At 55.7% G+C, this 53,167-nt stretch carries 62 protein-coding genes and 3 tRNA genes (2 of these 65 running past the window's edge); 38 read left to right on the top strand and 27 right to left on the bottom strand.

Going from position 1 to position 53,167, the window contains the following annotated elements:
- Both udg and ACZ5AM_RS03995 read right to left on the bottom strand, forming a co-directional pair.
- Nucleotides 1-584: the 5' portion of a type-4 uracil-DNA glycosylase gene (udg, locus tag ACZ5AM_RS04000; protein ID WP_464915954.1), read on the bottom strand. 4 nt of this gene lie to the left of the window's left edge; only the first 584 of its 588 coding nucleotides appear in the window; its start codon is at nt 582-584; its stop codon lies off the left edge, out of view.
- A 5-nt stretch (nt 585-589) separates the two neighbouring features.
- Nucleotides 590-940, bottom strand: a complete 351-nt coding sequence (locus ACZ5AM_RS03995; protein WP_464915586.1) for a hypothetical protein — start codon at nt 938-940, stop codon at nt 590-592.
- Between the two features lie 170 nt (nt 941-1,110).
- Here ACZ5AM_RS03995 and tes point away from each other — a divergent pair, with 170 nt between their 5' ends.
- The 3 genes from tes (at nt 1,111) to ACZ5AM_RS03980 (ending at nt 5,616) form a co-directional block, all read left to right on the top strand.
- Entirely contained in the window at nt 1,111-2,892 is a 1,782-nt protein-coding gene (gene tes, locus ACZ5AM_RS03990; protein WP_464915585.1) for a tetraether lipid synthase Tes, read from the top strand.
- Nucleotides 2,889-3,191, top strand: coding sequence for a DUF3213 domain-containing protein (locus ACZ5AM_RS03985; RefSeq protein ID WP_464915584.1), 303 nt, complete (start codon nt 2,889-2,891; stop codon nt 3,189-3,191). Before tes ends, ACZ5AM_RS03985 begins: the two co-directional genes overlap by 4 nt.
- A 115-nt stretch (nt 3,192-3,306) precedes the next feature.
- Nucleotides 3,307-5,616: a methyl-accepting chemotaxis protein gene (locus ACZ5AM_RS03980; protein ID WP_464915583.1), complete on the top strand. Its 2,310-nt coding sequence runs from the start codon at nt 3,307-3,309 to the stop codon at nt 5,614-5,616.
- Between the two features lie 7 nt (nt 5,617-5,623).
- Here ACZ5AM_RS03980 and ACZ5AM_RS03975 read toward each other — a convergent pair whose 3' ends face one another.
- Complete coding sequence (locus tag ACZ5AM_RS03975) at nt 5,624-7,090, bottom strand: DUF2139 domain-containing protein (RefSeq protein ID WP_464915582.1); 1,467 nt, start codon at nt 7,088-7,090, stop codon at nt 5,624-5,626.
- Between the two features lie 82 nt (nt 7,091-7,172).
- On the opposite strand from ACZ5AM_RS03975, the gene ACZ5AM_RS03970 reads away from it, so the two are divergent.
- Complete coding sequence (locus tag ACZ5AM_RS03970; protein WP_464915581.1) at nt 7,173-7,520, top strand: CidA/LrgA family protein; 348 nt, start codon at nt 7,173-7,175, stop codon at nt 7,518-7,520.
- Nucleotides 7,517-8,191 carry a CidB/LrgB family autolysis modulator gene (locus ACZ5AM_RS03965; protein WP_464915580.1) on the top strand — a complete coding sequence of 225 codons (675 nt, stop codon included), beginning with the start codon at nt 7,517-7,519 and terminating at the stop codon, nt 8,189-8,191. Before ACZ5AM_RS03970 ends, ACZ5AM_RS03965 begins: the two co-directional genes overlap by 4 nt.
- Here the strand turns inward: ACZ5AM_RS03965 and enfR are convergent.
- Nucleotides 8,153-8,596: a transcriptional factor EnfR gene (enfR, locus tag ACZ5AM_RS03960; protein ID WP_464915953.1), complete on the bottom strand. Its 444-nt coding sequence runs from the start codon at nt 8,594-8,596 to the stop codon at nt 8,153-8,155. The genes ACZ5AM_RS03965 and enfR overlap by 39 nt on opposite strands.
- A gap of 92 nt (nt 8,597-8,688) precedes the next feature.
- Between enfR and ACZ5AM_RS03955 the strand changes: the two genes are divergently transcribed.
- Both ACZ5AM_RS03955 and gdhA read left to right on the top strand, forming a co-directional pair.
- A tRNA-Thr gene (locus ACZ5AM_RS03955) sits at nt 8,689-8,765 on the top strand.
- Between the two features lie 334 nt (nt 8,766-9,099).
- Nucleotides 9,100-10,359, top strand: a complete 1,260-nt coding sequence (gene gdhA, locus ACZ5AM_RS03950) for a glutamate dehydrogenase (RefSeq protein ID WP_464915579.1) — start codon at nt 9,100-9,102, stop codon at nt 10,357-10,359.
- Between the two features lie 105 nt (nt 10,360-10,464).
- On the opposite strand, the gene ACZ5AM_RS03945 is transcribed toward gdhA, so the two are convergent.
- The 5 genes from ACZ5AM_RS03945 to ACZ5AM_RS03925 are packed head-to-tail and all read right to left on the bottom strand — an operon-like array spanning nt 10,465 to nt 15,861.
- Complete coding sequence (locus ACZ5AM_RS03945; RefSeq protein ID WP_464915578.1) at nt 10,465-11,643, bottom strand: hypothetical protein; 1,179 nt, start codon at nt 11,641-11,643, stop codon at nt 10,465-10,467.
- A 60-nt stretch (nt 11,644-11,703) separates the two neighbouring features.
- On the bottom strand, nt 11,704-12,906 hold the full coding sequence (locus tag ACZ5AM_RS03940; protein ID WP_464915577.1) for an NAD(P)/FAD-dependent oxidoreductase: 1,203 nt from the start codon (nt 12,904-12,906) through the stop codon (nt 11,704-11,706).
- A 1-nt stretch (nt 12,907) separates the two neighbouring features.
- Entirely contained in the window at nt 12,908-13,357 is a 450-nt protein-coding gene (locus ACZ5AM_RS03935) for a 4Fe-4S dicluster domain-containing protein (protein ID WP_464915576.1), read from the bottom strand.
- Nucleotides 13,354-13,908, bottom strand: a complete 555-nt coding sequence (locus tag ACZ5AM_RS03930; RefSeq protein ID WP_464915575.1) for a 4Fe-4S dicluster domain-containing protein — start codon at nt 13,906-13,908, stop codon at nt 13,354-13,356. The genes ACZ5AM_RS03935 and ACZ5AM_RS03930 overlap by 4 nt, the downstream gene beginning before the upstream one ends.
- On the bottom strand, nt 13,909-15,861 hold the full coding sequence (locus ACZ5AM_RS03925; RefSeq protein ID WP_464915574.1) for an aldehyde ferredoxin oxidoreductase family protein: 1,953 nt from the start codon (nt 15,859-15,861) through the stop codon (nt 13,909-13,911).
- Between the two features lie 128 nt (nt 15,862-15,989).
- Between ACZ5AM_RS03925 and fni the strand changes: the two genes are divergently transcribed.
- The 3 genes from fni to ACZ5AM_RS03910 all read left to right on the top strand — a co-directional run bounded on the left by fni (nt 15,990) and on the right by ACZ5AM_RS03910 (nt 18,500).
- A complete protein-coding gene (gene fni, locus ACZ5AM_RS03920) occupies nt 15,990-17,114 on the top strand; it encodes a type 2 isopentenyl-diphosphate Delta-isomerase (RefSeq protein WP_464915952.1) in 1,125 nt (374 codons plus the stop codon).
- 109 nt (nt 17,115-17,223) lie between these two features.
- On the top strand, nt 17,224-17,958 hold the full coding sequence (locus ACZ5AM_RS03915; protein WP_464915573.1) for a sulfite exporter TauE/SafE family protein: 735 nt from the start codon (nt 17,224-17,226) through the stop codon (nt 17,956-17,958).
- Between the two features lie 77 nt (nt 17,959-18,035).
- A complete protein-coding gene (locus ACZ5AM_RS03910; RefSeq protein WP_464915572.1) occupies nt 18,036-18,500 on the top strand; it encodes a 6-pyruvoyl trahydropterin synthase family protein in 465 nt (154 codons plus the stop codon).
- Here ACZ5AM_RS03910 and ACZ5AM_RS03905 read toward each other — a convergent pair.
- Nucleotides 18,497-19,069, bottom strand: a complete 573-nt coding sequence (locus ACZ5AM_RS03905; protein WP_464915571.1) for a hypothetical protein — start codon at nt 19,067-19,069, stop codon at nt 18,497-18,499. The genes ACZ5AM_RS03910 and ACZ5AM_RS03905 overlap by 4 nt on opposite strands.
- A 55-nt stretch (nt 19,070-19,124) precedes the next feature.
- On the opposite strand from ACZ5AM_RS03905, the gene ACZ5AM_RS03900 reads away from it, so the two are divergent.
- From ACZ5AM_RS03900 to ACZ5AM_RS03860, 9 genes are read left to right on the top strand one after another with little or no spacing between them, the layout of a single operon-like run.
- Nucleotides 19,125-19,544 carry a PPC domain-containing DNA-binding protein gene (locus tag ACZ5AM_RS03900; protein ID WP_464915951.1) on the top strand — a complete coding sequence of 140 codons (420 nt, stop codon included), beginning with the start codon at nt 19,125-19,127 and terminating at the stop codon, nt 19,542-19,544.
- A 44-nt stretch (nt 19,545-19,588) separates the two neighbouring features.
- The gene (locus tag ACZ5AM_RS03895; protein WP_464915570.1) at nt 19,589-20,194 is read left to right on the top strand and encodes a Na+/H+ antiporter subunit E; all 606 of its coding nucleotides are present in this window, start codon (nt 19,589-19,591) and stop codon (nt 20,192-20,194) included.
- Nucleotides 20,170-20,442: a monovalent cation/H+ antiporter complex subunit F gene (locus ACZ5AM_RS03890; protein ID WP_464915569.1), complete on the top strand. Its 273-nt coding sequence runs from the start codon at nt 20,170-20,172 to the stop codon at nt 20,440-20,442. Before ACZ5AM_RS03895 ends, ACZ5AM_RS03890 begins: the two co-directional genes overlap by 25 nt.
- Nucleotides 20,439-20,753, top strand: coding sequence for a monovalent cation/H(+) antiporter subunit G (mnhG, locus tag ACZ5AM_RS03885; RefSeq protein ID WP_464915568.1), 315 nt, complete (start codon nt 20,439-20,441; stop codon nt 20,751-20,753). Before ACZ5AM_RS03890 ends, mnhG begins: the two co-directional genes overlap by 4 nt.
- Nucleotides 20,734-20,964, top strand: coding sequence for a hydrogenase subunit MbhD domain-containing protein (locus tag ACZ5AM_RS03880; protein WP_464915567.1), 231 nt, complete (start codon nt 20,734-20,736; stop codon nt 20,962-20,964). Before mnhG ends, ACZ5AM_RS03880 begins: the two co-directional genes overlap by 20 nt.
- Nucleotides 20,961-21,206, top strand: a complete 246-nt coding sequence (locus ACZ5AM_RS03875; RefSeq protein ID WP_464915566.1) for a hypothetical protein — start codon at nt 20,961-20,963, stop codon at nt 21,204-21,206. The genes ACZ5AM_RS03880 and ACZ5AM_RS03875 overlap by 4 nt, the downstream gene beginning before the upstream one ends.
- A complete protein-coding gene (locus tag ACZ5AM_RS03870; protein ID WP_464915565.1) occupies nt 21,203-21,610 on the top strand; it encodes a Na(+)/H(+) antiporter subunit B in 408 nt (135 codons plus the stop codon). Before ACZ5AM_RS03875 ends, ACZ5AM_RS03870 begins: the two co-directional genes overlap by 4 nt.
- Complete coding sequence (locus tag ACZ5AM_RS03865; protein ID WP_464915564.1) at nt 21,603-21,893, top strand: cation:proton antiporter subunit C; 291 nt, start codon at nt 21,603-21,605, stop codon at nt 21,891-21,893. Before ACZ5AM_RS03870 ends, ACZ5AM_RS03865 begins: the two co-directional genes overlap by 8 nt.
- On the top strand, nt 21,890-23,368 hold the full coding sequence (locus ACZ5AM_RS03860) for a proton-conducting transporter transmembrane domain-containing protein (protein ID WP_464915563.1): 1,479 nt from the start codon (nt 21,890-21,892) through the stop codon (nt 23,366-23,368). Before ACZ5AM_RS03865 ends, ACZ5AM_RS03860 begins: the two co-directional genes overlap by 4 nt.
- Here the strand turns inward: ACZ5AM_RS03860 and ACZ5AM_RS03855 are convergent.
- From ACZ5AM_RS03855 to ACZ5AM_RS03825, 7 genes are all read right to left on the bottom strand, one after another.
- The gene (locus tag ACZ5AM_RS03855) at nt 23,345-23,752 is read right to left on the bottom strand and encodes an ACT domain-containing protein (RefSeq protein ID WP_464915562.1); all 408 of its coding nucleotides are present in this window, start codon (nt 23,750-23,752) and stop codon (nt 23,345-23,347) included. The two genes, ACZ5AM_RS03860 and ACZ5AM_RS03855, sit on opposite strands and share 24 nt — an antisense overlap.
- On the bottom strand, nt 23,749-24,306 hold the full coding sequence (locus ACZ5AM_RS03850; protein WP_464915561.1) for a DUF998 domain-containing protein: 558 nt from the start codon (nt 24,304-24,306) through the stop codon (nt 23,749-23,751). Before ACZ5AM_RS03850 ends, ACZ5AM_RS03855 begins: the two co-directional genes overlap by 4 nt.
- 63 nt (nt 24,307-24,369) lie before the next feature.
- Entirely contained in the window at nt 24,370-25,386 is a 1,017-nt protein-coding gene (hypE, locus tag ACZ5AM_RS03845) for a hydrogenase expression/formation protein HypE (RefSeq protein ID WP_464915560.1), read from the bottom strand.
- A gap of 2 nt (nt 25,387-25,388) precedes the next feature.
- A complete protein-coding gene (locus ACZ5AM_RS03840) occupies nt 25,389-25,781 on the bottom strand; it encodes a HEPN domain-containing protein (protein ID WP_464915559.1) in 393 nt (130 codons plus the stop codon).
- A complete protein-coding gene (locus tag ACZ5AM_RS03835) occupies nt 25,778-26,104 on the bottom strand; it encodes a nucleotidyltransferase domain-containing protein (RefSeq protein WP_464915558.1) in 327 nt (108 codons plus the stop codon). Before ACZ5AM_RS03835 ends, ACZ5AM_RS03840 begins: the two co-directional genes overlap by 4 nt.
- A 42-nt stretch (nt 26,105-26,146) precedes the next feature.
- Complete coding sequence (gene hypF / locus ACZ5AM_RS03830) at nt 26,147-28,465, bottom strand: carbamoyltransferase HypF (protein WP_464915950.1); 2,319 nt, start codon at nt 28,463-28,465, stop codon at nt 26,147-26,149.
- Between the two features lie 136 nt (nt 28,466-28,601).
- Nucleotides 28,602-29,636 (bottom strand): TDT family transporter, encoded by a 1,035-nt coding sequence (locus ACZ5AM_RS03825; RefSeq protein WP_464915557.1) that lies wholly within the window; start codon nt 29,634-29,636, stop codon nt 28,602-28,604.
- 285 nt (nt 29,637-29,921) lie between these two features.
- Here ACZ5AM_RS03825 and ACZ5AM_RS03820 point away from each other — a divergent pair, with 285 nt between their 5' ends.
- On the top strand, nt 29,922-30,833 hold the full coding sequence (locus ACZ5AM_RS03820; protein WP_464915556.1) for a cation diffusion facilitator family transporter: 912 nt from the start codon (nt 29,922-29,924) through the stop codon (nt 30,831-30,833).
- Nucleotides 30,834-30,877: 44 nt separating this feature from the next.
- Here ACZ5AM_RS03820 and ACZ5AM_RS03815 read toward each other — a convergent pair whose 3' ends face one another.
- Nucleotides 30,878-31,552: a diphthine--ammonia ligase gene (locus tag ACZ5AM_RS03815; RefSeq protein WP_464915555.1), complete on the bottom strand. Its 675-nt coding sequence runs from the start codon at nt 31,550-31,552 to the stop codon at nt 30,878-30,880.
- A 94-nt stretch (nt 31,553-31,646) separates the two neighbouring features.
- On the opposite strand from ACZ5AM_RS03815, the gene ACZ5AM_RS03810 reads away from it, so the two are divergent.
- Genes ACZ5AM_RS03810 through ACZ5AM_RS03785 form a run of 6 tightly spaced genes read left to right on the top strand, consistent with a single transcriptional unit; the run spans nt 31,647 to nt 36,407 of the window.
- The gene (locus ACZ5AM_RS03810) at nt 31,647-32,945 is read left to right on the top strand and encodes a bifunctional L-myo-inositol-1-phosphate cytidylyltransferase/CDP-L-myo-inositol myo-inositolphosphotransferase (protein WP_464915949.1); all 1,299 of its coding nucleotides are present in this window, start codon (nt 31,647-31,649) and stop codon (nt 32,943-32,945) included.
- Nucleotides 32,946-32,986: 41 nt separating this feature from the next.
- Nucleotides 32,987-34,135, top strand: a complete 1,149-nt coding sequence (locus tag ACZ5AM_RS03805) for an inositol-3-phosphate synthase (protein ID WP_464915554.1) — start codon at nt 32,987-32,989, stop codon at nt 34,133-34,135.
- 60 nt (nt 34,136-34,195) lie between these two features.
- Nucleotides 34,196-34,795, top strand: a complete 600-nt coding sequence (locus tag ACZ5AM_RS03800; protein ID WP_464915553.1) for a DUF4443 domain-containing protein — start codon at nt 34,196-34,198, stop codon at nt 34,793-34,795.
- 4 nt (nt 34,796-34,799) lie between these two features.
- Nucleotides 34,800-35,435: an orotidine-5'-phosphate decarboxylase gene (gene pyrF / locus ACZ5AM_RS03795; RefSeq protein WP_464915552.1), complete on the top strand. Its 636-nt coding sequence runs from the start codon at nt 34,800-34,802 to the stop codon at nt 35,433-35,435.
- The gene (locus ACZ5AM_RS03790) at nt 35,426-35,944 is read left to right on the top strand and encodes an RNA-binding protein (RefSeq protein ID WP_464915551.1); all 519 of its coding nucleotides are present in this window, start codon (nt 35,426-35,428) and stop codon (nt 35,942-35,944) included. Before pyrF ends, ACZ5AM_RS03790 begins: the two co-directional genes overlap by 10 nt.
- Nucleotide 35,945: 1 nt before the next feature.
- Nucleotides 35,946-36,407 (top strand): FAD synthase family protein, encoded by a 462-nt coding sequence (locus tag ACZ5AM_RS03785; protein ID WP_464915550.1) that lies wholly within the window; start codon nt 35,946-35,948, stop codon nt 36,405-36,407.
- A 12-nt stretch (nt 36,408-36,419) separates the two neighbouring features.
- On the opposite strand, the gene ACZ5AM_RS03780 is transcribed toward ACZ5AM_RS03785, so the two are convergent.
- From ACZ5AM_RS03780 to ACZ5AM_RS03765, 4 genes are all read right to left on the bottom strand, one after another.
- Nucleotides 36,420-36,752: a CopG family transcriptional regulator gene (locus tag ACZ5AM_RS03780; RefSeq protein ID WP_464915549.1), complete on the bottom strand. Its 333-nt coding sequence runs from the start codon at nt 36,750-36,752 to the stop codon at nt 36,420-36,422.
- The gene (locus tag ACZ5AM_RS03775) at nt 36,736-37,509 is read right to left on the bottom strand and encodes a ParA family protein (RefSeq protein WP_464915548.1); all 774 of its coding nucleotides are present in this window, start codon (nt 37,507-37,509) and stop codon (nt 36,736-36,738) included. Before ACZ5AM_RS03775 ends, ACZ5AM_RS03780 begins: the two co-directional genes overlap by 17 nt.
- Nucleotides 37,510-37,595: 86 nt before the next feature.
- Nucleotides 37,596-38,852: a cell division protein FtsZ gene (ftsZ, locus tag ACZ5AM_RS03770; protein ID WP_464915547.1), complete on the bottom strand. Its 1,257-nt coding sequence runs from the start codon at nt 38,850-38,852 to the stop codon at nt 37,596-37,598.
- Nucleotides 38,853-38,883: 31 nt separating this feature from the next.
- Nucleotides 38,884-39,072 carry a ribbon-helix-helix domain-containing protein gene (locus tag ACZ5AM_RS03765; protein ID WP_464915546.1) on the bottom strand — a complete coding sequence of 63 codons (189 nt, stop codon included), beginning with the start codon at nt 39,070-39,072 and terminating at the stop codon, nt 38,884-38,886.
- 216 nt (nt 39,073-39,288) lie between these two features.
- Here ACZ5AM_RS03765 and cgi121 point away from each other — a divergent pair, with 216 nt between their 5' ends.
- From cgi121 to ACZ5AM_RS03745, 4 genes are all read left to right on the top strand, one after another.
- Nucleotides 39,289-39,696 carry a KEOPS complex subunit Cgi121 gene (cgi121, locus tag ACZ5AM_RS03760; RefSeq protein ID WP_464915545.1) on the top strand — a complete coding sequence of 136 codons (408 nt, stop codon included), beginning with the start codon at nt 39,289-39,291 and terminating at the stop codon, nt 39,694-39,696.
- Between the two features lie 83 nt (nt 39,697-39,779).
- Complete coding sequence (locus ACZ5AM_RS03755; RefSeq protein ID WP_464915544.1) at nt 39,780-40,958, top strand: aminotransferase class I/II-fold pyridoxal phosphate-dependent enzyme; 1,179 nt, start codon at nt 39,780-39,782, stop codon at nt 40,956-40,958.
- Nucleotides 40,959-40,969: 11 nt separating this feature from the next.
- The gene (locus ACZ5AM_RS03750; protein ID WP_464915543.1) at nt 40,970-41,233 is read left to right on the top strand and encodes a TMEM165/GDT1 family protein; all 264 of its coding nucleotides are present in this window, start codon (nt 40,970-40,972) and stop codon (nt 41,231-41,233) included.
- Between the two features lies 1 nt (nt 41,234).
- The gene (locus tag ACZ5AM_RS03745) at nt 41,235-41,588 is read left to right on the top strand and encodes a hypothetical protein (protein ID WP_464915542.1); all 354 of its coding nucleotides are present in this window, start codon (nt 41,235-41,237) and stop codon (nt 41,586-41,588) included.
- Nucleotides 41,589-41,967: 379 nt separating this feature from the next.
- On the opposite strand, the gene ACZ5AM_RS03740 is transcribed toward ACZ5AM_RS03745, so the two are convergent.
- Together ACZ5AM_RS03740 and ACZ5AM_RS03735 are read right to left on the bottom strand one after the other, a co-directional pair.
- Nucleotides 41,968-42,045, bottom strand: a tRNA-Val gene (locus ACZ5AM_RS03740).
- Nucleotides 42,046-42,055: 10 nt separating this feature from the next.
- Nucleotides 42,056-42,133, bottom strand: a tRNA-Ala gene (locus ACZ5AM_RS03735).
- Between the two features lie 149 nt (nt 42,134-42,282).
- Here ACZ5AM_RS03735 and ACZ5AM_RS03730 point away from each other — a divergent pair.
- Nucleotides 42,283-42,546: a hypothetical protein gene (locus tag ACZ5AM_RS03730; RefSeq protein ID WP_464915541.1), complete on the top strand. Its 264-nt coding sequence runs from the start codon at nt 42,283-42,285 to the stop codon at nt 42,544-42,546.
- Between the two features lie 12 nt (nt 42,547-42,558).
- On the opposite strand, the gene ACZ5AM_RS03725 is transcribed toward ACZ5AM_RS03730, so the two are convergent.
- Nucleotides 42,559-44,070, bottom strand: coding sequence for an AMP phosphorylase (locus ACZ5AM_RS03725; protein WP_464915540.1), 1,512 nt, complete (start codon nt 44,068-44,070; stop codon nt 42,559-42,561).
- A gap of 174 nt (nt 44,071-44,244) precedes the next feature.
- Here ACZ5AM_RS03725 and ACZ5AM_RS03720 point away from each other — a divergent pair, with 174 nt between their 5' ends.
- Both ACZ5AM_RS03720 and ACZ5AM_RS03715 read left to right on the top strand, forming a co-directional pair.
- Nucleotides 44,245-45,579, top strand: a complete 1,335-nt coding sequence (locus tag ACZ5AM_RS03720; protein WP_464915539.1) for an RNase J family beta-CASP ribonuclease — start codon at nt 44,245-44,247, stop codon at nt 45,577-45,579.
- 97 nt (nt 45,580-45,676) lie between these two features.
- Nucleotides 45,677-46,708: a polyprenyl synthetase family protein gene (locus ACZ5AM_RS03715; RefSeq protein WP_464915538.1), complete on the top strand. Its 1,032-nt coding sequence runs from the start codon at nt 45,677-45,679 to the stop codon at nt 46,706-46,708.
- Here ACZ5AM_RS03715 and ACZ5AM_RS03710 read toward each other — a convergent pair.
- Complete coding sequence (locus ACZ5AM_RS03710) at nt 46,591-47,523, bottom strand: class I SAM-dependent methyltransferase (RefSeq protein ID WP_464915537.1); 933 nt, start codon at nt 47,521-47,523, stop codon at nt 46,591-46,593. The two genes, ACZ5AM_RS03715 and ACZ5AM_RS03710, sit on opposite strands and share 118 nt — an antisense overlap.
- A gap of 339 nt (nt 47,524-47,862) precedes the next feature.
- Between ACZ5AM_RS03710 and ACZ5AM_RS03705 the strand changes: the two genes are divergently transcribed.
- From ACZ5AM_RS03705 to ACZ5AM_RS03685, 5 genes are read left to right on the top strand one after another with little or no spacing between them, the layout of a single operon-like run.
- Nucleotides 47,863-48,381 carry a hypothetical protein gene (locus ACZ5AM_RS03705; protein ID WP_464915536.1) on the top strand — a complete coding sequence of 173 codons (519 nt, stop codon included), beginning with the start codon at nt 47,863-47,865 and terminating at the stop codon, nt 48,379-48,381.
- A gap of 15 nt (nt 48,382-48,396) precedes the next feature.
- Nucleotides 48,397-49,227, top strand: coding sequence for a hypothetical protein (locus tag ACZ5AM_RS03700; RefSeq protein WP_464915535.1), 831 nt, complete (start codon nt 48,397-48,399; stop codon nt 49,225-49,227).
- Between the two features lie 5 nt (nt 49,228-49,232).
- Entirely contained in the window at nt 49,233-50,018 is a 786-nt protein-coding gene (locus ACZ5AM_RS03695; RefSeq protein ID WP_464915534.1) for a hypothetical protein, read from the top strand.
- Nucleotides 50,005-50,451, top strand: a complete 447-nt coding sequence (locus ACZ5AM_RS03690; RefSeq protein WP_464915533.1) for a hypothetical protein — start codon at nt 50,005-50,007, stop codon at nt 50,449-50,451. The genes ACZ5AM_RS03695 and ACZ5AM_RS03690 overlap by 14 nt, the downstream gene beginning before the upstream one ends.
- 13 nt (nt 50,452-50,464) lie before the next feature.
- Nucleotides 50,465-51,244, top strand: coding sequence for an ATP-binding cassette domain-containing protein (locus ACZ5AM_RS03685; RefSeq protein WP_464915532.1), 780 nt, complete (start codon nt 50,465-50,467; stop codon nt 51,242-51,244).
- 23 nt (nt 51,245-51,267) lie between these two features.
- On the opposite strand, the gene leuS is transcribed toward ACZ5AM_RS03685, so the two are convergent.
- A protein-coding gene (leuS, locus tag ACZ5AM_RS03680) for a leucine--tRNA ligase (protein ID WP_464915531.1) crosses the window boundary here: on the bottom strand, nt 51,268-53,167 show its 3' portion. 1,004 nt of this gene lie beyond the right edge of the window; only the last 1,900 of its 2,904 coding nucleotides appear in the window; its start codon lies off the right edge, out of view — the gene reads right to left on this strand; it ends in the stop codon at nt 51,268-51,270.

Here is a 53,167-nt window from a genome sequence, read left to right as displayed (position 1 = left end):
AAATTTGAATCCAGGATCTGACGGAGTTTTGAGAAGTCCCTTCTTAGCTCTTCCCTTATCGGGGGCTTGTACAGAGCCGCAGCGGGGTGGTACATTGGCATTATTAGGATCTTTCCGAAGAGAGTGTGGGCCTCGAAGGTCTTTCCGTGGATCTTGCTTATCGGCTCAGGCTCGAAGCCGAACTTCCAGAGGATGTAGCCCATCGAGTGCCTCCCTAGGGGGACGATTACCCTCGGCCTTATAATATCGATCTGCCTGTCGAGGTAAGGGGAGCAGGCCTTGATTTCTTCCTCGGTCGGATCCCTGTTCTCAGGCGGGCGGCACTTGACGATGTTGGTGATGTAGACCTCGTCCCTGCTGAGCCCTATCTCGCTCAAGAGCTCGTCAAGGACCTTTCCTGCCCTGCCGACGAATGGAAGGCCCTTCTGGTCCTCCCAGTAGCCCGGTGCCTCTCCGACGAACATCACCTTGGCGTCGTAGCTTCCAGCTCCAGGAACCGCGTTCGTCCTGAGCTGCCCCAGCGGACATTTTTGACAGTTCCTTATGCGCTCTTCAAGCTTCCTCATGAGTTCTTCCTTTCCCATGGCCATCACGCGAGGGTCTTCTGGCTGAGGTACGCCCTGAGGAGCTCGACCCAGGCCGTGTAGTAGCCCTTCTCGTACTCGTCGCGGAACTCGTGCTTCAGTATGGACTCAAAGTGCTTCAAGAGCTCCTCAGCCTTCTCCCTGTTGCCCTCGTTTATGAGCTGGACTATGAGGGAGTCAGGATCGTTGTCCTGGATCGCGCTGAGGAAACCGTTGACAGCTCTGGCGTACCCCCTGCCCCACTCGTCGTTCCCCGCCATCTTGTGGAGCTTCTCGAGGTGCCCCTTGGCCTTCGAGAAGTCCCTCCTCAGGAGGGCCCTGAGAAACATTTCAACCCTCATCTCTCTCGCAGGCATCTTCCACCCCACCACTCATCGGCCCCAGCGTTTTTAACGCTTGTGCAGCTGAGTACCCAAAATTGCCCCATACCTATGAAGTAAAACTTGCATATTTACGCAAAAGCTTTTATACCCTCAAATTGAATCAACTCCCAGAAGCAGGAGTTGTTGAATGAAGGTGATGCATCATGGCCGAGAGTCTTGGTGAAATCCCCAGCGGGGAGAAAGAATTCGCGGAATCCACCAAAAGGATTAGGGACATCGTCGAGTTCCCTGAAATAAGCGAGGAAGAGTTTTACGAGGCTCTTAAAACGGCCAGCAGGGGTTATGGTGGCGACCTTCCCCACAGGACGTACTCACTCTGTCCCGAAACGAGAAGGGTCGTCCCGGCCCTCGTCTGGGAGAAGGACGGCAAGGTCTGGATAACCAAGAAGTGCCCGGAGGGTATGATAACCGACCTCTACTACGAGGACGTTGAACAGTACTACCGCTTCAAAAGGTGGCTCTGGCCGGAGAAAGAGCTCTTTAGCATCAACGTCGAGAACTCGGGCGTCAACTGCCCTCTGGACTGCGGTCTCTGCCCGAGGCACCGCTCCCACACTAGCTTACTCAACATCGTCCTGACCAACCGCTGCAACCTGAGCTGCTGGTACTGCTTCTTCTACGCCAAGGAGGGGCAGCCGATTTACGAGCCGACCCTTGAGCAGATACGCATGATGCTCCGCAACGCCAAGAAGGAGCACCCGATAGGTGCCAACGCGGTTCAGTTCACGGGCGGTGAGCCAACCCTCAGGGAGGACCTCATAGAGATACTCAAAATGGCCAAGGAAGAAGGCTACGACCATGTCCAGCTCAACACCGACGGAATAAAGCTGGCCTTCGAGCCCGAACTCGTGAAGAAGATCCGCGAGGCCGGAACCAACACCCTCTACCTTAGCTACGACGGAATGACGCCCCAGACCAACTGGAAGAACCACTGGGAGATCCCGCTCATCTTCGAGAACGTGAGGAAGGCCGGTGGGCCGGGCATAGTCCTCGTGCCGACGACCATAAGGAACGTAAACGACCACGAGCTTGGGGCAATAATCAACTTCGGCCTCAACCACCTTGACATCGTCAGGGGCGTTAACTTCCAGCCGATCTCCCAGGTCGGCAGGGTTCCAAAGAGGGAGCGCCAGCGCTTTAGGATAACCATACCCGGCGCCATCAAAAGGATTGAGGAACAGACAAACGGCGTCATAGCCAAGGACGACTGGTACCCGATCCCAATAGCGGGCCACATAGCCAGGTTCTTCGAGGCGTTCACTGGATCGCGCTACTACATGACCAGCCACTTCGCCTGCGGTGCTGCCACCTACGTCTTCCTCGACCGCGAGCACAAGCGCGTCGTGCCGATAAGCAGGTTCTTGGATGTGGAGGGCTTCGTCGAGTTCTTGGAGGAGAAGGCGGAGGAGATAGAGCAGTGGAAGACCATGGGCAAGCTCAAGAAGCTCAAGCTCGGTGCCGAGATATTCATGAAGTTCAAGAGCTTCTACGACGAGAAGTACGCCCCGAAGGGACTGGGCGTTCTGGATCTCATAAAGAACGCCTTCATGCACGGCAACTACGACGCCCTCGGCAAGTTCCACGAGAACGCCCTCTTCATAGGGATGATGCACTTCATGGACGAGTACAACTACGATGTGGAGAGGGTGGAGCGCTGCGTCATCCACTACGCGATGCCCGACGGAAGGATAGTGCCCTTCTGTACCTTCAACGTGATCCCCGAGCTGTACAGAGACAAGGTGCAGGCTCAGTTCAGCTACACCTGGGAGGAGTGGAAGAAACTCCACCCGGACTGGGACTACAAGAAGGACAAGTACTTCCGCTCAAAGGAGTTCGTCGAGAGGATGAGGAACAGCGAGCTCTACAGGAAGACTTACATCGACATCGAGGACTACTTTGGGCTGAAGGAGAGGTGGTTGGGATGAGCGAGACCGTCCTGAGAAGGAACCTCGTGAGGCTTGAACTCAAGTTCGGAAAGATCGACCCTGAAAGCGCCCAGGCGAAGCAGTACGAGCTCGAGAAGGACGAGAGGGTCTGGAGGATATTCCTCAACGGCTACGCCAAGAACGGCTTCGTGGTCTTCGACGAGGAGGCGATGCCAAAGGAGGAAGTCCTTGAAGCCCTCAGCGACCTCGAACCACAGATAAAGGCCATGAGAAGACTCACAGTCGCGGACCTCGTCGAGGAGAGCATGAGCTGGAACAACGTGATGTCCAAGGCTTGAGCCCCTTTTCCCTTTTCTCCGTTTCTGGATCGTAATTACCTACATATGCCCCTACACAAAACCGATTTAACTTTTTAGAGCGAATTCTCGACTTAGAGGACAGGGGGTGAGTGGGTTGAAGTTCAAGAAGAAGGTTATTTTGACCATGAGTGCGGCGGTCCTAGTGACCCTGCTTCTAGGCGCGATCATAGTGGGTTACTCGACCCTGAAGATGAGGAACAACATCCACTCCACACTGAAAACAGAGCTCGAACAAAACCTCCCCCAGAGCGTCTCCAAAAACATTCAACAACCAATAACCGAAGAAGCGGGGACGATAGCCATAGGAGCAGCACAACTAGGAGCCAAGCTCTTCGACGACTACTTCGACAAAATGAGGATGATGGGCAAAGTGGCGATCCAAGCAGTACAGGTAGCTTACAGCCAGTACAACGAGAACGACCCGGCCTTCAAAACCTACCTACTCAACCACTTCAAAGCCGTCAAAGACCTTGACCCCAACGTCGCCTACGTTTACTTCGGCAGCAAGAACGGCGGTATGTACATGTGGCCGGACGAGCCACTGCCAGAGGGCTACGACCCGAGGGTAAGGCCCTGGTACAAAGAAGCAACTGCGAAAAACGGTCCCGTCTGGACTGAACCATACAGGGACGCCTCAACCGGAAAATGGATAGTCACCTACTCGGAACCCGTCTACGTGAACGGGAACTTCGTCGGAGTCATCGGCGTTGACGTCTTCGTATCAACGCTAATCGAGCAGGCTAAGGAGATCAAGATCGGCCAAAGCGGGTACATTGCAATACTCAACAAGGACGGCACGATAATAGTCCACCCTGACGAAAGCCTGGTCCAAAAACTCAACATCCACGACGATCCAAACCTGGCGAGCCTGGCCGGAGAACTGGACAAGAACAAGGACAGCGGCTGGGTGAGGTACCAGTTCAAAGGCGTGGACAAGATAGCCGGTTACAAGAGGATGAAGACGACCGGCTGGATAGTTCTCGCGACCGTTCCAATAAACGAGCTGACGGACCCACTCACGGAAGCCGTGAGTAGCGCACTGAAAGAAGGTACCAGAAAAACCGAAGACCGCATAGCCAACGTCGTCGACACCGGTATGAAGGAATCCATGATGGGCTCCATTCTGGCTGCAATCGTCGGCCTGATAATCCTCGGCTTCGCCTACAGGACAGTAAACAACGCCCTCAAACCACTCGAACAGTTGCGCGGCGTGGCCCAAGCCCTAGCAGATGGCAGACTCAGCGAGGTCAGGAAGAGAATACGCGAGATAAACTACCTCGAAGACGACGAGATTGGAGCGCTCATCAAAGCCTTCGAGGCGGTCGGAAAAGACCTCGTTGGAGCGTTGGACACCATAGCAAACAAGCTCGAGCGCCTTGCCGAGGGCGACTTGAGCAACGGTCTAACAGTCGAAGCCAAAGGCGAGCTCAAGGAGGTCCTTGAGGATCTAAGGGACACGACGCACAGGCTCAAGAACCTCATAGGAGAGATAGTGAACGTGACGAACGAGCTGGACAAGAGGGCTAACATGCTTGCTCAGGTTGCTAGTGATGTTACTGAGGCTATTAATCAGGTGAATGAGGCGGTCCAGCAGGTTAGTATTGAGGCGCAAAGACAGCAGGAGAACATCAACGAGATTACCGAGGGAGTCAGGCTTGTCGCGGATGTCAGCGAGGAGAGCGTTAGAGCAATGGAGGAGTTCGAGGGGGCAATCCAGGAAGTGGTGAACATTGCCTCGGAAGGCAAGGAGAAGGGCGAGGTTTCAGCCCAGCAGATTGAGAGTATTCAGGCGATGATGAGTGAGATTGAACAGGCTGTCAACAAGGTTAACGAGATGAGCAGGAGTATTGAGGAGATTACGAATGTCATCACGGGCATTGCCGAGCAGACGAACTTGCTTGCCTTGAACGCGGCTATTGAAGCGGCCAGGGCTGGAGAAGCCGGAAGAGGATTCGCTGTGGTTGCTCAGGAGATCAGGAATCTGGCCGAGGAGAGTAAGAAGGCTGCTGACAACATTAAGGACATTATTGGCAGGATGACTGAGGAGATCAGGGATGCTGTTAATGCCACGCAGAGGGGTGTTAGTGTTGTCAGCGAGAGTTCTGAGACTCTCAGGGAGACTACGGAGTATTTGACGAATATTGCCGAGTTGATTAGTGAGACTGGGAGTAGGCTTGGGAGCGTGAAGGAGCAGATTATTCGGACGCAGGAGGAGGTTGATAAGGCGTTGAAGGCTTTGGAGAACTTGGCTGCTTCGGCTGAAGAAACCACTGCCTCGGCCGAGGAAGTTAGCTCGGCCGTTGAAGAGCAGACTGCTGCGATAGAAGAACTCAACAGGGCCGCCGAGGATCTGAGGAACATCGTCCAGAACCTCAGGAACATCATAAGCAAATTCAAACTGTGAGGTGGAGCTAGAGCAGCTCCACCCTGACCTTTCCCCTCTTTTCAGGTCTCTCCAGCTCGAAGCTCACGATCCCGCTGAAAGAGCTCAAGTCCAGGACGTTTTTGCCGGCCCTGAGTTCGAAGGTCTCAGCCGTCGCTTCTCCCGCTGGAAGCGAGAGGTCGTACTCGTAGACGGTCAGCCTGTTGTCCCCGCTGAGGTAGAGCGTAAGCCTCGGCTCGCGGTAGCCGTCGAGGGGAAAGCCGCCGAAGGTTCCCGCGCCGAGCTCCTTCGCCATGCTCGGGAGTGCGAGCGATAGGGAGAAACTGACCGCCGGAGGCCTCTCCTGGATGATCTTCTCGTCGAGAACCACCAAGTCCCTGTTCCCTGTGTCGAAGGGCGTCGCCTCGGTCGCGCCGGTGTTCGGGGCGCTGTTTGTCGCGATGAGGAGCTTTCCGTCCATCTTCTCGATACTGGTTACCCTGGCCCCAAAAGTCCCAACTATCTTGACCATCTGGGGAGCGATGTAAACGAGAACGCTCGGACCTACTATCGTGTTCGTGCCTGCCCAGCCGATTCCGGAATCTTTTGAATCCGGCCTGTAAACCGCGTCGTGGTGGGCGTTGAAGGCCGTAAGAATACCGCCTCCAACGTTGATCGCGTTCACCCTGAAGGGCGCGTAGAAGGTGTAGAAGTCGAAGAGGCGGTAGAAGTGAAACTCTTCGCCCATGAGGGGGTTCCCGGCAATCACGCCGCCGCGGACGAAGGCGAAGGCACGGTTGTAGGCTGAACTCATGGCTCCGAGCTCGGGCCGTATGTAGGGCCTTCCGTCGACGCTCTCACCCGGCTTGAAGGTCTCCCACCTTCCGCTTATGAGGTCTAAGGATCTAAACTCCCTCAACCCTTCCGTGAAGTTGTTCCCGATTCCGAAGAAGGCCGTGTCGTGCACGAGGGTTCCCTTCGGGGCCGGTTCGTGGATTAAGGCTTCGGCCTTCCCGGTTCTCCTGTCGAGGGAGTAAACGCCGAGGTTCGCGTGGCCGTCCTCCCTCGCGAGTAAAAGGCGGTCGCCGTAGGGGTCGTAGAGTATATCGCTCACCTCGCCGGTCCAGTCGGTCTCGTGGTGGATGGAGTCCTTCCAGAGAAGCTTTACCGAGCCTTCCTCAGTGTCGTAGACGTGCACGTGGGAGTACTTGTTGTTGAAGAGTATCCTCCTGCCTTCCCTGTAAACGGCTGGGGCATGAACCCAGCCGCCGAAGTAGATGAACTCGTCCACGGTTTCAACCGCGTTGTACGTGTCGCCGCCGCTCGTAGGGGCCTCGCCGAGGAGCGTGAAGTCGTAGGTCTTTTCCTCCCCGGATTTCACGTCGATGAAATAGGCCTGTGCCTCGAAGGCGAGGGTGAAGTATAGCGTCCCGTTGTGGTACCTCAGTCCAAAGATTCCGCCGCTGCCCCACTCCGGGCCGTACCTACCGGGAAAGCGGTAGTTCCTGAGGAACATCATATATCACCGCTGGTGTTACGCGTTTATGCTTTATTGCCCTTTCGGGAGACTTTTATACCTGAAGGACATAACCCCAAACATGAAGCCCTACCGCGGACTGGCGATAATCTTCGGCTTCTACGCGCTGGGGGAGCTGACAAGCTCGGCTTTAAATCTCTCCATCCCCGGAAGCGTGCTGGGGATGCTCTACCTCCTCGCTGCTCTGCTCGGCGGCGCGGTGAAGCTTGACTGGGTGGAGAACGAGGCCGAGCTCTTTGTGAGGAACATGAGCGTCATGTTCGTGCCGCCGGGAGTAGGGATAGTCACCTACATCGGCCTGCTGAAGAGTCAAGCCGTGCCTGTCTTCGGCGCTCTGGTAATCAGCTTCCTGATAACCCTTCTCGTCACCGCGAAGACGGTTGAACTCCTCAGGGGTGGGGAGGGATGAACCCCTACGGGATAGCGTTGACCTTAGTGGTCTTCTACTCCTTCTCAGAACTTCACAGGAGGAAGAGGGCGTTCTACACGAATCCCGTCCTGCTCTCGATAATCGCGATAGCCGGCTTTTTGTGGGCAAGTGGCTATTCCTACGAGTCCTACATGGAGAGCGCGGTTATACTCAAGTTCCTCCTCGGGCCTGCCGTTGTCAGCCTCGCGGTTCCAGTCTACAAGGGCAGGAGGGTGATAGCGGCCTACTGGAGGGAGATAACGGCCGGAATAGCTATCGGCGGGACTTTAGCCATTCTGAGCGCGTTCTACACAGCGAAGCTCCTCGGCGGGACCGAGGAAGTCCTCCTCAGCATAGCCCCGAAGAGCGTCACAACGGCGATAGCTATAGGGGTAAGCGAGAAGATAGGCGGGATTCCAGCATTAACGGCGGTTCTGGTGATCCTGACCGGAATACTGGGCAACGCGGTCGGAGTTGAAATCCTGGACGCGGCAAGGGTTAGGGACAGAATAGCCAGGGGGCTCGCGATGGGCGTTACTTCTCACGGCCTCGGCACTGCGAGGATAATCCTCGACGACGAGTTAGCGGGAGCGGTGAGCGGTTTAGCTATGGCCCTGAACGGGGTCTTCACATCACTCCTCCTTCCCTACCTCATCGAAGTCCTCAAGTAGGCACTCGCTTATCCTGAGCCTGTCCTTGGCGTCGAGGAAGAGAGTGAAATCCCTCCTCGCGAGTCTGTCCTCCACCGGGGCGTGCTCGACGAGAAAGGCTATTATCTCGGCAGTACTGTACGGAACCTTTATCCCGAGCTCGTCGGCCTTCTTGAAGAGCCTCTCTGGAACCGTGAAGATGTCCTCCCCGGCTTTAACGTCGAGGCTTATCTTCGAGTTTATCTGCTCCCAGATCAGGAGGGTGTTCCTGGCCTTCTCGACCTTTTCAAGGGCCCTCTTCTCCAGAATGCTGATGTTGGCCCTGCTCGTCCCCAAAAGCTCGGCGATCTCACTCTGCCTCATGCCCCTGGCCCTCAAGCGGAGGATTTTAATCTGCTGATCAGTGAGGAAGCTCTTCGACCCCATTTTAAACACCAGAGTTTAACAGGTAGGCAAACATTAAAACATTTTCGGAAGGGCGAAAGGTTTATATTTTTCATCCGTCTCCTTAGAAGCGTGCCCCGGTAGCCTAGCCTGGCGGGGCGGCGGACTTGTAATCCGCCGGTCGCGGGTTCAAATCCCGCCCGGGGCTCCAGCCAAAACCCTTTTTAATACACCCCACTAATCGGCATGTCCGATGATTGGAAGGAGAGTGAGCTGACGGGTGATGACCGACTTCTCGCTGAGGACGCCATCTTTTCCCATTTAATTACCTCAATGTCCTCCTATGGGCCCCAATGTATAAAAAATTCTCGATGCACATCGCTTCTTTTGGCCAAATATTTGACGAGAATAGCCCTTTTCCCAGAAAGTTTCAGTAGTTAACTTTTTGTTTTAAACAGGCCGTTCTCCTGCCCGTTCATCGAAAGGTTTATATATGCAAAGGCCGTACCGGGTATCGCAGATTACCGAAACCCGAGGTGGGAAAAATGGTCGAGATTGACCCCTTTGAGATGGCTGTTCAGCAGCTTGAGAGGGCTGCCCAGTACATGGACATAAGCGAAGAGGCCCTCGAGTGGCTCAAGAGGCCCATGAGGATCGTTGAGGTTAGCGTCCCGATAGAGATGGACGACGGTTCTGTTAAGGTTTTCACCGGTTTCCGCGTTCAGCACAACTGGGCCAGGGGCCCGACCAAGGGTGGCATAAGGTGGCACCCGGCCGAGACCCTCAGCACCGTTAAGGCCCTCGCCACCTGGATGACCTGGAAGGTCGCCGTTGTTGACCTCCCCTACGGTGGAGGTAAAGGTGGTATCATCGTCAACCCGAAGGAGCTCTCCGAGAGGGAGCAGGAGAGGCTCGCCCGCGCCTACATCAGGGCCATCTACGACGTCATCGGCCCATGGACCGACATCCCGGCTCCTGATGTCTACACCAACCCGAAGATCATGGGCTGGATGATGGACGAGTACGAGACCATCATGAGGCGCAAGGGCCCGGCCTTCGGCGTCATCACCGGAAAGCCGCTCAGCATCGGCGGTTCACTCGGTAGGGGCACCGCCACCGCCCAGGGTGCCATCTTCACCATCAGGGAGGCCGCCAAGGCCCTCGGCATCGACCTCAAGGGCAAGACCATCGCCGTCCAGGGTTACGGTAACGCCGGCTACTACACCGCCAAGCTCGCCAAGGAGCAGCTCGGCATGAAGGTCGTCGCCGTCAGCGACAGTCGCGGCGGCATCTACAACCCCGACGGCCTCGACCCGGATGAGGTCCTCAAGTGGAAGAGGGAGAACGGCTCAGTTAAGGACTTCCCAGGCGCCCAGAACATCACCAACGAGGAGCTCCTCGAGCTCGAGGTCGAGGTTCTTGCCCCGGCAGCAATCGAGGAGGTCATCACCGAGAAGAACGCCGACAAGGTCAAGGCCAAGATCGTCGCCGAGGTTGCCAACGGTCCGGTCACCCCGGAGGCCGACGACATCCTCCGCGAGAAGGGCATCCTCCAGATTCCGGACTTCCTCTGTAACGCCGGTGGTGTCACCGTCAGCTACTTCGAGTGGGTCCAGAACGTCAACGGCTACTACTGGACCGAGGAGGAGGTCCGCGAGAAGCTCGACAAGAAGATGACCAAGGCCTTCTGGGACGTCTACAACACCGCCAAGGAGAAGAACATCCACATGCGCGACGGTGCCTACGTCGTCGCGGTCAGCAAGGTCTACCAGGCCATGAAGGACCGCGGATGGGTGAAGAAGTGATCTCTTCCCCTTTTCTATTCGTTTCTGAGCCAGACACCAATCTCTTCTCAAAAAACTCACTAGCAACCGTTAAAAATGGAAGGGGCGAGTTAATTCAAGGAAAACTCACACCTTCGCCCAGTACTCCTTCTCTTCCACCATTGCCCTTACCATCTCGTCCTCGTCCTTGAACATCGTCCTCCTTGAGGGGTTCTGCATGCCGTAGAACTCCATGAACGGGCTCGGGCGCCTCTTGAAGGGGTAGTAGAGGTATATCGCCGCCAGCGTTCTGTAGGCCTCTGCCATCTCGCTGATGACTCCCGCTGAAACCCCTTCAGCGTAGTGGTAGACCGCTATCGCCTTGCTCACATCAACGAGGTTAAAATCGCGCTCGACGAGCTGGCGCCTCAGTATGTCAGTGGCCTGCTCTATGTCCTCCCTGTCGAGCTCTTCCTCCTCTTCGCCGTCCAGGAGGTGCTTTATTCTGATGCGCTTTATCGAGGGGTCCGCGTTCACCTGGGCGTCGTATTCCGCGACCACCCACCAGTCGTCCAGAGCCCCGGGGTCGAGGACCGTGAAGTGCTCGCTGAGCTTGTTGTAGAAGCCCCTGACGCGGTGGTAGTACTCCTCCTCGTGGCCGGTCATCGGATAGCTGAGGTAGACGAGCGGTTTCTCATTTTCGTGGAACAGGAGGTCGAGGAAGACGCCGTGCGGGTGCCTTATGCCGAATTGCAGAACGTAGCGAACCTCTAGTCCTTCCTTCTTGAGCTCGTGGACGAGGGTCTTCACGTGGTTTATAGCATCCTCGCGCCACATCACGAGGGTGGTGAGCTTTATGTTCTCCGGGTTCTCGCCGAAGCGCTCGAACCATTCCGGGTCGTTGATTATCCTCCTCCTGACGGACAGGACGTCGTCGAGGACTATTATGACGCGGTCAGGTTTCAGGAGCTTGAGGTTGCTCGCCGTGAAGCCTATAACGCTCCCGCTCCCCCAGCGGAAGAGGCTCGGCGTTGAGACGAGGTGGTAGGCCTTGTCGCTCCCGTCTATCTCCCTCCGGATCCTCTCGAAGGCCTCGTCACGTATCTCGTTCATCAAATCCTGGTGGTTTATTGCGAAGTCGAGGACGTTCTTCCTCGTTATTTTAACGCCCCTCTCCTTGCCGACTTCCCTTATGTAGTCAAAAACGTGGTAGTAGGCGTAGCTCTCGTTCTCCACGAGCTTGAACGCCTCGGTTATGTACTCGTCCCTGCCGTTGAGCGGCGGGCCGGTGAGCAGGACTACCTCCTTCCCGTTCTCCCCGGGCATGGTTCCACCCCATGTGTTTAATGAGCCGGAGTTAATAAGCTTGCCTCCACGCCCCCATCTTCAATCGGGTGCACTCTTCAGACCCCTTATCGTGATGTACGCGTTCGCGGAGTTCACGCTGTGGAAGTGCCCGAATTGAACCCTCTCCCAGCCGATCAAGCTTCCATCGGGACCGAATACCCGCGCCTCCCTCCAGTTCTCCCCTTCCTCAACCTCTATCCTACCAAGAACACCCAGTCCCTCCGCCTCCGAACCGCTCAGCCCTACCCCGTAGACCTCCACCGGGCCAACGCTCTCGTAAACCGTCGGGATAACTCCCCTATCGGCAACGGGCTTCCCGGCTATTGCCCTCGCAACCAGCCGGGCGTAGTGTGCAGCCACGAAGCCGAGGGGCCTGTAAACGAACTCTCCGGTAACGAAGTCCCTGCTCATGGCGCAGTCCCCGAGGGCGTAAACTCCGGGGAATCGGGTTCTTCCAGATTCATCGAGTTCGATTGGCTTTCCGTCTTCCCTCAGGAGGTTCGAGTTTGGCCTGACACCTGTGGCCATTACCATGGCATTAGCCTCAAACTCCTCCCCGCCCCTCAACCTAACGCCCTCAACCCTTCCGTTGCCCTTCACTTCCTCCACTAGGGAGGAAGTTAGAACTTCAATTCCCCTCTCCCTGAGGCGCTCCTCCACGAATTCAGCCAAGTGCTCTTCTAGGAGGTTGGGGAGAACCCTCTCCCTTGCCTCCACTACGGTAACGCCGTGCCCGAGCTTCCTCAAGGCAACAGCCCCGGTGAGTCCAACTAGACCGGCCCCAATGACGACCGTTTTGCTCCCCCTTGGGAGCGACCTCAGGAACTCGATGTCGTTGCTCCCGTGAAAGGTGATCACGCCCTTCGGATCAACCCCCGGAATCGGCGGAACGAAGGGCCTTCCCCCCGTTGCAATCACGAGGTTGTCGTATTTAATCTCCAAAATTTGTCCGTCGGTTCTCACTCCCACGGTTTTCTCCTCAGGGTCTAACGAGACCGCCTCGGTTCCAGCTAAAACCTCAACACCCATAGTTTGGAGCCGCTTGGACAGCCCGAGGGTAATCCTCCCGAAGGGGGCATTCGAGGCTAAGAACTCCGCCAGTCTGTGCCTCGAATAGGCAGGCCATTCCTTGGCGATTATGGTTATCCCTTCCGCAGGAAAGCCCTCTCTGATGAGGTTCATGGCGGTGTAAACTCCCCCGATGCCGCCGCCGATGATAACCGTCCTCTCCACTGCCGGCATCTCAAACAAGCCCCCTCATTGAGAGGAGTCCCCTGATCGACTTCCTTTCCCTCGCGAGGCTCTTCTCAACCGTCTTCCCGTAGACGAGCGCCCCTTCTCTGCACGCTTCGACGCACTTCGGCTCTCCTCCACAGAGGTCGCACTTCACCATCTCACCGGTTGGACCTAGGGAGACGGCCCCGAAGGGACAGACGGCTGCACAGGCCTTGCAGGAGGTGCACATCTCCCCTGAAAGAAATACAGTCCCGTCCTCCTTGACCCAGAGCGCCCCGAAGCTGCAGGCGTCAACGCAGGGAGCGGGATTGCAGTGCCTGCAGACCACGATGTCCCAGCCGTCCGGGGTTTTCGGTATCCTTAGTGCCGGCTCCTCCATCGGACACGCTTCCACGCAGTCGCCACAGCCGGTGCACCTCTCGGGGAGGACGTGAAGGAGATACTCCCTTTCGCTCACAGCTCAAGCCCCTCGTTCCTCTTCCATATCTCCCTCAGGAAGTTCTCGGCTTCTTCTGCTTCCTTCCGCATGTAGGGCGACTCTGCCCCGCCGTATATTCCGTAGGCCACTCCAGCGGCCTTGGCCCTCTTAAGCTTCCTTGACACCTTTTCCTCCGGCCCATAGATTATCGCGTCATGGGGGCAGACCTCGACGCACTCCGGCTTTCCACCGCAGAGGTCGCACTTTATCGGCTCCGCCTCGAAGTCGAAGCTTATCGCCCCGAATGGACAGGCGTAGGCGCACTCCCGACAACCGATGCACCGGGAGTAGTCTATGACGTAGGCCCCGTTCTTATCTCTCCTTATCGCGTCTACCGGGCAGACCCTTTCGCATGCTGCATCGTTGCACTGGAGGCAGTAGACCTGGACTGATGTTTGTACTTCGGGCTTCGTCAGTATCGTTATCCTCGATAGGAGGGGGTTGAAGGTTCCGCCGTGTTTGTAAGAACACGCTAACTCGCAGAGGTGGCAGCCCGTGCAGTTCTCGTAGATAACGCCGAGAACGAACATTCACTCACCCCCCGGATAGCTCTCAAGGGGCCAGAGGGGTGGCCCGCCCCACTCCGGAAAGTCCTTTTCCTCTATAGCGTCCGCCACCTTGCCAATCCCGAGCCTTTCAAGGGTCTCGCGCTTCGGGTAAGCAGTCTCGACGTCGCAGCCCCTCCGCTCAAGGTACTCGTCCACCATCTCCCAGTGCCTCCTCTCCTGTTTCCTGAACTTCTCGGTCTTGGCCAGCTCCGGCGGGAACTTGACGTCGTAGTGCTTCTTTTTGATGCCCTGCCTAACGTTTATGGCCATCTCGGTGAGGTATATCCTGTCGGTAGCGTCAACCACGTCTTTTTCTGTGAACTCTATCCCCGTGAAGGCTTCCAGCAGCATCGCCGTCCCCTTGAACACCGGGTACTTCCAGACGAGCGGCACGGCCTGGAACCACATGTTTATCGAGCCCTTGCACCGTCCAAGGGAATCCGCTAAGGTGCACGCCCTCTCCGCCTCTATCAACGCGCCGACGGGGTCTTTCCGATAATCCGGAAGGCCGGCCTCAAGCATTCTCTTCACTGCCTCCGGGTCCATATTGACGTCGTTCTCCCAGTAGGCCCAGGAGCGCCCCCTGAGGTGGTCAGCTCCCCTCGTCGAGGTCGCGTGGGCGAGGGTGAAGATGCCGTTCATGAAGTCCACCTCGTACCAGCCCCTGCTCAGCCCCTTGACGTCGTAGGAGTAGGCGAGCGCTTCCTCACCAATCAGCTTTGCGAAGTTGCGGTAGCCTTCAGCGAGCTTGTTCCCAAAGCCCCTCCTGTAGGCCGTCATCTCGACGAGCTCTATCTGCCCCTCTGCGTCGCCCCACTCAAGGGAGATGCCTTTCAGCTCCTCATCGCTTATCAGGCCCTTCTCGTGGAGGAGCCTCGCCATGGCTATCGTGTCGCCGAGCGTTATGACGTCCATTCCGTACTCGTCCGCCAAGTGCTCCATCTGGAGTATCGCTTCCGTGTCGGTTATCCCGTTGTTCGAGCCGAGGGCGTAGATTGACTCGAACTCGCTCGACGTGCCGTATTGCTCGCTCTTGGGCAGGTAGTAAACGTCCTTGCAGGAAATAGGGCAGGAGTAGCACTGCGTCCTCCCAACTTCGAACTCCGCGAAGTCCCTCGGCCTGAGGCCCTCCGGGAGGTCGTCCGGCCCGAGATGGCTTTGGAAGTACTTCCAACCCGGATACCAGCTCATCATCCCGTAGTGCGTCCCGATGACCGAGTAGATCTTCCTCACGAACTCGCTCCTCTTGAAGTACTCTAGATCCTCCTTGGAGAGCTCGTAGAAGGTCTCCGGGTCCGCGGGCTCTACCCCCTTCGTTCCCCGTATCGCTATCGCCTTGAGGTTCTTCGAGCCCCAGACGGCTCCGCTTCCCCTCGCGCCTGCGTGGTACTTATCAACCATCGTCGTTGCAAAGCGGACGAGGTGCTCCCCGGCCGGCCCTATCCCGGCAACGCTGACGTCATAGCCATGCTCGTCCCTTAAAGCATCAACCAGCTCCCCAGTTTTCGTTCCCCAGAGCTCGGACGCGTCCCTTATCTCGACCTCCTCGTCCTCAATCCAGACGTACTTCGGCTTGTCCGCCCTTCCGAGAATTACTATCCCGTCGTAGCCCGCGTATCTCATCATTGCCGAGAACTCGCCGCCAGCGTTACCGTCCCCAAGGATTCCGGAGAGGGGCGAGACTGTGCTTATGTGGAGCCTGCTCGTCATTGGAAGGGCCGTTCCAGCTAAAGCTCCGTTGCCGAGGGCTATGACGTTCTCAACGCTCAGTGGGTCTATCGGGCCGTCGAGCATCTCGAAGATAATCTTCGAGTTGAAGCCCCTGCCGCCGAGGTAGAGCTTGACATCCTCCGGCTCCACGGGCCGCTTAACGGCTTTCTCCCGGCTCAGGTCTATGAAAAGAACCTGGCTTTCTCCGCTAGCGGATGTTGACATTTTACACATCTCCCACCCACAACATTGCAATAAAGCAACTTTGAACCTTTACCGTATAAATGTTTGCAAAGGAAAGAAACACCCAAAACCTCTTAACTTTCTCCGCCCTTCCTCATCCGGTGGTGCGGATGCAGGCCTTTGACAAGGAAGAACTCACGGTCATCAGGAAGTTTGAGCACATTGAGCACTGCCTCAAGAGGAACGTGCAAGCACATGTCAGCAACGGTTTTGAGGATGTTCACTTCGTTCACATGAGCCTGCCGGAGATTGATAAGGACGAGATTGACATGAGCGTCGAGTTCCTGGGGAGGCGCTTTGATTACCCGATCTTCATAGCCGGTATGACCGGCGGAACCAAGGGTTCCCAGCTCGCGGGGAAGATAAACAGGACCCTCGCCCAGGCGGCGCAGGAGCTGAACATCCCGATGGGCGTCGGAAGCCAGAGGGCGATGATAAGGAAGCCCGAAACGTGGGAGAGCTACTACGTTAGAGATGTGGCCCCGGACGTTTTCCTCGTCGGCAATTTGGGCGCTCCTCAGTTCGCCGAGACGATGCCGGAGCGCTACGGATTGGAGGAGGCCCTCAAAGCGGTGGAGACCGTCCAGGCAGACGCTCTGGCGATACACCTCAACCCCCTTCAGGAGAGCGTCCAGCCCGAGGGGGACACGCAGTACAGGGGCGTCCTGAAGGCTCTCGCCGAGCTTAAGTCCGAGTTCCCCTACCCGATCATAGCGAAGGAGACCGGTGCCGGCGTCTCCATGGAGGTCGCGATAAGGCTTGAGAGCATAGGGATTGATGCGATAGACGTCGGCGGCCTCGGTGGTACGAGCTGGAGCGCCGTCGAGTATTACCGCGCGAAGGACGAAATGGGAAGAAACTTAGCTTTGCGCTTCTGGGACTGGGGGATCAAGACGGCCATAAGCGTCGCCGAGGTGCGCTACTCGACGGAGCTGCCAATAATCGCTACCGGTGGAATGCGCGACGGAATAACGATGGCGAAGGCTTTAGCGATGGGTGCGACCTTTGCCGGGGTGGCACTCCCGCTTCTCAAGCCCGCAGTCAAGGGCGACGTCGAGGGCGTCATTAAGGTTCTCAGGCGCTACGTCGAGGAGATCAGGAACGCCATGTTCCTAGTTGGGGCGCGGAACGTCGAGGAGCTGAGAAGGGTTCCGCTCGTGATTACTGGCTTCACGAGGGAGTGGCTGGAGCAGAGGATCGATCTGCCGGCTTACCTGAAAAACAGGGAATTCTGAGCCCCCTCTGATCTCCATTTTCTCCGGGGAAGGGCAAACGTTTGAGCAAAAATTCTTTTAAACCTCGAGACGCCTTTAGGGCAGGCTAACAAAATGGGAGGTACCTAAAATGGACTACGTCACAGTGGCGGTTATAGCATTCATCCTCAGCATCGTTTTCTCAATCGGGGGAGTGGGGAGCGCGATAGCCATAGTCCCGACCATGACGTGGCTGGGGATCCCGCTGATGGTGGCCAAGCCGACGGGCCTCTTCATCAACACCCTGTCTATGCTCTCGGCGACCCTCAAAAACCTGAAGCACGGAAAGCTCGACTACCGCTTTGGACTGCCCATATTAATCATGGCGACAGCCTTTGCCCCCATAGGGGTGTACACGGGCAGGTTCGTTCCAAAGAGCTGGGTAGTTGGGGTTTTCATAGCCTTCCTCGTCTACTCGGGTACGATGATGATATTCTTCAAGCCCAGGCGGAGGGGGAGCGGCGCAAACCACGTGGTGGAGGGGTCGTTGATAGGTGGCTTGGCCGGCTTTCTGGGCGGCCTTCTCGGAGTCGGCGGCGGGGGGATAATAAGTCCCACGCTCATAATGCTCGGGCACGAGCCCAAGAAGGTGGCCGCCACAACCACTCTAGTCGTGTTCTTCTCGTCCCTGAGCGGGTTCTTCACCTACTGGGGAATGGGAACCCTCGACTGGAAGTTACTCGGCGTGGTCTCGCTCTCTGCAATAGCCGGCGGCTGGATTGGGACTCATTTAATGCACTTCAAGATGAGCTCCGAGCAGGTGAAGAAGCTGATAGGAGTTATCCTCTACCTGATAGCCATCAAGATGGTGCTGAGGCTAATATAAACGGCTCTCGTGTTTTAAAGGAACCATCGAAAGCGTTAAGTACGCCCGAACCCAGTTCAATAAAAGTGGTGAGGGACATGGGGGAGTTCAGGATCGCGGAGAGAAAGATAGGCTGGCACAAGGACTTCGACAGCTCACACTTTCTAGCTCTGCCATACGAGAGCAAGTGCCTCCGCATACACGGGCACACCTACAACGTCGACGTCGAGATATGGGGCGAGCTCAACGAAAACGGCATGATATTCGACTTCAACCATCTTAGCAGGCTCATAAAGCTCCTCGACCACCGGATTCTGGTTAGCGAGGACTGGGTGGCGGAGAGGAGGGAAAGGAAGCTCGTCATAGAGAAGAACGGCAAGCGCATAGAACTCCCCGAGGAGGAGGCGGTCGTCCTCGACAAGCCCAACGTCACGGCGGAGTACATAGCGGAGTGGTTCGCCGAGAGGATAGCGGAGAAGGCAGGGAAAAACGTGGGGAAGATAAGGGTCAAGGTGTGGGAGGACCCGAGGAGCTACGCAGAGGTTACCTTGGAGAGAGCCTAACAGCCCTCAACCTCTTTTTTGAAGGCCGAACCAACGCTCCCGCACTTCTCGCGGAGGGAGTCCAGCCCTTTCTCCGCGGTCTCGGCGAGCCGTTCGAAGTACTCCCCGGCAAAGCTTTCGCTGGCCTCTTTCGCAAGCCTGTAGGTAACTGTAAGGTAGGACAGCGCGGTCTCGCAGTCCTCCCGCTCCCCGATTTTTGCCGCCATGTCCACCAGGTAGCCCACGAAGTTGTGAAGGAGCAGCTTCCACTCCCGCTCGAAGCCGTTCTCGTTGAGCCAGCCTTTGAGCGTGATGAAGGTTTTAACCGCGGGTTTCACGACGGAGTATTCCCCATAGCGGCGATAGCGGATGAGGAGGTACTGGAAGAGCGAGATCAGGAAGTTTCCGACGACCGAAACCTCAAACCCGCTCCCCTTCACGAAGTCCTCAAACTCCCTCAGCCCCCTTTTACCGTTCTCTGCGAAGGCCTTGACTACGGAGAGGTACTGGCTGGAGTACTGCGAGAAATCCACGTCGCTGAGCTCCTCCATCTCCGGAAGAACGCTCATCACGGCCGTTTTGACGTCCATTCTCTCACCCAAAGGGTTAAATCCGATCCGGCTTATTAGGGTTTGGGTGGTTCGCGTGAGGTTCTCGAGTGGAAGGAGCTTCCTCTTCCGCGTCCCGGAGGGGGAGGAGCTTTTGGGTTACATAAACGAGTTCGCCCGGGAGAACAACGTTACCGTGGGCACGGTAAGCGCCATCGGAAGCCTGAAGAACCCCAAGATAGGCTACTTCGACGAGAAAGAGGGGAAGTACCGCGTCATCGAGCTGGAGGGGACGTACGAGCTCGTTTCCCTGACCGGAAACATAAGCCTGAAGGAGGGAAAACCCTTCGCCCACATACACGTCGCCCTCGGCGATTCCGACGGGGCCCTCTTCGGCGGCCATCTGATCGAGGGGACGGTCTTCGTTGCCGAAGTTTTCATCCAGGAGCTCATCGGCGGGCCGCTCGAGAGAAAGGAGCAGGAAAACGGCCTCAGCCTGTGGGACGCTGGTGATTAGCCCCTATCAAAACCCTTTTTAGGTTCCGGGGGGTAAAATACCACATGAGCCGCGTCCACTTCTACCTGAAGAGCCGCCTGGAGGACGTCCGAAGGAGGCTTCTCTACGAGAGCTACGAGGCGAGGAAGTTACCGGCGTGGGAGAGAGTTGCCATAACGTGGATCGCCATCTTCGCGTTCTGGCTCGTCGTGAGCGGCAAGTTCTCACCGCCCCACCTCGTGACCGGGCTGGCAGTGACCTTCATAATCGCCCTCATCACGAGGGACTTCCTGACGGACGACATAAGGCAAACTGGACATCTTATCTCAAAGGCCGCCTACATATTCCTCTTCCTGGTTCCCCAGTACCTCTTCATAATGGCCTTTCGCCTCCTCGAGAGCAACCTCAGGGTCGTCAAGAACGTCATCTTCATGGACATAAACCCCGGTATAGTCAAGGTGAAGGCGGAGCTGCACTCGAACACAGGTCTAACGGTTCTGGCGAACTCGATAACCCTAACTCCAGGAACGCTGACGCTCGACGTTGATAAGAAGCTCGGGGAGGCCTACCTCTACGTCCACTGGATCGAGGTCGAGACCCTCGACCAGGAGAAGGCGGGAGTCAAGATAAAGGGGGAGCTGGAGGAATGGTTGAAGAAAATTTTCTGGTGACGCTGTCGTATGCTATAGCCTTCCTGCTCTTCACGGCCACCCTGGTCAGTTACAGAATCCTCTTCGGCCCGACGATAGCGGACAGGGCGGTTGCGCTCAACACGGCCACGACAAAGGCCGTCGTGATAATAGCCATGCTCTCGCTCCTCTACGATGCTCCATACTTACTCGACGTGAGCATAGTCCTCCTCATGGTGAACGCCGTCGGGGGGCTCATAATAGCGAAGTACATGGAGGTGAAGGCGTGATAGAGTGGGCCTTCCTGCTCTTTGGGCTGTTCATAATGCTCTTCGGCGCCCTCGGCCTGCTCCGCTTTCCCGACGTCTACACGAGGCTCCACGCCACGGCCAAGTGCGACACCGGGGGAGCGATAAGCATACTAACCGCCCTCGCGCTCGCCTCGGACTTTCCCTTAACCGGCAAGCTCAAGTTCTTCGTCATAGCCTTCATGATAGCCATGATAAACCCGATGGTGAGCCACGCCATAGCGAGGGCAGCCTACAGGAGCGGTATAAAACCGAAAGCGGTGGTGGACATGTATGCCTGGGACAACCCATGAGCTCCTCCTCGTTGCGATAGTTCTCCTAGCTGTCTCGGTGGTCGAGGCGAAGGAACTAACCTCGGCCGTCCTTCGCTACGCCCTGCTGAGCTTGGCCTTTATTATAGCGCTCATCCAGCTTAAAGCGCCGGACGTTGCCCTCTCAGCCGTCGTAGTCGGGGCGATAGTGACGGGCCTCTTCCTCTACACGATCAAGGAGGTGGGGGAGTGAAGCGCCTGATCGGGGCACTCCTGAGCGGTGCCCTTCTGCTGGAGCTCCTCGCAATGGACTACGCGAGGGTCTCTGACGGGAGCTACGCCTACTACGTCTCCCACTGGCGCGACGTGGGTATTCCAAACTTGGTAACCGCTATTTTGGCCGACTGGAGGGCATACGACAGTCTCGGCGAGGCCACGCTCCTCTTCGCTGCTGTTACGGGCTTCTACCTCCTGCTGGGAGGGAGGAAAAGGTGAAGATGAGCCTCGTGGTTAGAACCAGCACGAAGCTCGTAAGTCCGTTCCTCGTGACTTACGGTGCCTACCTCACGATCTACGGCTACGAGAGCCCGGGGGGAGGCTTCCAGGCCGGGGTTATCTTCGCGGTCAGCGTTATACTCCTAATGACGGCCTACGGCTACAGGAGGACGAGAAAGCACTTCCGCCTCAGGACGGTCCAGCTCGTTGAGGCATCCTCGGCGCTCTTCCTTGTGGCCCTGGCTCTGGCGGGACTGGCCTTCGGGGGCTTCTTCATCAACTTCCTCCGCCCCTACCTTCCAGGAGGGACCGTTACGGCCTTCAACGTGGGGGTAGCCCTCAAGGTGGGAACTTCCTTTGTGCTCGTCTTCTACGCGCTGTCGAGGTGGGTTGACCGTGATTAACGCAGAAATTGTTGGAATAGTCGTCATGCTCGTGGGCCTCTACGGGCTAATATCGAAGGACGAGCCTATAAAGCAGGTCATATCAATCAACGTGCTCTCGCTCGGCCTGATCCTGTTCTTCATCGGAGCCGGCTACTTTGAGGGAGGTAGCTTTCCGGTTATGCCATCGAAGCCCGTTGACCCTCTTCCAGCCACGCTGATGCTAACAACCCTGGTAGTTGACGTCGCCATAACTGCCTTAGCCCTTGCCTTCATACTGCGCATGGGGAGGGATGGGCGTTGATAGTCCTGCTCGTTGCCATACCGCTCCTCTTCGCCTTCCTAACGGCTTTAACCGTGCCCCTGAGGCTTGAGAAATGGTCCAGGCGCACTTTCCTCGCCGGCGCTCTCCTTCCATGGCTTGCCTACCTCCTCTCCCACCGCGGAAGTGAGGTCGTCGGTGGGTGGGATAGGATAGGAGGGATAGAGGTAGCCTTAGACCCCTACAACTCCCTCCTCATCCTGGGCGAGCTAATACTCTTCTCTGCGGTTGCACTCTACTCCCTCGACTACTTCAGTGAGCCCAAGGCCCTCACGCTAATGCTCCTCCTCCACGCGGGCCTGCTGGGTGCCTTCATCTCCCGCGACCTCTTCAACCTCTACATATTCACGGAGATAGCATCGGTTTCTTCCTTCGCCCTCGTGGGCTTCGCGGGGGGAAGGGCCCTAAAAGCCGCCTACAAGTACCTCATGCTCTCCCTGCTGGCTTCTTACTTCTTCGTGTTCTCGATCGGGATAATCTACCTCAAGACGGGCTACCTCAACCTGACCCTGATAGCCGAGAGGGCATCTCTCTCGCGAGAACTCCACGCCGCGGTTGCCATCGCCTTCGCCTCGCTCCTCCTCAAGGCAGGCCTCTTTCCGCTCCACACGTGGCTCCCGGACGCGCACTCAAACGCGCCCTCACCGGTCAGTGCCCTGCTTTCAGGTGTGGTGGTTAAGGCACCCGCCTACGGGATGCTCCTCCTCTCGCTCTATCTCCCGGTCCCAGAGGCCCTCAAAACGGCCCTGCTGGCCGTTGCGTTCTCATCCATGCTCTTCGGCGTTGGAATGGCGCTCCTACAGAAGGACATCAAACGCCTCCTGGCCTACCACACGGTCAGCCAGATGGGGTACGTTCTCCTCGGCATCGCCACGGGGAATCTCATGGGTTCGGTCTACTACGCCTTCGGCCACACGCTCTTCAAGGGCGGCCTCTTCCTCTCGGCCGGTGCGATGGTTGACCGGGAGGGGACCCGTAACCTGGAGAGGCTCTCCTACAAAGGCGATGCACTCCTCATGCTTTCCACGATCATGCTTAGCCTTGCCATAGGTGGCGTGTGGCCCTTCGTAGGCTCAGTCGGAAAGGCTTCTCTGCTAAGGGGGCTGACCGCTGGGAAGGGACTGTTCTACATAGCCAGCCTTGGAACCCTCGCCTCGTTCACGAAGCTAAACTACTACCTCCTACACGGCGAAGGCGATAGCTACTCTCACCGCTCGCTCCCGGCCTTCCTGATGGCCCTAGCGTCCCTGATTGCCGGACTCTATCTCGGGGCGGTCCCGAAGATTACAGATGCATTCATGCTGGCCGGAGGCGTTGCGCTCTTCGCGATATTCAAAACTGCTGGCCTGCTAATGGTAAAGCTTGAAAAAGAGGATATAAAGCCGGAAGAGATCAACGCCGGCGCGGCGATCTTCGCCATGCTTTTGCTCGCCCTAATCTACCTCGCGCATCTTTAGCTCCCTCACCTCCTCCAGGCCGAGGAGGGCCCTTTCTAACTCCTCCAGGGAAACACTGCTCCCGCTGACGTCAACTATGGCCACTATCGCGGCCAACCCCAGCTCTCCGAGTTCTTCGCTCTCGTTGAAGAGGATGTTCACGCCGTACCTGCCGAAGAGCCCGCTCACCTTTGCCAGAACCCCCGGTCTATCCTCCACGACGAGTTCGACCTCGACTAACCTCTTCCCGGGAAGTGCGACCCTCTCCAGGTGGGCCTCCTTGAGGTCGGTGTCCACCTCGACCAGGAAGTACGCCCCTTTAACGAGCCCGAGCTCGTAGGCTATGTCCCTGGGAAGCTCAAGCCTTCCGTCTTCCTTCACCCTCAGAAGTTCGTAGTGCCTCAAGACTCAACCCTCCACAGCGCCGCGTAGTGCCAGCAGACGATGGCGAAAACCCCAACGAACTCGGCCACCGCAACCCCTCTAAAGTGCCCCTTGGCCCAGAGGGCGAGGGCCCAAGCAACGGCGAACAGGAGAAAGGTAGCCGCTCCAAACGCACGTTGTCCCTCTAAGTAAAGGCCGATCCCGGCTATCAGCATTCCAAGGCTGGTGGTTGTGAAAAAGGCCCAGCTGACGTAGTAATGGGGCGAGGTCCCCTCGGGGAAGGCCCCGACTGCTGCCAGGAAAACCAGACCAACGGCAAATATAATTACCCCAGCCTTCTCCACTGGGTTCCTGCTCTTCCCGGCCCTCCAGGTCGCGTAATAGATGCCGAGGAGAGCCGCCAGGATAAGGGAAGCGTTCATCACCCAGTTGTACCTCAGGCCGATCCTGCCCATGTCGCTTATCGCGTTCTCTGTGAGCCTCCACCAGTCGCGGTTTATAAAGATGGCCGCGAGTACCCCGCCGAGACCCACGACCGGTGCCAGGAGGCCAGCGAGGAAGTGGGAGTCCCGCATCCCCAGCCACCCTATTAAACACTCCGGGCTCTCTCCCAAACCCACTCAAACGGAAAGGAAAAGTCAGCATATCCTCGGCACGGGGTCTCCAGCTGGAGGCTCCATGAAGCGCTTTCCGCCGATTCCAGTTTCGAGAAGAACTTTCCCTTTGTATTCTTCTATTACCTCGCCTATTATTGCGGCGTTCTTCCCCTTCTCGGTTTTCTTCATTGCCCTCAGAGCGTCCTCCGCGTATTCTCTGGCCACGACCATGACGACTTTCCCCTCGTTGGCTACGTCGTAGGGGCTTATGCCGAGCATCTCGCTCGCGGCCCTTACCTCGGGCTTCACTGGTATGTCCTCCTCCCGCACTAGGATTCCGACGTTGCTCTTACGGGCAATCTCGTTGAGGGCGTTGCTTAGACCTGCCCTCGTCGGGTCCTTCATGGCATGGATGTTCTCCCAGCCTATTTCCTCGGCGACGGCTTTAACGACGTTCCATATAGGCGCGACATCGCTCTTCAGCTCGGTCTCAAAGGCTATGCCCTCGCGGTGGCTCATCAGCGCTATCCCGTGGTCGCCTACCGTTCCACTGACCAGAACCGCATCGCCGACTTTGGCTCCGGCGTCGCTTATCGGCCTCTCTGCAATTCCGATTCCGGCCGTTATGACAAACATCTCTATTGGGTCTTCAACGACCTTTGTATCCCCCGTCACTATCGGAACCGGAACTTCCTTTGCAGTCTCGTCCATCGAGTGGAGGATTCTCCTCAGGTCTTCCCCGTCGAAGCCCTCGCCGATTATCATCGAATTCGCTAAAGCGAGCGGCTTCGCGCCCATTACCGCCAAATCGTTCACCGTCCCGCTGACAGCCAAGCGCCCGATGTCGCCGCCCGGAAAGAAGAGCGGCTTAACCGTGTGGCCGTCTATGGTGAAAACTATGTGCTTGTCGCCAAATGGTATCGTTGCACCGTCGTCCAAAGCGTCAAGTCCAATTCCACCGGCGCTCTTGAGGGTCAGGGTTTTGAGTATCACGTCCCTCAAGAGCTCCTCCATTATCTCTCCACCGGCTCCGTGTTCGAGCTTTATCTTTTCCTCCATCTTCAGCCCTCCAAAAGACCTTTTTCGCGAAGGTAATTGACGGTGAATTCCAAAAATTCGCGGGCACGCCTTATGTTCTCGCGCGCCTCCTCCTCAGTTATCTCGACAGCAAAGGAGTAATCGGCAGTCTGTCTCAGGTTAAAAGCGGTTCTCAAATGGGTAAAAAATTTGTGGGGAACCTCACCGGTCTTAACGAACTCCCTGCCGAGGAGTGCTATCACTGCCGAATGCTTGGAGGCACTTATGTCCTTTGTGAGCAGAATTGCCTCAACACAGTAGAACATTGCGTAGTAGGCCCTTGAGAGGGCAAAACCATAGAAACCCTTTTCCAGGAGGGCCTCGGCCGCTTCAATACTCTCCTCGGCCTTTTTTATCATGTTCTCGTATCTGCTCATACCTTTATCCCCTCCACATGGACAGTCCGAATCAGTGGGTCGTTCTCCATTCTGGAATTCAGCGGATAGACGATGAGTGAGATAACGATGCCCCTCTCAAGCACGTACTTTTCGGTAATCTCGTTCAGTCTATCGTGTTCCTCAAGGCTCAGACGTCTCCTGGTTACCAGCAGAATGTCAACGTCGCTCCCCTCTCTGGCTTCCCCCCTCGCGTAAGAACCGAAGAGGATGACCTCAACTAGATCATCTCCGAGTATCTCCTTCAGCTTTCCCTTTACCTCCCTCAGGATTTCGAGGAGTTCATCCCTGGGAATGACGGGCATCTTTCCTCCTCCAATACAACTTCGGCGTTCCCAACTTAAACCTTACAGCATCAAATCTTCTTTACTGAGATATCCCTCGAGGTAAAGCCCTCCAAGGAAGGCCTGACCGACGTTTATTCCGTTGTCCCCCCGCGGGACTTCCGTCGTCGAGTGGAACCTAAGTCCCGAGCATTCTACAGCTTTTCTAATCGTCTTCACTATGAGCTCGTTGTAGGCAACTCCACCGCTCACCGCGACGTCTTTGACGCCGAACTCCCTCGCTTTCTCTACGGCAGTTTCTGCAAAGGCTCTCGCGAGTGCCAGGTGGGCTGAATACGCTATGTCGGCAGGTGGCGCTCTGTCCAGAACGTCGAGAACCTGAACGAAGAGCTCTTCCGCCCTTATCAGCTCCCCCTCGACCGGGATTTCGAACTTCAGGTCGTTCTTGCCCTTCATCGCAAAGCTCTCCAGCTTCATAGCAGGCTCGCCCTCGTAGTGCCTCCTGTAGGCGACGTTCAAAAGGACGGCCAGCGAGTCGAGAACCCTTCCCGTTGAGGACGCGTAGGCGAGGTTTATCCCCTTGGCGAGCTGGTTGAGGATAACGCCGAACTCGACCTTCCCGTACTTGAGGCTCTCAACGGCCTTTGGACAGCACTTCCTTATGATTCCTTCAAGCTCTTCGATGGGGTAAACTTTGCTGAGAATTCCCATAAGTGCTCTCAGCGGGTAGTAGCTCGCCAAATCACCGCCCGGGAGCGGGTAGTAGTCTATATGAGCTAACCTCTCAACGTCCTCGTAGCCCAGGTAGAGCACCTCACCGCCCCAGACGTTTCCATCCGTCCCGTAGCCGACCCCATCGAGGGCTATCCCAACGGCGGATTCGAGGTTTTTCTCAGCTAAAACGCTAGCTATGTGGGCGTAGTGGTGCTGGACCTGTAACAGCCCAACGCCCATCTCGTTCGCCAGCTCCATCGCCAGTTTCGTGGTGTTGTAAGCCGGATGGAGGTCGGCCACGATTAAATCGAACTCCTTAACGCGGAGAATCCGCCTGAAGTGCGCTATTGCTCCGCGCATGAATTCAAGGACCTCGACCTTTCCGGTGTTGCCAATGTACTGGCTCGGGTAAACCTTGCCGTTCTTTGCAACGCCGAAGGCGTTCATCAGCTCGGCTCCAACCGCCAAACCCCGGTAGTCGAAGGGAATCTCTATCGGCAACGGCACGAAACCGCGGGAGCGCCTTATGACAGCTCTCTTTCCGTCCACGAAGCGAATTACACTGTCGTCCGCCCTGTTGAGTATCTTCCTGTTGTGCAGGAGGAGGTAGTCCGCCATATCCCTGAGTTCTTCAAACGCTTTCTCGTTGTCCTTGACCATGGGCATTCCCGGATAATTGGCCGAGGTCATGACGTAGACTTTGGTCTTGCTCCAGTGGAAGAGTATGTAGTGAGTCCCGGCGTAGGGGAGCATGACGCCAATCGTGTGAAGCCCTGGCGCGAGGTTTTCCGGCAGGGGAAACGGTTCCCTCTTGCGGAGCGTTATTATCGGCCTCCTGTAGCTGGTGAGTTCCTCTTCCTCCTCTTTGCTCACGTAGGCGAAGCTTTTAACCGTCTCGAGGGAGTCTGCCATTATGGCGAAGGGCTTCTGTGGCCTGAAAGTCCTCTTCCTCAGTTCAGCAACCACGTCTTCCCTCGTGGCGTCGCACGCCAAATGAATTCCGCCGATGCCCTTGATGGCCACTATGTAACCCTTGTCTATCAGCTCCGCGGCCTTCCTCAGCGGGTCTCCGGTTATCTCCTCACCATCGGCCGTGTATAAGCGGTAGCTCGGCCCGCAGACGGGACAGGCTATGGGTTCCGCGTGATAGCGCCTGTTGAGCGGATCCTCGTACTCGCCCCTGCAGAAGTCGCACATGGGGAATTCACGCATCGTAGTGTTCTCGCGGTCGTAGGGCAGGTCCTCGATGATGGTGAACCTCGGCCCGCAGTTGGTGCAGACTATGAAGGGGTACATGTAGCGTTTGTTGGTCGGGTCAAAAAGCTCCCTCAGGCAGTCCTCACAGATGGCTATGTCCGGCGGGATTATCGAGTCGCCTCCGCTTCCTCCCTTTGAGCTTCTCTCGATGTAGAACTCGGGAAAGCCCTGGGGCGGAATTTCTCTCTTCTCAACGCGGTCAATCCTCGCGAGCGGTGGCTTCTTGCAGTAGATGTCCCGTATAAACGCCTCGATGTCCTCCTCCCGACCTTCAACGACTATCTCAACTCCAGCGTCGCCGAGGTTCTTGACGTAGCCCTTGAGGTTGTGCTCGTGCGCTATCCTATAGACGAAGGGGCGGAATCCTACCGCCTGAACTATTCCCTGAACGTGAAGGTGATACGCCTTCATTCTCTCACCGACTTCCATTTTGCGATCAAAGCCTTTATAGGTTTCCAAAACCAAAAGTTGAAAACAACAGAGGAGTTCTAAACCTTCGGTTTCAGAGCAACTTCCTCTAAAAAAGTGGTGAAGGGATGTTCCACCTTTAAGCTGCTTTTCGCTGTTCTGAGCTCTTGAGAACGAAGTTTTTCAGCGTCAGGGCTCCTGTAACAAGCCACAAACCAAATAGAAGCCAGTAGAGGGCAAAACCCAGGGAGTCTATGGCGCCGATGCCGAAGGCTGTTCCAACGTTGTGGGTTGCGCTGACGTAGGCCCCCAGCGGAAAGATGAAGGCCCACCAGGCGAGGCTATAGGGCAGGTTGAGCCTCCTTATATAGTGGAGCGTCATTATCACTGCCATCGCCAGCCACCAGACTCCGAAGCCCCAGAAGAGCAGGCCAAACGCTAGAAAAGCTTCCCTCGCACCGCCCGGCAGGAAGGACGAATTCCTGACGAGGGCGTAGAGCGTACTGGTACCCGCCCCTATCGGACCGAGGTTTATCCAGATTGAAGGTGCCATCCCGCAGGGCATCGGCTCGTGCCTTATGAAGCGGAAGAGCACTATCGCGAAGAGACCTAGATAGAGGAAGAAGCCCGAACCCCAGGCGAAGTAGTTGACCAGCACCATTGCCTCCCTCCAGGGGACGGAAAACGTGCCGATAAGCGGCGCACCGCTCAGGGGGATCACTATCAGCCCAACCGGAGGGATGAACCACGCCGGCGTGACGCTCTTCACGTCGATCTCTCCCCTGGTGAACATGATGTAGGGTATCAGGAGGGCGAAGAAAATCGTTAGGGGCATTCCCACGAGCCAGAAGGCCTTCGCTATGGACACATTTCCCAGTATCAGCAGGTAGTCCGCCGAGAGGACGAGCATCGCTATCGCTATCGTCCCGTAGAAGTGGCAGACCACCGGGTGATAGAGGTCTTTTGTAGCTTCCTCCCTGTACCTCAGCCAGCGGAGGAGCCATGGGATCAGAAAGATGAAGAACAGTGCGGTGTTGAGATAAGTCAAAGCAACTGCAAGCCCCTTGAGTCCCGGTAACCTCGATGAGTACGCGAGGCTAACTAAGGCTAAAGTCCCAGTCCCCATAACGCTCGCGAACCAGCTTGGAGCGAAGTTTCTTACGTTCATCCTCATCCAATCACCTGAAAAAATTCACATATGATAGTTTTTAAATGTTTTCTAAACCTTCGGTTCAACACCCGAGCCTTAACCTCTACCGTGATGCCCTTTAGTTTATCATCCCACGTTATGTGTACAAGCAAACAGCCCTACCAAGAATTTGACCTAAAGAGAAAACGCAACAACGGTTGTTCCAAGAAAGAAAAGGGCCTTCCCTGTATCTCGCGCTAAGGCAACCCCACCCATAAACGGAAACAGCAACAAGAAAGTTTTTATTTTCCCTGGGTTGGACTCCGTAACATGTCAAACGGGCACAATCACCACCATCAGCACGGCAAGCTTAAGGGGAGGATGGCCTTCTCGATAGTTCTCAACCTGGTAATCACGATTGCCGAGGTAATCGGTGGAATCCTCTCCGGGAGTTTGGCTTTGCTAAGCGACTCCCTCCACAACTTCAGCGACAGCATGAGTTTGCTCGCGAGCTACTTCGCGATAAGGATAGGCGAGAGGAAGGCCAACGAGAAGTACACCTTCGGCTATAAGCGAGCTGAAATCCTCGTTGCCTTCATGAACTCCGCGGTTCTCGTTGGCGTTTCCCTCTTTCTCCTGGTTGAGGCCTACAGGCGCTTCAAAAACCCTGAGCCGATAGACGGGCCGCTTATGCTCGGGGTCGCGTTGATAGGCCTCGCCGCCAACCTCCTCTCGGTTTTTCTCCTCCACAGCCACGCCCACGAGAGCATGAACGTCCGCTCCGCTTACCTCCACCTCATGAGCGACACCCTCTCTTCCGTGGCGGTCGTCATCGGCGGAATCCTGATAATCAAGTGGAACGTCACCTGGGTTGACCCACTCGTGACGGTTCTGATCTCGCTCTACATCCTGAGGGAGGGCTACGAGATACTGAAGGAGAGCGTTGAGGTCCTCATGGAGGCTTCTCCGGAGCTTGACCTTGAGGCGATAAAGGCCGAGATAGAGTCCATCCCCGGCGTTAAGAACGCCCACCACTTCCACGCTTGGCGCATAGGGGAGAGGGAAATCCACTTCGAGTGCCATGTGGAAGTTGACGACATGCCCATAAGCGATGCTCAAAGAATAATCGACCGGGTTGAGGAGGCTTTAAGGAAGTACGGGGTAACCCACGTGACGGTTCAGCTGGAAGCGGACAGGTGCGACGGGAAAGACATTATCTGTGAAAGAAGAGGCAAACCGTAAAATAGTCAGATGAAGCCCCCTTGTAAGGGGGAGGTCAAAAACCGCTACTTTGGCTCCAAGTGCGCCCTCTTGACCTCAAGCACGCCGGAATAACTGCACTCGTTCCACCTTTTTTCAACCTCGTCGAAGACTATTCTGGCCCTGAAGAAAGGCGCGTCCCTGACGAAGGTCTCGAACTCGCCGCCCTCCCCAGCAACGTGGATCTTGTACTTCTCGTGGAGCTTAACCAGCCCCTCCAAAGCTTTCTCGTCGATTTTCCTGCCGAGCCAGCGCTCGTCGAGGCCGTAGGCGGCTGTGCCGACCATAACTATGTCAAAGATTCCAACCAGCTCGCGCATATACTCGATAGGGTCGCGGTGCCAGGCCGGGGCGAAGCTCTGGATTCCGAGCTCCTCAGCGACCCGGTCCACGCGCTTCTTCTGGTACTCGCTGGCCAAAGCTCCTGCAACAACCCCATCTATTTTCAACCCCTCGAGAACGGCCTTCATGTCCTCGACTTCCTTCTCCTTCTCCCCGCTCGTGAAGCCCTTGATGAGGGGAATCCCAACGGCCTTGGCCTGGAGTTCCGTGAGGTGAATGTTCGGTACGTGATACATGTAGCTCTCGTCGCTCTCGCTCACCATACTGACGAGGTACTTAACCTCAAACCCCTGCTTCAGCGCCCAGTAGAGGGCGTAGTTGGAATCTTTCCCACCGGAATAAAGCACCGCAACGCGCATCTCCCTCACCCGAAAGGTTTAAATTACCCAAGGTTAATTTAACTGTGGTTCTCCTCAGCGGGCCCTCTCAAAGGAGCTTAAAAAGGTGATGCCGATGGAACCAAGAACGGCAGTGATTCTCGCGGCCGGACTCGGAACCAGGATGGGCAGCAGGCCAAAGGGACTCGTCAGAGTCGCAGGAAGGGAGATTCTGTACCGGACGATGACGCTCCTCCAGCGGAACGGCGTTGAACGCTTCATCCTCGTCACCAACGACCGCTACGCCCCGCTTTACAGGGAGTTCATCGAGAGGCACGGTTTTCCCGCGGAGCTGGTTATAAATCCCGAGCCCGAGAAGGGCAACGGGCACTCCCTCCACCTCGCGAAGGGAAGGGTTTCGGGGAAGTTCGTCTTGGTGATGAGTGACCATGTTTATTCAGAGGCCTTCGTGGAGAGGGCCGTTAAAGGAAACGGCCTCATAGCGGACAGGAGGCCGAGATGGGTAGAGATTGACGAGGCAACAAAGGTTAAGGTGAAGGACAACCGCGTCGAGCGCATCGGGAAAAATCTCAAAGAGTGGGACGCGGTAGATACGGGCTTCTTCGTCCTCGACGAGGGGATTTTTGAGACAACAGAAGAGCTGGAGCGCGAGAGGAACGGCGATTACACCCTCAGTGAAGTGATGGGCAGGGCGAAGCCGCCCGTTACATTCGTCGACGGCCTCGGCTGGACGGACGTGGACACACCGGAGGACCTCAAGAGGGCCCGGAAGATGCTCGTCAAGACGGCAGTAAAGGGGACCGGGGACGGATTCGTCAGCAGGCACCTGAACCGCAAAATCTCAACCGAGATAAGTACCCTGCTCGTGGAGAAGGCCACGCCGAATGGGATGACAGCCGTTACCTTTGCCCTCGGAATCCTCTCTGCCCTGCTGACCCTCATGAGCCTTCCATTGGCGGGCATCCTCTACCAGCTCAGCTCGATACTCGACGGCGTCGACGGTGAACTCGCGAGGGCCGGGCTGAGGACAAGCAGACTGGGCGGTTATATAGACTCAATCCTCGACCGCTACGTCGACGGAAGCTTTCTGGCTCTGCTGGCTTACTCAACACTGAGCGAGCCCCTATGGTACCTCATCGCCCTCTTCGCTCTCCTCGGCTCGGTGATGGTCAGCTACTCAACGGAGAGGTTTAAGGGGGCGTTCTGCAGCGACGCATACTCGGAAGTGCCGGTTCTCAGAAGACTGCCTGGAAAGAGGGACGAGAGGGTCTTCCTCACGATGTTCTTCCTGCTGTACCCAGCTGACTACTCCATAAAGGCTCTGTTCGCCATACTGACCATCCTCACCCACCTCCGGGTCGCGCTGACCCTCTATTTCGTTTCCAAAAAAGTTTCGCAGCCGAAAACTATTTAACTGCTATAAAATATCTTACAACAACGAAGGAGGTGGAGAAGATGGTGAAGGTTGTCATACTCGGACAGGGCTACGTTGCCAGCATCTTTGCGAGCGGACTTGAGAAGATAAAGGCAGGAAAGCTCGAGCCCTACGGCGTTCCGCTTGCCGATGAGCTTCCAATTAAAATCAAGGATATAGAGATAGTCGGCTCCTACGACGTCGACGCGAGCAAGGTCGGAAAAGACCTCTATGAGGTCGTTAAGGCCTACGACCCAGAGGCCCCGGAGAGCCTCAGGGGGATCACAATCAGGAAGGGTGTCCATCTCGGAAGCCTCAGGAACCTTCCGCTTGAGGCTACCGGCCTAGACGACGAGATGACTCTTAAGGAGGCCGTTGAGAGGCTCGTGAGCGAGTGGAAGGAGCTCAAGCCGGACGTCTTCGTCAACGTCTGCACCACTGAAGCCTTCGTCCCCTTCGAGAGCAGGGAGGAGCTCGAGAAGGCCATCGAGGAGAACAACAAGGACAGGCTCACCGCGACGCAGGTCTACGTCTACGCTGCAGCTAAGTACGCGAAGGAGGTTGGAGGGGCGGCCTTCGTCAACGCGATTCCAACTCTCATAGCCAACGACCCGGTCTTTGTTGATCTCGCGAAGGAGAGCAACCTCGTTATCTTCGGCGACGACGGTGCCACCGGTGCCACCCCGCTCACCGCCGACGTCCTCAGCCACCTCGCCCAGAGGAACAGGTACGTCCTCGACATAGCGCAGTTCAACATCGGCGGAAACAACGACTTCCTGGCTCTCACCGACAAGGAGAGGAACAGGAGCAAGGAGTTCACCAAGTCGAGCATAGTCAAGGACCTCCTCGGCTACGACGCGCCGCACTACATCAAGCCCACCGGCTTCCTCGAGCCGCTCGGCGACAAGAAGTTCATAGCGATGCACATCGAGTACGTCAGCTTCAACGGCGCCCACGACGAGCTCGTCATAACCGGCAGGATAAACGACAGTCCTGCTTTAGCGGGCCTCCTCGTCGACCTCGTCAGGCTCGGAAAGATAGCAGTTGACAAGAAGGAGTTCGGCACGGTCTACGAGGTCAACGCCTTCTACATGAAGAACCCGGGACCGAAGGAGAGGGGCAACATACCGCGCATCATAGCCCACGAGAAGATGCGCATGTGGGCCGGCCTCGAGCCCAAGTGGCTCTGACCCCTTCTTTTCCAACAAACCTTTTAATCCCTTTTCCCAAATTCTCTCGGAGGGAAGCCGATGAGCTGGAAGAGGGGAGCCTATCCTGAGTTCACGCTTGAAGATGCGGTCGCGGTTCTTTTCATGCTCCAAGAGCCGGTTGGGAGAAAGACGATCTCCGAGGTTCTCGAGCTCGGCGAGGGGAGTGTGAGAACACTCCTAAAGAAGCTAAGCCATCTAGGCGTCATACGCTCAAGCCAGCGTGGTCACTCGCTCAACGAAAACGGGCGAAAACTCGTGGAGAGGATGGAGTCCTGCTTCTCCGGAACAAAGCAGGTCAATAAAATCGATGGCCACCCAGCGCACGCCCTCGTTCTCAGGAATCCACCGGAGTTCAAGAGCATCGAACTTCGCGATGAGGCGATAAGGTTCCACGCCAAGGGCGCGATGATACTCATCGTGAAGAACGGAAAGCCCGTCTTCCCTGAGGATGAACGACCCTTGGACGAGACGATGCCCGAGCTCGCGGAGAGGCTCTCCACACTGAACCCGGAGGAGGGAGACATGGTGATAGTCACGTGGGCGGAGAGCGAGGCGGATGCGATGAAGAGCGCCTACCACGTGGCGCTGACCCTGAAAGGGGAGTGCATTCCGGAGGAGATAAGCTCCCTCGTGAGGTGAAAACGTGAGCAGGCTTATTCTTGCTTTGGACGTCTACGACCGCGAGAGGGCCATGGAGATAGCCCGTCAAACCGCTGACTACCTCTGGGCGGTGAAGGTCAACTGGCCGCTGATAATCGGCTCGGGCCTTAAGATAATCACCGAGCTGAAGCAGGTGACGGGACTGCCGGTCATAGCCGATTTGAAGCTCGCGGACATCCCCAACACGAACCGGCTGATAGCGAAGAAGGTTTTTGAAGCCGGCGCTGATTATGTGATAGCTCACGGCTTCGTCGGGAGGGACAGCGTTAAAGCGGTTATGGAGTTTGGAGAGACGATAATCGTCGTCGAGATGAGCCATCCGGGCGCGGAGGAGTTCATCCAGCCGGTAACGGATAAGCTCATCGAGATGGCCAACGAACTGGAGCCCTTCGGTGTTATAGCCCCCGCAACGAGGCCGGAGCGCGTTGGCTACATCCGCTCGAAGCTTAAGCCAGGGATCAAGGTGATAACCCCCGGCGTTGGAGCGCAGGGAGGAAAAGCTAAAGACGTTTTAAAGGCCGGGGCGGACTACATCATCGTGGGGAGGGCCATCTACCAGAGTGAGAACCCGAGGGAGAGCGCGGGGAGGATTTTTGAGGAGGTGAAAGCATGGAGCTGAAGGTCAAGCACCCCCTCAGCAAGAAGGAGGTCAAGGAGATAATCCGCGAGATGAGCGAGATCTTCGGTGAGGAGATAGCTAAGAAAATGCTGAACAAGAAGGACAGGGTCGAGCTGGCGGAGTTCGACAAGACCACTGAGATCCTCCTCGTCAACGGGAAGCCCTTCTTCATAAGGCGCAAAGGCCTAATCTTCCCGCTTGTCATAGCGCTCTACGAACTCTCCAATGAGGAGGACTTGAGGAAGTGGCCGAGGAGGGTAGTGGTGGATGCGGGAGCGGTTCCGTTCATCATCAAAGGTGCCGACGTCATGGCCGCGGGTATAACCGACGCCGACGAGAACATCAGGGAGGGCGACTTCGTCTTTGTTGTGGAAGAAGACTACGGGAGGCCGCTCGCCATAGGGATAGCCCTGATGGACGGGAAGGCGATGAAGGAGAAGCCCAAGGGCAAAGCCGTCAAGAACATCCACCACGCCAAGGACAGGATATGGGACCTGACGGTGGGATGACATGGAAGCCACACCAGGGAAGGAGCGCAGGAAAATCCGGGTTCTCGTGGGAGGGGTCTTCGATATCCTCCACGTCGGGCACGTTCACTTCCTCAAGCAGGCCAAGGGGCTCGGCGATGAGCTCGTCGTTATAGTGGCGAACGACGAGACGGTGAGGAGAAACAAGAAGAGAAACCCCATAAACCCCGCGGAGGACAGGGCGGAGCTTTTGAGGGCGATAAAGTACGTGGACGAGGTCTACATAGGATCCCCAAAGGCCATAGACTACGAGCTCGTGAAGAGAATAGATCCGGACATAGTTGCCCTCGGGCCAGATCAGACCTTCGACTGCGAGAGGCTCAAGGAGGAACTCAGAAGGCACGGGATCAACGCGGAGGTCATAAGGATACCCTACCTCTACAGGAGCGACCGGGCCAAGACGAGCAAGATACTGCAGAAGATTATCGAGGAGTTCTGCGAATGAGAAAAGAAAAGCTCAGAGCTTGAATTTTCCCATGTACTCCCTCAGAAACTCCGGGTCTTCCCTCCTAACTGCGCTCATGAGCTCTTCAAACTTCTTCTCACCGAGGGCCTGTCTAAGGTAGTAGTAGAGGTTGACGGCATCCTCCACGATTATGCTCTGCCTCCTGCCCTCCTCACCGTAGAGCTCGATGAGCTTCTTGTTAATGTCAAGGCTTATGTAGAGGGTCTTCTGCTTCTTCTGGGCCTTAAGATCCTCCCTTCCCTTTTCCTTCTTCGGCTTTGAGGGCTTTGTAAGCTCATCGACGGAACCCGAAAACAGTCTGGGGATTTTACTCTCCTTCGGCAATTGAGATCACCTCTTTGGTAAGCTTCTCAAAGGCCCGGGAGGCCCTTCCATCCGGCTCGTATTCGAATATGCTAACCCCCTCACCCTGCGCCTTCTCGAGGGCCACCGCCTTGGGTATGGTCGTGAGGATCGGTGCGTTGGGGTAGGCGTTCTTCAGCTCTTTGAGCCTTGTCTGGGGAACCTTGGTCTGCCGCGTGAACTTGTTGGGGACGAGGCCCATGAGGGTCAGGTTCTCGTTGGTCTCCTCCCTTATCATCGCCATCAGGTTGAACATGAGCTGCATCCCTATGACGCCGAAGTAGCTGAGTTCCAGGGGGATCAGAACGTAGTCCGAAGCCGTGAGCGAGTTGACCAGGAAAATGCCCATGCTCGGGGGGTTGTCTATGAGGACGTAATCGTAGTCCGGCAGTATAGGGGATATGGCTTTAACGAGCCTCCTCTCCCGGTTGTAGGCGTTGATGATCTCTATCTCCTTCGCGGAGAGGTTAAGGTGGCTGGGGATCAAGTGGAGGTTAGGAGCAACTTCAACTATGGCATCCTCCACGTCGCTTTCACGGCTCATCAGGGTTCCGACGTTGTTGCTTTCGTACTTGAGGACGTCCATGCCGATCAGTCCGAAGGTGAGGTTGAACTGGGGATCGACGTCTATCAGGAGGACCCTCCTCCCGGCCCTTGCCAGGCCGTAGCCCAGGTTCATGGTGAGGGTCGTCTTCCCTACTCCACCTTTCTGGTTGGCCACGCTGATTACAACGGCCATTCTACCACCCGCGTTTTCCTACTTCGGTCTAGGTCAGTCGGTATCCAGCCGTAAAAACTTTATGGAATTAAATAAGGGGGGAAGAATCAAAACTCCTCGATGCCCGAGAGGATCTTCTGTATGCGCTTCCTCCTCTCGTCGTTGACCGGGCCCTTTTCGGTGTCCTGTCCAAGGAGGATCGAGTATATGTCGGCGGACTTCTTGGCTCCCATGCCCTCGAAGGGGAATGGACTGGGCTTCGGGACGACAACGCTCTCCTTCTCAACGGTGAGTGCGGTTTCACCGCCCAGGATGTGCGGGCTCTCAACGCCAGTCATTATGACCATCGCCCTCACTACCTTGCCCATGTCCTCGTCTACTCTTGCACCCCACTTTATCTCGGACTTTGCACCGAGGTTGTTGTAGACTATCTCCATCGCCTCGTTGATCTCCCCGAGGTTGACGTCCGGACCGACGGTGAAGTGAACCAGGGCCTTGTTGCCACTTCCGAACTTGACGTCGAGCATCTTGTTCTCAAGGGCGGCCTTTACTGCCTCAACGGCCCTGTTCTTGGAGTCGCTCTCACCGATGCCTATGAGGGCCGCACCGCCGTCCTTCATGACGCTGTAAACGTCGGCGAAGTCAATGTTCACCATAGAAGGGAGCTTTATGGTCTCGGTTATGCCCTTCACCATTCTGGCTATTATCTCGTCGGCAAAGCGGAAGGCAGCGTTTATGGGCAGGTTGGGGACGAGCTTGAGGAGTTTGTCGTTTTCTATTATTATAACCGTGTCGGAGTACTGGAGGAGGGCTTTTATTCCCGCGCGGGCCTTCTCAAGCCTTATAGTCCCCTCTGTCTTGAACGGGAAAGTCACAACGCTGACGACAAGCGGATCCCTGAAGCGGCCGTTGTTCCTGGCGTGCTCCTTTATGACCTTCGCTACGACGGGGGCGGCTCCGGTGCCCGTACCGTTGCCCATTCCGGCAGTTATGAAAACGAGGTCAACGTCACCAACGGTCTTTGCTATCTCGTGGGCGCTGGCCTCGGCGGCCTTATAACCAACTGTAGGGTCGCCACCGGATCCCTTCCCGTGGGTTATCTCCTTCCCCAGGAGGAGCTTTTTATGGGCCTTGACCCTCGCAAGGTGCTGGGCATCGGTGTTCATGGCTATAAGCTCGGCACCCTCGACACCGAGCTCGTAGAGCCTGGTGATGGTGTTGTTTCCAGAACCACCGACGCCAACGATCGCTATTTTTATGAAGTCATCGAGGTTCTCATCAAAGAAATCCTCCTTCTTCTCTACCTTCGGTCCCTCATCCAAGTCCAGTTTTATTCCGGCCTGCTCCAGCAGTTTAAACACCATATTTCTTACCCCCTCTCCATAGTGCGGGCGGTTATTTGATAATATACCCGGGAACCTCGTCCTCTGGAAGCTCAATGTTCATCTCCCTCTTGAGGAACTCCCTGAGCGCTGTCCTTATTATCTCGCTCCTGCTGGGGTATATACCACGCCTCACGAGCTGGTCCATGGCGTTGATATAGCTCTGCGGCACTTGAACGCTTATGATGCGCATCTTTGGCATACGCTGTATCACCTAGTCCAGCGAGTCGCTACTTTAGTTAGTGCTTTAAGTAGTTAAATACTTTGCGGCTTGTTAATGATATTGTCATAATATTTTTTTCAAAAAAATTTTGAAAATAAGCCGAATAAATAAAGATATTTTGGATGACCCACAATGCACATTAACTGGAGAACAACTGTTATAAACTGGAAACAAACCCCTCCAAGAGGGGTCTGTATGAGGGAAGTAGTTCAAGGGATCGTCGTGCATCCTGTTATCGTGAGGGAGCCGGAAAGGGCGTTGCCAGTACTGGGGGCGAAGGTTCAGCTTGTCCGGGCACCATGTTACCAAGCCGTAGTCCACGCCGCAGTGTTGGCAAAGAGATCCTTCGAGAGGGGGACGAACCACGCGAAGACACAGGGGGGAGAGTTGCTCCTCAGACTGGCCGGCACCCTCCAGATAAGCGATGCCATCAAAACTTGCGGCGTGGGAGAGGGACTCAACTACCTCGTGGTCTTCGGGACGCCCAAGGAAGCCGAGAGAATAGTGGAGGAGCTGGGGCTCGAGGCTGCTGAACCAGCGGAGTGTAGCAAGGAGGAAGCGAAGATACACTTTGAAAGATCGGCCTTGGTCGAGGTTTTATAGGCCACCTTTTGGTGATCCGCTCCCTTTTTCAGGTTAACTTTATAAGGGCCCCTCCACTGAGTTCGAAATGCCGAGGTGGTATCATGAGATACAAAAAGCGTAAGTACTTCATGGCGGGCAGGATAAACCTCATCCAGAGATCAAAGATCAGGGAGCTTTTTGAAAAGGCAAGGAAAATGGAAAACGTCATATCCCTGGGAATAGGTGAACCCGACTTCGATACCCCCGAGGTTGTTAAGGAGGCCGCCAAGAGGGCCCTCGATGAGGGTTATACCCACTACACCCCCAACGCGGGAATACCTGAGTTTAGGGAGGCTATCGCCGAGTACTACCGGGACTTTTACAAAGTTGATGTTGATCCCGACAGCATCATAGTCACCGCCGGTGCCTACGAGGCAACCTACCTCGCCTTCGAGTCCCTCCTCGAGCAGGGGGACGACGTTATCATCCCCGACCCGGCTTTTGTCTGCTACGTTGAAGACGCCAAGATAGCAGAAGCCGGTATCATCCGCATTCCCCTCAGGGAGGAGAACAAGTTCCGCATAGACCCCGACGAACTCGTTGAGATGGTCACCAAGAGGACAAGGATGATAGTCATGAACTATCCAAACAACCCAACCGGAGCCACACTGGATAAGGAGACGGCAAAGGCTATAGCACAAATAGCAGAGGACTACAACATCTACATACTGAGCGACGAACCCTACGAGCATTTCCTCTACGAGGGGGCGAAGCACCACCCAATGATAAAATACGCCCCTGACAACACAATCCTGGCAAACAGCTTCTCGAAAACGTTCGCCATGACCGGATGGCGGCTCGGCTTTGCAATAGCCCCACCACAGGTTATCAAAGACATGATAAAGCTCCATGCGTACGTCATAGGAAACGTTACCTCTTTCATCCAGATCGCGGGAATAACGGCCCTAAGAGACAAGAGGAGCTGGGAAGCCGTTAAAAACATGAGGAAGACGTACGAGGAGAGGAGAAAGCTGGTCCTCGGATATCTTTCAGAGATGCCCCACCTTCAGCCCTTCAGGCCCAAGGGGGCTTTCTACGTCTGGGCGAAGATCGACCCGGAGCTCGACATGAGCAGCGAAGACTTCGCCAACTGGCTCCTCGAAAACGCCGGGGTCGTGGTCATCCCCGGAACGGCCTTTGGAAAGCAGGGAGAGGGCTGGGTAAGGATCAGCTACGCCACGAAAAAGGAACAGCTGATCGAGGCCATGGAGAGGATGAGGAAAGCCCTCGAAAAGCTCTGAGGGGTTCGGCTATGAATTCCATCCTCTACATTTTCGTCGCGGTGTTCCTAGCTGAGCTGGGGGACAAGACCCAGCTCGCCACGATGGCCTTCGCCACCAAATACGGGTGGAAGACCGCGTTCATCGGGGCGATTCTTGGTTTGGCGGCGGTCAACTTCATAGGGGCGTTCGTAGGGGAGAAACTGGGCGACTTCGTTCCCCTAGAGGCAGTTCACAAAGCCGCTGGAGCGCTTTTCATAGTCTTTGGGATCCTGATGCTCTTGGGGAAGCTGTGAGGTGTCCAGCTTGAGGATCGGGATCAAACCGAAGGGCGCGGTGATGGCTTCATTCGCATTCATATCCCTCTACTTCTTCGGGATAGCCCTTCTGTCCACCGAGTACCCGCTACAGGTGGTTGGGGGAACTTTCGTTGGGAGCCTTCATCTCACGATCCTCTGGGGGCTTTGGAAGGGAAACGAATGGGGGATAAGCTTTGGGAAGTACATCACCTTTGTGGACCTCATATTCTCCCTCCTATGGATGATGCTGGGCGTTATAGCCCAGGGGGCTACCCTCTTCGCACTGGTGGCGCTGGTTCTCGTTCTGCTGAGCGATCCCGAGGTTGAGGGGGAGATCCTGAGGAGGGTGTAAAGATTCGATACCTATTAAGGCACATTACATTTTTCTTTCGAAAGCCTCGCCCTTCAGGGCGGGAGGGAGGTCAGTCACGAAAGAGCATTGGAGCTTCGCTCCAACGTCGCGCAGGCGAATAAACTTTGTAATTGCCCTTTGCCCTTTCTCTTAAATAAAGCCAAATACCGAACATGCACTCTTCTAGTGACCAGTTGGCGGGGGGTTTAACCCTAAAAACAACTTTTCAAGAAGTTTGCATTTTTATCTTAGCGTCCAAAGGACGCCTCGAGGGTGGCAAACATTGTAGATTGCCCTTGAAGAGTAAACCCCCGAAAATCCACTTTTCAAAAGAGCACGCCAACTTTCCGCCAGCGCTTTGCGAAGCAAAGGGCTGATATGGTGGGCCCGCGGGGATTCGAACCCCGGACCTCCACCTTGTCAGGGTGGCGTCATAACCAGTCTAGACCACGGGCCCAGCCCAGGGATGGTGGACCGGCCGGGATTTGAACCCGGGGCCTCCGCCTTGCCAAGGCGGCGCTCATACCAGGCTGAGCTACCGGCCCACTCCCGCTGCCGTAATCACCTATCAGGGTGGGTTTATAAATCTTGCGGTTTGGGTTCATCCGAATGCCGAGGATTGAGTTGCTCAAATAAGAAAGGTGAGAGCGAATTATCGAGGATTAACCTTAAGAGCGGAAAAGGTGAGGGAAGAATGGTGCGGAAAACGATCAAGAGTACTAAGTTCGGATCCCCCTTAGAGAAGGACGTAACGGTGAAAACTGAGGATGTAGCCTGGTTCCTTGAAGTGAAATCGATCATGGGAAAACTGGGAACCGGAGAGTTCTCAAAGAACGCAAAGCCCGAGCCCCTAGAAACTTCAAAGAGTGTTCAGGCCATAATGAAAAAGGCCAGAAAGGCCTACACGAAGTTTAAACGCATTGAAGACATCTTGCAGTTGACGCAAGAGAAAGGATAAAAGAACGAAACCTCAGATGTTCCCGATTCTCTGGAGGACCATGCCCTCTATCTTTATGGGCTCCGTTCTCCTTGCGAAGACTATGGCCTGGTCGAGCCTTGCCTCGCTCTCTGCGTGGATCGTGAAGAGAGGATCTCCCTCCTTGACCTTTTCACCGACCTTAACGTAGAGCTCCACTCCGGCCCCCTTGTCCTCCGGCGCTCCAGCGGCCCTGGCTATTCCGGTTATGGCCCTGTTGTCTATGGCGGTAACGTAGCCGCTCGTGGGTGCAACGAAGGTGTACGTCTTGTCGCCGACGGCTATCTCCTCAGGCTTGATGTTGGAGTCACCACCCTGCTCCTCTATGATCTCCTTCATCTTCTCCCAGGCCTTTCCGCTCTCCAGGATTTCCCTGGCCATCTTCTTGCCCATACCAGCCGGGGCGACGCCGCCCATCTCAAGGAGTATTCCAGCTAGCCCAAGGGCCTTCTCTATGAGGCTTCCCGGACCCTTGCCGGTCATGAGGGCCGAGAGGGCCTCCCTGGCCTCGAGAGCTGGCCCAACCGTGTGGCCTATCGGCTGGCCGCCGTAGGTTATCGCCACTTCAACGTACTGGCCGAGCCTCTTGCCAAGCTCTATGAAGTCCCTCGCCAGTGCCCGCGCCTCCTCAACCGTCTCGACCTTGACCCCCTTGCCCGTCGGGATGTCTATGAGGACGTACTGGCTTCCCATGGCGTACTTCTTGGACATTATGCTGGCCAGCATGAGCCCAGGAGGATCAACGCTGAGGGCGCGCTCCGATTTGATTGTTATATCGTCCGCTGGGGCAAGGTTTAGAGCGCCTCCCCAGACCATACACGCGCCGACCTTCTCAACTATCCGCTTTATCTCCTCGAGGGAGAAGCTGACATCCGCGAAAACCTCTACGACGTCCGCCGTTCCGGCGGCGCTGGTTATAGCCCTAGAGCTGGTCTTCGGTATGGTAAGTCCCGCGGCGGCAACGATGGGCACGACGAGGATGTTGGTCTTGTTTCCGGGGACGCCGCCGATGCTGTGGACGTCCATTATCGGCTTCCTGTCTATGTCGAGCATGTCGCCGGTCTCGGCCATCGCTATGGTCAAAGCGGCTATCTCGTCCATGTCGAGGCCGTTTATTTCGAGCGCGGTCACAAATGAGCTTATCTCTATATCCCTGAGCTTTCTGTCGACTATGTCCCTCACTATGGCCTCGATCTCGACCTTCCTGAGCTTCTCGCCGTGCATCTTCTTCTTTATGTACCTCACGCTCTCCGGCGTTCCGGCAGGGGCTATGCCCACTACCTCACCCTCGGAGAGGCTGTGGAGCTGGAGTATGTCCCTGCTTATGCCGACCTCCCCCGGCCCGACCAGGTTGCTTATAACCAGGCTCCCGTATATCGGCTTCTTGCCCGACTCTATCTTGACCAGGTCGTCGGGGTGGAGCTTCGCCTTTTTGGCCTCCTCCTCGTTTATGAAGATGGAGTACCTCCCGCTGTACATGTCGAGTATCCTAACCTTGGCCCTCATGTGAGTCCCTCCTTGTATTGTTGCTGGCATAGGAGTAGGATGCTGGGATATTTAACTTTTCCCCTGCCAGCGGGAAGCGGCAATCGATGCACACCTTTTTAAACCCCTGGCCACAACTAAGACCAACGCAGCCCCATGCCTCAGGAGAGGCCTGGGGGCGTAGGAGGAATAGACATGATAAAAATCTACACGATCAGCGGCTACGAGGAAGTAGGTAAAAACATGACCGCCGTCGGGTACACCAACGGTGGCAGGGAAGAGGTCGTTATAATCGACATGGGCATAAGGCTCGACCGCGTTCTCATCCACGAGGACGTGAACATCCAGGAGTTCCCGACGAAGGAGCTCCAGAAGCTCGGCGCGATCCCCGACGATTCGATTCTGAGAAACAAGAAGGTCGTCGCCATAACCTTCACCCACGGCCACCTCGACCACATAGGGGCCATAGGCAAGCTCGCGCCCCACTACCCGGACGTGCCGGTTTACGGCACCCCCTACACCATAAAGCTCGCCAAGAGCGAGGTCAAGAGCGAGAAGTACTTCGAGGTCAAAAACCCCATGTACGAGACCCAGTTTGGCGAGATAGTACAGGTGAGCGAGAACTTGGCGATAGAGTTCGTCAGGATAACCCACTCGATACCGCAGGCCGCTATGGTCGTCGTCCACACGCCCGAAGGCGCGGTAGTCCACACAGGCGACTTCAAGTTCGACAACAACAACCCGCTCGGCGAGAGGCCGGACTACAAGCGCCTGAAGGAGCTGGGAAAGGAGGGCGTCAAGGTCCTCATCCCAGAATCCACGCGCGTCGCGGAGCCGACTAAAACCCCAAGCGAGGCAGTAGCGCAGATGCTCCTCGGGGATTTCTTCCTCTACGAGGGCACGGAGGCGGACGGGTTAATAGCGACCACCTTCGCGAGCCACATAGCCAGACTTCAGGAGCTCATCTGGATAGCCAACAAGATGGGCAGGCAGGCGGTGTTCATAGGCCGCTCCCTGGCGAAGTACACCGGGATAGCGAAGCAGCTCGGCCTTATCAAGATGAAGGGTTCGCGGGTTCTCAGGAGCCCCAACGCGATAAAGAAAGTTCTAGCCGAGGTTTCTCAGGCAAGGGAGAACTACCTCCTCATCGTTACCGGCCATCAAGGCGAACAGGGGGCCGTCCTTACCAGGATGGCCAACGGGGAGCTCTACGACATAGGCAAGCGCGACACGGTGGTCTTTTCCGCTGGAACGATACCCAACCCCCTCAACCGCGCCCAGCGCTACGTCCTTGAGACTAAGCTCAAGATGAAAGGAGTAAGGATGATAAAGGACCTCCACGTGAGCGGTCACGCGAGCAGGGAAGACCACCGCTACCTGCTGAGGATGCTCAACCCGGAGACCATAGTTCCAGCCCACGGGGAGTTCCAGATGCTCACGCAGTACGCCGAGCTCGCGGAGGAGGAGGGTTACCTCATCGGTAGGGACGTGTTCGTTTCAAGGAACGGCTACACGGTCGAGATAAAGTGATGGATCCCCGAAAGTTCTTTGATGAAGCAAAAAACTGATAAAGGGTTTGCCCCTTCCCTTTCCAGTTTAAGAAAACTCCCACTCACGGGGTGATACGATGGGCAAGTACGATGACCTGTTCGCAAGGATCAAGATCACCGCCAAGGACGTTGACAGGGTGATTCTTGAGCTGGTTCCGGAGAAAGACCCGAAGACCCTTTACGAGGCCGCCAGACACTACCCGCTCGCGGGTGGAAAGAGGGTTCGCCCCTTCGTCGTCCTGCGCGCGGCCGAGGCAGTAGGTGGCGACCCTGAGAAGGCCCTCTATCCAGCGGCCGCCGTCGAGTTCATCCACAACTACTCCCTCGTCCATGACGACATAATGGACATGGACGAGCTGAGGCGCGGAAGGCCGACTGTCCACAAGCTCTGGGGCGTCAACATGGCGATCTTAGCGGGCGATCTGCTCTTCAGCAAGGCCTTCGAGGCGATAGCGAGGGCCAAGGTAAGCCCCGAGAAGAAGGCCAGGATTCTCGACGTCCTCGTCAGGACCTCCAACATGCTCTGCGAGGGCCAAGCTTTGGACATAGAGTTCGAGACGAGGGATGAGGTGAGCGTTGAGGAGTACCTCACGATGATAAGCGGCAAGACCGGTGCCCTCTTCCAGGGTTCGGCCAAGATTGGTGCGATCATAGGGACAGACAACGAGGAGTACATTCAAGCTTTGTCAAAGTGGGGAATGAACGTTGGCATAGCATTTCAGATATGGGATGACGTACTCGATCTTATAGCGGACGAGGAGAAGCTGGGCAAACCGGTGGGCAGCGACATAAGGAAGGGGAAGAAGACCCTCATAGTGAGCCACTTCTTTGACAACGCGAGCGAGGAAGACAAGGCCGAGTTCATGAAGGTCTTCGGAAAGTACGCCGGCGATGCCAAGGGAGATGCTCTCATACACGATGAGAAGGTCAAGGAGGAGGTTGCAAAAGCCATTGACCTGCTCAAGAAGTACGGTAGCATCGACTACGCCGCTCAGTACGCGAAGAACCTCGTCAGGGAGGCGAACGAGGCTTTGAAGGTGCTCCCCGAGAGCGAGGCGAGGAAGGATCTGGAGCTACTCGCCGAGTTCCTTGTGGAGAGAGAGTTCTGAGCCTCACCCCTCTTTTTCCGCCAGAACCCACACCTCACCGGCGGGTGCTCGGTTCCACTCTTCCACTTCTCGTAGGCTCTATCCCACCTTTTTAAAAGCTCGACGCGCTTATCTTCGTCTTTTATATCCTCCACGTATTCCCTTGGAATGTAGGCAAGGTAGTGGGGCAGGCCTGGCTCGAAGGTTCCGCTCTCTGTTACATTCCCTCCCGCTTTCTCGACGAGCTCCACGAGCCTCTCAAACGTCGGGTAGTGCAGGTCGTCCTTTTCGCCAAAGAGCGCCTCGAATATTTCCTCGCGCAGGTTGTAGAGTTCCAAATGCGCTTCCTGCCTATCATTGTTCGCTATGGGCAGGCTCTCGGCTATGAAAGCCCTATCCGCAACGCGGAGCATCTCGGAGATGACCTTTATCATCGTTTCCTTGTTCTTGAGACTCCTTATTCCGTGCACGAGGACGGCCAAATCAAAGGCCTTAAACGGGAAGGGCAGTTCTCTCGCGTCGAGCTTTAGGGGGATTATCCGGCGCTTGACGCCGGTGACTGAAGTTACCTCCTCGAAGAAGCGCCACCTTGATTTATCAACTGCCACAACGCGACCGGTTTCGCCGACTAGATAGGCGAGAGGAACGGTTGTTAATGCGTGAGCACCACAACCGATTTCGAGGACGTTCATGCCCTCTCTTATCGGCGCGAACTGCAGGACACGGAAGCGCTCGAGCATCTCAATGTGGAGCCAATTGGGTGGTAGCGGGGACTCGTCCCGGGGCGGGATTCTGGAAAAGATTTCTCTTTTGAATGTTTCTTCATTAAAAGACATGGATAACACCGAGAAAGGCTAAAGAACTTCTTCTTAAGGAGTTTTCGGAGAAAAGGTTTTATAGGGTGGGAGTGAATTAACGAAAGGTTGGAATTTCATATGGCTTCTTAGCAATGTACTTCGATGATATACCTACCTATTGCATCTCCATGCAAGTCTTTTACTCAGGCTTCTTTTGGCTTGTTCTAAGAGGAAAATCCATGTTAGAATGAATTTATACTTAGAAAAAAAAGGAAGAATTTTTACTTAAAGTAAAAGGAAAAATTTATAAGGGAAAGTTGCATAATTGACATCGCAGACAACCTCACGGAGGTGTACTATATGAGGTGGAATAGCTTGATGGCAGTCCTGCTGGGACTGCTGATGGTTGGAGTGACGGCTGGAGGTGCAAGTGCCACAGTATGGGGCACTCCAGCAGGTTCAAAGACAGGAGCCACTGACTCCGGAATAGAGCCTCATTTAACATTAGGGGTTGCATATGGAGACGTAGAAGTCTCCTTCAGTGTTTCCTGGAATGATCATCATGGTGCAGCTTGGGGAGTATGGCAATGGGCTAACTACGATGATTCAATTAACAAATATATAGGATTCTACGCAGATAGCACGTATAAGACAAAAAGCTATAGTACTGCCATAATTGGTTACACAAAAATAAATTACTCAGTTGACTTAGAAGTCGGAGAACCTGTTGCCTACAAAGCCAAGAATGGGATGCAATACTACATTAGAACATATTATCATGTCACAGTTTATAAAAAGACAGACAAATGGTTCTGGGATCACCCAAAAATAGAAAAGATAGTGGACTCTGGGAGTTACGTGTCCTATTTTATACCAAACCCAGAATACCTTGGATGAAAGGAGGGAAAGTGAGTGCAGAGAAGTGGCGTATTAAGAGTTGCCACACTCCTTTCACTTTTTATCTTTCTTCTGAGCCCACAAGTTATTGCAACGACAAGCGTTCCCCTGAGGTGGGAGGGACATGTTATCGCACTGGGAGGAAAGCAGGACTCATCCCATTATCAATTCAAAATAGAGAACGTGACGATAGACGACAGGGGGGACTACTACATAGTCCATGAAACCGTCTCTTTCCGTGGATGTGTGCTCTACAAAAACGGAACGCCCGTCAGGGGTTGCCCAGTTGAAACGAAGAACGTGACGTTTGAGGTCAAGAGAGACACCAACACCTTCATGCTGGATGGAAAGCCGGCTTTTTTCTTCCAGTACTGGCCCGGATTCTCAACAAACGGCTCTGTTTACAGTAGTGGGATTGAGCTTAGGCCTCACCCGGTGGACTTGTATCTGAAAAACGAAAGCCCTGAAAACCACATCGGCTGGTCGGTGTCTCTTCAAGGGGGTCCGATAAGGATCCTCAGGTGCAAGGGATGGAGTCTTCCAGAGAATACTAGCGACGTGCCTCGATGCATAGAGGAAACCTACAAGAACTTCACAATCGATCTGACATTCAGGGGCCCATATCTAGTGGACGGGGGCGCGTACCTTCCGGCGGATCCGTTTGGAATCATTAAAGACAGGGCTGTGGTAATGTTCATCAATCTTGAGGATACACCAGAGACAAGGGAATTTCTAAGGAACGCTAAATCGATATCTCCACCGTCGAACAATTCCTCAGGGTTCTACCTCCTCGGGGGTGGACTCGTCGCCCTTGCATTGGTCCTGGCAGTTAAAAAGAGGGGGTAAGCAGAATGCTGTCTTTTAAGACTATCGGGGAGGAAATAAAATCTAGCCCTCAACTCGTGGCGTTTTTACTGGCATCCCCATTGATAGTCCAGTACGTGATATGGGCCTATCTCCCAAAACTTAATGGAATAACGGTTGGCAGTGAGATCACGTCAACGATTCCCGGCATGGATTTACAGTACCTCAACAATGTTACATCAAAGAGTGGGTTATTCGGAAGCGTAGCATCTTCCCAAATCTCCGCCCTCCTCGCCGCGGTTTCGAAGGTACACCTAGCGGTCTTCCTCCTCGGTGGGCTTCTGGCAGCTTTTTTAATCGCCGAACCCATCTATCGGGGAACTATAATAAACGACATCGCCTTCCTAGGCAGGGGAAGGGCCCTCTTAGGCAGGGTCGTTTTTGGTTTTCTCTACAGCATCTTTCTAATCTCAACTGGGGTGGTAGTGTTCGATAGCATTGCTGAAGTTTCGGGAATCTCCCTAGGATCAAGGTTTTTCCTAGCCCTGTTCGGGACCCTCATACTTTCCACACTCGCGGGGTTCGTTCTGGTGTCTTCCCTCTCCGTTCTCTCCCGTGAACCCGTCATTCCACTGGGGGTGCTGTTTCTTGTTGCGATCCTCTCCGGTACCGCACATCGGATCGGTTCCGTCATAATTCCCTTTGAGAGACTCACCTACTTCCTATGGGACACAAAGTTTCACCTTGACGGATACGCGTACGCTGGCCTACTACTGTACGGCACCATGCCCTTCATGTTGATGGCTCTGTTTAAGGGGGGTGATTTTTATTAAGGCAAAAATCCTTCACATCGTGCTCCTGGCTGCCCTGCTCTCCGGGATCTTCTTCGGCGTTAAGCTTTATCAAACGGAGAAACCACTGACGTTTACGATCAAATACCAGCTTTTCCTACCTCCAGGGATGAAAGGTTCAGACATCGAGGAACACCAGGTGGCGTACAAAGAAGTCGTCCTTCCGGCGGCGGGAACATACCGCGTGTCCTTTACAGGAAATTGCACGCTCTATATCCAGACCGCCGACGGACTCACAAAAAACCCGGAGAGGATATCGGTATCAAACAGGGCGTTGCGAATAGTCATCCTGAACCAGACAACCGACGTTACCGTAAGGTTAACTCCTGAGAAGAACGTTCCATATTCCCCCATAATCCTCCTGCTGCTGGGGGGTGTGATCGGCTATGCTTTTAGAGTGTTCAGATTTGAGTAAATCGTACGGCAACGTGCAGGCCCTCAAGAAGGTCACCTTCTCACTGTCCAGGGGGCTTTCATTGATTCTGGGTCCCAACGGAAGCGGTAAGACGACCCTGATAAAGATCCTCGCCGGAATCATAAAGCCAGACGGAGGCACTATTAAACTGCTCGGAAAGAACTACTTCGAAATCCCCCGCAGTGATATAGGGTTCGCCTTTGAAAAAACGGCGCTTCCCCCCAACGTCAGGGTTGAAGGATACCTCAAGGCAGTGGCGGAGCTCAGAGGGGATGATAACGTTGATGAGATCCTCGAGATCTTCGGGCTTGATAAAGACAGGGCAAAAAGATTCAGAGAGCTATCCCAGGGGTACAAGCGGAGGTTCACAGTGGCCTTGGCTTTCGTGGGAAACCCAGAGGTGGTTTTCCTCGACGAGCCTTTCAGCAACGTCGATATAGTAGCGAAAATTGAACTAGCCGAAGCGTTCTTTGAGCTCAAGAAAAAGATCGACATCGTCATAGTTTCCCACATCATCGCCGGTTTGAAGGGTGTGGATTCCGTGGTGCTCCTCCACAGCGGGCAGGTGCTTATGAACGCCTTTGGTGATGAGGCGAAGACCCTGGGTGGCTTTCGGGCAGTGTTCCCAAGCGAGATCGTTGAAAATGACATCAACAGACTGGTAGAACTCATACGGAGCGGGAAGGAACCAGTGCGCATAGAACCTATATTTCCCGAGGAGATCATCCAGAGAAAACTGCTCAGCGAGTTGGAAAATACGGGAAGGACGAGGCATAGCAGAAGACAGCAATGAAAAAAGAAAGCCGATAGCTGAAATCACTCCACAAACACCGCCGGCTTCAGCGGCATCGCGGCCTTCTTCTTTCCGCCCTTGTCCTCCTCGGCGTTAATGATTATCTCCAGGCCGAGCTCCTTCTCCATGAAGTCCTTCGCCTCTCTCAGCGCTTTCTCCTCGTCTATGCGCTTCACTTCAAAGGCCCTCTCCTTGATGAGGCGCTGTATCAGCTTGCTTACTTCCTTACCGTGCTTCCTCATCTCTGGGTCCTTCATCAGCTCTGCCATCGCGCTCTTGAAGTCCCTCTTCTCTGCCACAACTTCAACGACGCGCCACTTCCACTCCGGAGCCGTGTAGAGGTAGGCCCTCTTGGCATCCTCGAGCTTGGCGACCCTTATTATCTCCTTGATGTCTTCGATGACGGACTGGACGAACTGCTCCTCCGCCTCAACGATCTCGTTCCACCACTCGTCAACCGGCTCCGGCCACTTCGCCAGGCTGACGAATCCATCTCCACCGAGCTTCTCCCAGAGCTCCTCTGCTATGTGCGGAGTGAACGGCGCCATGAGCCTGACCCAGACCTCGGCGAGCTTTCTCAACACAAAGCGCTTGGCCTCGTCGTCCCTGCCCTCGGTTCTGCGCATGTACCAGCGCAGGTCGTTGAGGACGGTGTAGAACGCCCACTGCACTGCCGTTCTCGTTCTGAACTCCTCGAGGGCCTTCGTAGCTCCCTCGATGGCCTTGTTGAGCCTGTGGAGCATCCAGCGGTCGATGTCCTTAAGCTCGACGCCCTCCTTGGCCTCATAGCTTGCGAACTCGCTTATCAGCTCGTAGAACCTCTCGACCTGCCTGCGGAGCTTGCCGACCTCCTTCCTGCGCCAGTCGAAGTCGCTGTCGTGCTCGGCGAGGCTCATTATGTACAGCCTTACAACGTCCGCCCCGTTCTCCTCGATTGCATCTATGAAGTTCAGCACGTTGCCCTTGCTCTTGCTCATCTTGGTGCCTTCCAGCGTTCCGAAGCCGTTGACGGCGATGCCCCTAGGCCAGTGTTCGCGCCTGAATATCGCGGTGTGGTTGAAGATGAAGAACGTCAGGTGGTTCGGGATTAAATCTTTGGCCGAGCAGCGCCAGTCGAGCGGGTACCAGTACTCGAACTCCTCCTTCATCTCGCGGATGGTCTCGGCCGGGATTCCGGTCTTCTTCTCAAGCTCCTTCTCGCGCTCCTCGCTGAACTCCTCGCGGAAGAGGTAGTCGAAGAACTCCCTGTCGAGCCTCTCCGGGTCGAGTTTGCCCTCTTCCCTCAGCCTGTTCATGTGCCTGCTTATGGTGTAGTAGGCCATGTAGATGGTTGAATCGCTCAGGCTCTCGATGACCCAGTCGGGGTCCCACGGGAGCGGCGTTCCTAATCCAACTTTCCTCGCGCAGGCCTTCTTGTCGAGCCACTCTATTACGGCCTCGAACTGTGTCCTTCTGCTCTCGGGGTAGATCGTCATGTTCGCGAGCGCTTCCCTCGCCTTCTCCTTCCACTCGGGGTTGCCGTAGTCGATGAACCACTGGTCGTGGATTATCTTGATAACAGCTTGGTTTCCAAAGCGCGAGATGACGGGCTTCTCGGCGAACTCGTACATTATCTCCGCTATGCCCTTCTCCTGGAGCTCCTTCGCTATGAGGTCCTTCGCCTCCTGGACGGACTTCCCGGCGTAGGGCTCCACCTTGAAGACGCCCTTGTGGTACTCGGCCTTGTAGATGTTCTTGGTGGCTTCTTCGAGCTTCTCCTTATCTTTCTGGCTCTTCACTCCGAGCTTCTGAACTTCTTCAACGGCCGGGAACTCACCGTATCCCTCCAGCTTGATCAGCGAGATGTAACTTATCTCCTCGACAACCCTGGGGTCAATGTCGTACTTGAGGAGCAGTTCGGTCTCCTTCTTCAGATCCTCAAGC

Source organism: Thermococcus fumicolans (assembly GCF_055386755.1).
Note: the sequence above shows the minus strand (reverse complement) of the source record. Positions and strands in the feature narration are given on the sequence as shown.

Excerpts from the sequence above, each read along its gene's own strand:
- ACZ5AM_RS03995 (WP_464915586.1), bottom strand. The coding sequence starts at position 940 with ATGCCTGCGAGAGAGATGAGGGTTGAAATGTTTCTCAGGGCCCTCCTG.
- tes (WP_464915585.1), top strand. The coding sequence starts at position 1,111 with ATGGCCGAGAGTCTTGGTGAAATCCCCAGCGGGGAGAAAGAATTCGCG.
- ACZ5AM_RS03985 (WP_464915584.1), top strand. The coding sequence starts at position 2,889 with ATGAGCGAGACCGTCCTGAGAAGGAACCTCGTGAGGCTTGAACTCAAG.
- ACZ5AM_RS03975 (WP_464915582.1), bottom strand. The coding sequence starts at position 7,090 with ATGTTCCTCAGGAACTACCGCTTTCCCGGTAGGTACGGCCCGGAGTGG.
- ACZ5AM_RS03970 (WP_464915581.1), top strand. The coding sequence starts at position 7,173 with ATGAAGCCCTACCGCGGACTGGCGATAATCTTCGGCTTCTACGCGCTG.
- ACZ5AM_RS03965 (WP_464915580.1), top strand. The coding sequence starts at position 7,517 with ATGAACCCCTACGGGATAGCGTTGACCTTAGTGGTCTTCTACTCCTTC.
- enfR (WP_464915953.1), bottom strand. The coding sequence starts at position 8,596 with ATGGGGTCGAAGAGCTTCCTCACTGATCAGCAGATTAAAATCCTCCGC.
- gdhA (WP_464915579.1), top strand. The coding sequence starts at position 9,100 with ATGGTCGAGATTGACCCCTTTGAGATGGCTGTTCAGCAGCTTGAGAGG.
- ACZ5AM_RS03945 (WP_464915578.1), bottom strand. The coding sequence starts at position 11,643 with ATGCCCGGGGAGAACGGGAAGGAGGTAGTCCTGCTCACCGGCCCGCCG.
- ACZ5AM_RS03940 (WP_464915577.1), bottom strand. The coding sequence starts at position 12,906 with ATGCCGGCAGTGGAGAGGACGGTTATCATCGGCGGCGGCATCGGGGGA.
- ACZ5AM_RS03930 (WP_464915575.1), bottom strand. The coding sequence starts at position 13,908 with ATGTTCGTTCTCGGCGTTATCTACGAGAACTGCACGGGCTGCCACCTC.
- ACZ5AM_RS03925 (WP_464915574.1), bottom strand. The coding sequence starts at position 15,861 with ATGTCAACATCCGCTAGCGGAGAAAGCCAGGTTCTTTTCATAGACCTG.
- fni (WP_464915952.1), top strand. The coding sequence starts at position 15,990 with ATGCAGGCCTTTGACAAGGAAGAACTCACGGTCATCAGGAAGTTTGAG.
- ACZ5AM_RS03915 (WP_464915573.1), top strand. The coding sequence starts at position 17,224 with ATGGACTACGTCACAGTGGCGGTTATAGCATTCATCCTCAGCATCGTT.
- ACZ5AM_RS03910 (WP_464915572.1), top strand. The coding sequence starts at position 18,036 with ATGGGGGAGTTCAGGATCGCGGAGAGAAAGATAGGCTGGCACAAGGAC.
- ACZ5AM_RS03905 (WP_464915571.1), bottom strand. The coding sequence starts at position 19,069 with ATGGACGTCAAAACGGCCGTGATGAGCGTTCTTCCGGAGATGGAGGAG.
- ACZ5AM_RS03895 (WP_464915570.1), top strand. The coding sequence starts at position 19,589 with ATGAGCCGCGTCCACTTCTACCTGAAGAGCCGCCTGGAGGACGTCCGA.
- ACZ5AM_RS03890 (WP_464915569.1), top strand. The coding sequence starts at position 20,170 with ATGGTTGAAGAAAATTTTCTGGTGACGCTGTCGTATGCTATAGCCTTC.
- ACZ5AM_RS03880 (WP_464915567.1), top strand. The coding sequence starts at position 20,734 with ATGCCTGGGACAACCCATGAGCTCCTCCTCGTTGCGATAGTTCTCCTA.
- ACZ5AM_RS03850 (WP_464915561.1), bottom strand. The coding sequence starts at position 24,306 with ATGCGGGACTCCCACTTCCTCGCTGGCCTCCTGGCACCGGTCGTGGGT.
- hypE (WP_464915560.1), bottom strand. The coding sequence starts at position 25,386 with ATGGAGGAAAAGATAAAGCTCGAACACGGAGCCGGTGGAGAGATAATG.
- ACZ5AM_RS03840 (WP_464915559.1), bottom strand. The coding sequence starts at position 25,781 with ATGAGCAGATACGAGAACATGATAAAAAAGGCCGAGGAGAGTATTGAA.
- ACZ5AM_RS03835 (WP_464915558.1), bottom strand. The coding sequence starts at position 26,104 with ATGCCCGTCATTCCCAGGGATGAACTCCTCGAAATCCTGAGGGAGGTA.
- hypF (WP_464915950.1), bottom strand. The coding sequence starts at position 28,465 with ATGAAGGCGTATCACCTTCACGTTCAGGGAATAGTTCAGGCGGTAGGA.
- ACZ5AM_RS03825 (WP_464915557.1), bottom strand. The coding sequence starts at position 29,636 with ATGAGGATGAACGTAAGAAACTTCGCTCCAAGCTGGTTCGCGAGCGTT.
- ACZ5AM_RS03820 (WP_464915556.1), top strand. The coding sequence starts at position 29,922 with ATGTCAAACGGGCACAATCACCACCATCAGCACGGCAAGCTTAAGGGG.
- ACZ5AM_RS03815 (WP_464915555.1), bottom strand. The coding sequence starts at position 31,552 with ATGCGCGTTGCGGTGCTTTATTCCGGTGGGAAAGATTCCAACTACGCC.
- ACZ5AM_RS03810 (WP_464915949.1), top strand. The coding sequence starts at position 31,647 with ATGGAACCAAGAACGGCAGTGATTCTCGCGGCCGGACTCGGAACCAGG.
- ACZ5AM_RS03805 (WP_464915554.1), top strand. The coding sequence starts at position 32,987 with ATGGTGAAGGTTGTCATACTCGGACAGGGCTACGTTGCCAGCATCTTT.
- ACZ5AM_RS03800 (WP_464915553.1), top strand. The coding sequence starts at position 34,196 with ATGAGCTGGAAGAGGGGAGCCTATCCTGAGTTCACGCTTGAAGATGCG.
- ACZ5AM_RS03790 (WP_464915551.1), top strand. The coding sequence starts at position 35,426 with ATGGAGCTGAAGGTCAAGCACCCCCTCAGCAAGAAGGAGGTCAAGGAG.
- ACZ5AM_RS03785 (WP_464915550.1), top strand. The coding sequence starts at position 35,946 with ATGGAAGCCACACCAGGGAAGGAGCGCAGGAAAATCCGGGTTCTCGTG.
- ACZ5AM_RS03775 (WP_464915548.1), bottom strand. The coding sequence starts at position 37,509 with ATGGCCGTTGTAATCAGCGTGGCCAACCAGAAAGGTGGAGTAGGGAAG.
- ftsZ (WP_464915547.1), bottom strand. The coding sequence starts at position 38,852 with ATGGTGTTTAAACTGCTGGAGCAGGCCGGAATAAAACTGGACTTGGAT.
- ACZ5AM_RS03765 (WP_464915546.1), bottom strand. The coding sequence starts at position 39,072 with ATGCCAAAGATGCGCATCATAAGCGTTCAAGTGCCGCAGAGCTATATC.
- cgi121 (WP_464915545.1), top strand. The coding sequence starts at position 39,289 with ATGAGGGAAGTAGTTCAAGGGATCGTCGTGCATCCTGTTATCGTGAGG.
- ACZ5AM_RS03755 (WP_464915544.1), top strand. The coding sequence starts at position 39,780 with ATGAGATACAAAAAGCGTAAGTACTTCATGGCGGGCAGGATAAACCTC.
- ACZ5AM_RS03750 (WP_464915543.1), top strand. The coding sequence starts at position 40,970 with ATGAATTCCATCCTCTACATTTTCGTCGCGGTGTTCCTAGCTGAGCTG.
- ACZ5AM_RS03730 (WP_464915541.1), top strand. The coding sequence starts at position 42,283 with ATGGTGCGGAAAACGATCAAGAGTACTAAGTTCGGATCCCCCTTAGAG.
- ACZ5AM_RS03725 (WP_464915540.1), bottom strand. The coding sequence starts at position 44,070 with ATGAGGGCCAAGGTTAGGATACTCGACATGTACAGCGGGAGGTACTCC.
- ACZ5AM_RS03720 (WP_464915539.1), top strand. The coding sequence starts at position 44,245 with ATGATAAAAATCTACACGATCAGCGGCTACGAGGAAGTAGGTAAAAAC.
- ACZ5AM_RS03715 (WP_464915538.1), top strand. The coding sequence starts at position 45,677 with ATGGGCAAGTACGATGACCTGTTCGCAAGGATCAAGATCACCGCCAAG.
- ACZ5AM_RS03710 (WP_464915537.1), bottom strand. The coding sequence starts at position 47,523 with ATGTCTTTTAATGAAGAAACATTCAAAAGAGAAATCTTTTCCAGAATC.
- ACZ5AM_RS03705 (WP_464915536.1), top strand. The coding sequence starts at position 47,863 with ATGGCAGTCCTGCTGGGACTGCTGATGGTTGGAGTGACGGCTGGAGGT.
- ACZ5AM_RS03695 (WP_464915534.1), top strand. The coding sequence starts at position 49,233 with ATGCTGTCTTTTAAGACTATCGGGGAGGAAATAAAATCTAGCCCTCAA.